This is a genomic window from Erwinia sorbitola, from assembly GCF_009738185.1.
Taxonomy (GTDB): domain Bacteria; phylum Pseudomonadota; class Gammaproteobacteria; order Enterobacterales; family Enterobacteriaceae; genus Erwinia; species Erwinia sorbitola.
On record NZ_CP046509.1, the window covers coordinates 956545 to 1014215 of the forward strand.

Annotated in this window: 51 protein-coding genes (1 of these 51 running past the window's edge); 46 read left to right on the forward strand and 5 right to left on the reverse strand. The window is 52.6% G+C overall.

The window, feature by feature from the left end; translation table 11 throughout:
• From cysG to rpoS, 21 genes are all read left to right on the forward strand, one after another.
• A protein-coding gene (gene cysG, locus GN242_RS04270; protein ID WP_156286968.1) for a siroheme synthase CysG crosses the window boundary here: on the forward strand, window positions 1-1234 show its 3' portion. The gene continues 182 nt to the left of window position 1, outside the view; the window shows 1234 of its 1416 coding nt (coding positions 183-1416); its start codon lies beyond the left edge, outside the window; its stop codon occupies window positions 1232-1234.
• 9 nt (window positions 1235-1243) lie between these two features.
• On the forward strand, window positions 1244-2152 hold the full coding sequence (gene cysD, locus GN242_RS04275) for a sulfate adenylyltransferase subunit CysD (protein WP_154753619.1): 909 nt from the start codon (window positions 1244-1246) through the stop codon (window positions 2150-2152).
• Window positions 2153-2161: 9 nt separating this feature from the next.
• Complete coding sequence (gene cysN, locus GN242_RS04280) at window positions 2162-3589, forward strand: sulfate adenylyltransferase subunit CysN (protein ID WP_156286969.1); 1428 nt, start codon at window positions 2162-2164, stop codon at window positions 3587-3589.
• A 1-nt stretch (window position 3590) separates the two neighbouring features.
• Window positions 3591-4196 carry an adenylyl-sulfate kinase gene (gene cysC / locus GN242_RS04285; protein ID WP_154753621.1) on the forward strand — a complete coding sequence of 202 codons (606 nt, stop codon included), beginning with the start codon at window positions 3591-3593 and terminating at the stop codon, window positions 4194-4196.
• 82 nt (window positions 4197-4278) lie between these two features.
• Window positions 4279-4599: a DUF3561 family protein gene (locus GN242_RS04290; protein WP_154753622.1), complete on the forward strand. Its 321-nt coding sequence runs from the start codon at window positions 4279-4281 to the stop codon at window positions 4597-4599.
• Window positions 4600-4835: 236 nt separating this feature from the next.
• The gene (gene ftsB, locus GN242_RS04295) at window positions 4836-5147 is read left to right on the forward strand and encodes a cell division protein FtsB (RefSeq protein ID WP_154753623.1); all 312 of its coding nucleotides are present in this window, start codon (window positions 4836-4838) and stop codon (window positions 5145-5147) included.
• A gap of 17 nt (window positions 5148-5164) precedes the next feature.
• On the forward strand, window positions 5165-5869 hold the full coding sequence (ispD, locus tag GN242_RS04300) for a 2-C-methyl-D-erythritol 4-phosphate cytidylyltransferase (RefSeq protein WP_154753624.1): 705 nt from the start codon (window positions 5165-5167) through the stop codon (window positions 5867-5869).
• Between the two features lie 11 nt (window positions 5870-5880).
• The gene (gene ispF, locus GN242_RS04305) at window positions 5881-6354 is read left to right on the forward strand and encodes a 2-C-methyl-D-erythritol 2,4-cyclodiphosphate synthase (protein WP_154753625.1); all 474 of its coding nucleotides are present in this window, start codon (window positions 5881-5883) and stop codon (window positions 6352-6354) included.
• A gap of 3 nt (window positions 6355-6357) precedes the next feature.
• Window positions 6358-7407, forward strand: coding sequence for a tRNA pseudouridine(13) synthase TruD (truD, locus tag GN242_RS04310; RefSeq protein ID WP_154753626.1), 1050 nt, complete (start codon window positions 6358-6360; stop codon window positions 7405-7407).
• Between the two features lie 180 nt (window positions 7408-7587).
• A complete protein-coding gene (locus GN242_RS04315) occupies window positions 7588-8607 on the forward strand; it encodes a 3-oxoacyl-[acyl-carrier-protein] synthase III C-terminal domain-containing protein (RefSeq protein ID WP_154753627.1) in 1020 nt (339 codons plus the stop codon).
• A complete protein-coding gene (locus GN242_RS04320) occupies window positions 8604-9620 on the forward strand; it encodes an NAD-dependent epimerase/dehydratase family protein (RefSeq protein WP_156286970.1) in 1017 nt (338 codons plus the stop codon). The genes GN242_RS04315 and GN242_RS04320 overlap by 4 nt, the downstream gene beginning before the upstream one ends.
• Complete coding sequence (locus GN242_RS04325) at window positions 9613-10419, forward strand: MBL fold metallo-hydrolase (protein ID WP_156286971.1); 807 nt, start codon at window positions 9613-9615, stop codon at window positions 10417-10419. Before GN242_RS04320 ends, GN242_RS04325 begins: the two co-directional genes overlap by 8 nt.
• Entirely contained in the window at window positions 10416-11705 is a 1290-nt protein-coding gene (locus GN242_RS04330; protein ID WP_156286972.1) for a F390 synthetase-related protein, read from the forward strand. The genes GN242_RS04325 and GN242_RS04330 overlap by 4 nt, the downstream gene beginning before the upstream one ends.
• 23 nt (window positions 11706-11728) lie before the next feature.
• The gene (locus GN242_RS04335; RefSeq protein WP_156288185.1) at window positions 11729-12313 is read left to right on the forward strand and encodes a phosphatase PAP2 family protein; all 585 of its coding nucleotides are present in this window, start codon (window positions 11729-11731) and stop codon (window positions 12311-12313) included.
• Window positions 12310-13431 (forward strand): sterol desaturase family protein, encoded by a 1122-nt coding sequence (locus GN242_RS04340; RefSeq protein ID WP_156286973.1) that lies wholly within the window; start codon window positions 12310-12312, stop codon window positions 13429-13431. The genes GN242_RS04335 and GN242_RS04340 overlap by 4 nt, the downstream gene beginning before the upstream one ends.
• Window positions 13424-14524 (forward strand): acyl-CoA desaturase, encoded by a 1101-nt coding sequence (locus GN242_RS04345; protein WP_156286974.1) that lies wholly within the window; start codon window positions 13424-13426, stop codon window positions 14522-14524. Before GN242_RS04340 ends, GN242_RS04345 begins: the two co-directional genes overlap by 8 nt.
• Window positions 14521-15609, forward strand: coding sequence for a fatty acid desaturase family protein (locus GN242_RS04350; protein WP_156286975.1), 1089 nt, complete (start codon window positions 14521-14523; stop codon window positions 15607-15609). Before GN242_RS04345 ends, GN242_RS04350 begins: the two co-directional genes overlap by 4 nt.
• A 169-nt stretch (window positions 15610-15778) precedes the next feature.
• Window positions 15779-16540: a 5'/3'-nucleotidase SurE gene (gene surE / locus GN242_RS04355; protein ID WP_133846016.1), complete on the forward strand. Its 762-nt coding sequence runs from the start codon at window positions 15779-15781 to the stop codon at window positions 16538-16540.
• On the forward strand, window positions 16534-17160 hold the full coding sequence (locus GN242_RS04360) for a protein-L-isoaspartate(D-aspartate) O-methyltransferase (RefSeq protein WP_154753634.1): 627 nt from the start codon (window positions 16534-16536) through the stop codon (window positions 17158-17160). Before surE ends, GN242_RS04360 begins: the two co-directional genes overlap by 7 nt.
• A gap of 165 nt (window positions 17161-17325) precedes the next feature.
• On the forward strand, window positions 17326-18438 hold the full coding sequence (gene nlpD, locus GN242_RS04365) for a murein hydrolase activator NlpD (protein ID WP_154753635.1): 1113 nt from the start codon (window positions 17326-17328) through the stop codon (window positions 18436-18438).
• A gap of 50 nt (window positions 18439-18488) precedes the next feature.
• Window positions 18489-19481, forward strand: a complete 993-nt coding sequence (gene rpoS / locus GN242_RS04370; protein ID WP_154753636.1) for an RNA polymerase sigma factor RpoS — start codon at window positions 18489-18491, stop codon at window positions 19479-19481.
• A 101-nt stretch (window positions 19482-19582) separates the two neighbouring features.
• Here the strand turns inward: rpoS and narL are convergent, their stop codons facing one another.
• Window positions 19583-20254, reverse strand: a complete 672-nt coding sequence (gene narL, locus GN242_RS04375) for a two-component system response regulator NarL (protein ID WP_154753637.1) — start codon at window positions 20252-20254, stop codon at window positions 19583-19585.
• Between the two features lie 746 nt (window positions 20255-21000).
• Between narL and GN242_RS04380 the strand changes: the two genes are divergently transcribed.
• The 6 genes from GN242_RS04380 to narI all read left to right on the forward strand — a co-directional run bounded on the left by GN242_RS04380 (window position 21001) and on the right by narI (window position 30771).
• Window positions 21001-22317: an OprD family outer membrane porin gene (locus GN242_RS04380; RefSeq protein WP_154753638.1), complete on the forward strand. Its 1317-nt coding sequence runs from the start codon at window positions 21001-21003 to the stop codon at window positions 22315-22317.
• A gap of 323 nt (window positions 22318-22640) precedes the next feature.
• On the forward strand, window positions 22641-24029 hold the full coding sequence (locus tag GN242_RS04385) for a NarK family nitrate/nitrite MFS transporter (protein WP_154753639.1): 1389 nt from the start codon (window positions 22641-22643) through the stop codon (window positions 24027-24029).
• Between the two features lie 36 nt (window positions 24030-24065).
• Entirely contained in the window at window positions 24066-27827 is a 3762-nt protein-coding gene (locus GN242_RS04390; protein ID WP_154753640.1) for a nitrate reductase subunit alpha, read from the forward strand.
• Window positions 27824-29371: a nitrate reductase subunit beta gene (gene narH, locus GN242_RS04395; RefSeq protein ID WP_154753641.1), complete on the forward strand. Its 1548-nt coding sequence runs from the start codon at window positions 27824-27826 to the stop codon at window positions 29369-29371. Before GN242_RS04390 ends, narH begins: the two co-directional genes overlap by 4 nt.
• Window positions 29368-30090, forward strand: coding sequence for a nitrate reductase molybdenum cofactor assembly chaperone (gene narJ / locus GN242_RS04400; protein ID WP_154753642.1), 723 nt, complete (start codon window positions 29368-29370; stop codon window positions 30088-30090). The genes narH and narJ overlap by 4 nt, the downstream gene beginning before the upstream one ends.
• 3 nt (window positions 30091-30093) lie before the next feature.
• Complete coding sequence (gene narI, locus GN242_RS04405) at window positions 30094-30771, forward strand: respiratory nitrate reductase subunit gamma (protein ID WP_154753643.1); 678 nt, start codon at window positions 30094-30096, stop codon at window positions 30769-30771.
• A gap of 79 nt (window positions 30772-30850) precedes the next feature.
• Here narI and mutS read toward each other — a convergent pair whose 3' ends face one another.
• The 3 genes from mutS to GN242_RS04420 all read right to left on the reverse strand — a co-directional run bounded on the left by mutS (window position 30851) and on the right by GN242_RS04420 (window position 35224).
• Window positions 30851-33406, reverse strand: a complete 2556-nt coding sequence (gene mutS, locus GN242_RS04410; RefSeq protein ID WP_154753644.1) for a DNA mismatch repair protein MutS — start codon at window positions 33404-33406, stop codon at window positions 30851-30853.
• 446 nt (window positions 33407-33852) lie between these two features.
• On the reverse strand, window positions 33853-34329 hold the full coding sequence (locus GN242_RS04415) for a hypothetical protein (protein WP_154753645.1): 477 nt from the start codon (window positions 34327-34329) through the stop codon (window positions 33853-33855).
• Entirely contained in the window at window positions 34319-35224 is a 906-nt protein-coding gene (locus GN242_RS04420) for a winged helix-turn-helix domain-containing protein (RefSeq protein ID WP_154753646.1), read from the reverse strand. Before GN242_RS04420 ends, GN242_RS04415 begins: the two co-directional genes overlap by 11 nt.
• A gap of 878 nt (window positions 35225-36102) precedes the next feature.
• Between GN242_RS04420 and GN242_RS04425 the strand changes: the two genes are divergently transcribed.
• From GN242_RS04425 to GN242_RS04470, 11 genes are all read left to right on the forward strand, one after another.
• Window positions 36103-36633 carry a fimbrial protein gene (locus GN242_RS04425; RefSeq protein ID WP_154753647.1) on the forward strand — a complete coding sequence of 177 codons (531 nt, stop codon included), beginning with the start codon at window positions 36103-36105 and terminating at the stop codon, window positions 36631-36633.
• A gap of 72 nt (window positions 36634-36705) precedes the next feature.
• The gene (locus tag GN242_RS04430; protein WP_154753648.1) at window positions 36706-37245 is read left to right on the forward strand and encodes a fimbrial protein; all 540 of its coding nucleotides are present in this window, start codon (window positions 36706-36708) and stop codon (window positions 37243-37245) included.
• Between the two features lie 114 nt (window positions 37246-37359).
• The gene (locus tag GN242_RS04435) at window positions 37360-39906 is read left to right on the forward strand and encodes an outer membrane usher protein (RefSeq protein WP_154753649.1); all 2547 of its coding nucleotides are present in this window, start codon (window positions 37360-37362) and stop codon (window positions 39904-39906) included.
• Window positions 39907-39936: 30 nt separating this feature from the next.
• On the forward strand, window positions 39937-40683 hold the full coding sequence (locus GN242_RS04440; protein WP_154753650.1) for a fimbria/pilus periplasmic chaperone: 747 nt from the start codon (window positions 39937-39939) through the stop codon (window positions 40681-40683).
• Between the two features lie 34 nt (window positions 40684-40717).
• Entirely contained in the window at window positions 40718-41347 is a 630-nt protein-coding gene (locus GN242_RS21700; protein WP_230320735.1) for a fimbrial protein, read from the forward strand.
• A complete protein-coding gene (locus GN242_RS04445; RefSeq protein WP_231617130.1) occupies window positions 41348-41854 on the forward strand; it encodes a fimbrial protein in 507 nt (168 codons plus the stop codon). It begins immediately after the preceding gene.
• A gap of 14 nt (window positions 41855-41868) precedes the next feature.
• The gene (locus GN242_RS04450; RefSeq protein WP_154753651.1) at window positions 41869-42357 is read left to right on the forward strand and encodes a fimbrial protein; all 489 of its coding nucleotides are present in this window, start codon (window positions 41869-41871) and stop codon (window positions 42355-42357) included.
• Window positions 42354-42914, forward strand: a complete 561-nt coding sequence (locus tag GN242_RS04455) for a fimbrial protein (RefSeq protein WP_154753652.1) — start codon at window positions 42354-42356, stop codon at window positions 42912-42914. Before GN242_RS04450 ends, GN242_RS04455 begins: the two co-directional genes overlap by 4 nt.
• Window positions 42915-42924: 10 nt before the next feature.
• Window positions 42925-43752, forward strand: a complete 828-nt coding sequence (locus GN242_RS04460) for an MrpH family fimbial adhesin (RefSeq protein WP_154753653.1) — start codon at window positions 42925-42927, stop codon at window positions 43750-43752.
• Window positions 43753-44014: 262 nt separating this feature from the next.
• Window positions 44015-45457, forward strand: coding sequence for a PglL family O-oligosaccharyltransferase (locus GN242_RS04465; protein ID WP_195918381.1), 1443 nt, complete (start codon window positions 44015-44017; stop codon window positions 45455-45457).
• Window positions 45458-45597: 140 nt separating this feature from the next.
• The gene (locus GN242_RS04470) at window positions 45598-46662 is read left to right on the forward strand and encodes an FKBP-type peptidyl-prolyl cis-trans isomerase N-terminal domain-containing protein (RefSeq protein ID WP_154753655.1); all 1065 of its coding nucleotides are present in this window, start codon (window positions 45598-45600) and stop codon (window positions 46660-46662) included.
• 19 nt (window positions 46663-46681) lie between these two features.
• Here the strand turns inward: GN242_RS04470 and GN242_RS04475 are convergent, their stop codons facing one another.
• The gene (locus GN242_RS04475; protein WP_154753656.1) at window positions 46682-47569 is read right to left on the reverse strand and encodes a LysR family transcriptional regulator; all 888 of its coding nucleotides are present in this window, start codon (window positions 47567-47569) and stop codon (window positions 46682-46684) included.
• 123 nt (window positions 47570-47692) lie between these two features.
• Between GN242_RS04475 and GN242_RS04480 the strand changes: the two genes are divergently transcribed.
• The 8 genes from GN242_RS04480 to GN242_RS04515 all read left to right on the forward strand — a co-directional run bounded on the left by GN242_RS04480 (window position 47693) and on the right by GN242_RS04515 (window position 57561).
• Window positions 47693-48637: an amidohydrolase family protein gene (locus GN242_RS04480; protein ID WP_154753657.1), complete on the forward strand. Its 945-nt coding sequence runs from the start codon at window positions 47693-47695 to the stop codon at window positions 48635-48637.
• Window positions 48638-48802: 165 nt separating this feature from the next.
• Entirely contained in the window at window positions 48803-51529 is a 2727-nt protein-coding gene (locus GN242_RS04485) for a DUF2339 domain-containing protein (RefSeq protein ID WP_154753658.1), read from the forward strand.
• Window positions 51519-52892: a DUF3999 family protein gene (locus GN242_RS04490; protein WP_197094763.1), complete on the forward strand. Its 1374-nt coding sequence runs from the start codon at window positions 51519-51521 to the stop codon at window positions 52890-52892. Before GN242_RS04485 ends, GN242_RS04490 begins: the two co-directional genes overlap by 11 nt.
• Window positions 52893-53137: 245 nt before the next feature.
• A complete protein-coding gene (locus GN242_RS04495; protein WP_156286977.1) occupies window positions 53138-53587 on the forward strand; it encodes an RcnB family protein in 450 nt (149 codons plus the stop codon).
• A gap of 194 nt (window positions 53588-53781) precedes the next feature.
• On the forward strand, window positions 53782-54861 hold the full coding sequence (mltB, locus tag GN242_RS04500) for a lytic murein transglycosylase B (protein ID WP_154753661.1): 1080 nt from the start codon (window positions 53782-53784) through the stop codon (window positions 54859-54861).
• Between the two features lie 312 nt (window positions 54862-55173).
• The gene (gene pncC / locus GN242_RS04505) at window positions 55174-55668 is read left to right on the forward strand and encodes a nicotinamide-nucleotide amidase (RefSeq protein WP_154753662.1); all 495 of its coding nucleotides are present in this window, start codon (window positions 55174-55176) and stop codon (window positions 55666-55668) included.
• 94 nt (window positions 55669-55762) lie between these two features.
• On the forward strand, window positions 55763-56824 hold the full coding sequence (gene recA, locus GN242_RS04510; protein WP_154753663.1) for a recombinase RecA: 1062 nt from the start codon (window positions 55763-55765) through the stop codon (window positions 56822-56824).
• A 209-nt stretch (window positions 56825-57033) separates the two neighbouring features.
• Window positions 57034-57561, forward strand: a complete 528-nt coding sequence (locus GN242_RS04515) for a regulatory protein RecX (protein ID WP_154753664.1) — start codon at window positions 57034-57036, stop codon at window positions 57559-57561.
• Window positions 57562-57671 lie beyond the last annotated feature (110 nt).

The following is a 57671-nucleotide window of genomic DNA, read 5'->3' on the forward strand; positions in this document are numbered from 1 at the left end:
GGCGAAAGAGTATCAGGCGGAGCAGCTTGATCGCGTCTTTCTGGTCATTGCCGCCACCGACGATGGCGAACTCAATGGCCAGGTCTATCTGGATGCTACGGCGCGCCATCTGCTGGCCAACGTGGTTGATGATCAGCCGAAATGTTCATTTATCTTCCCCTCGATTGTCGACCGTTCCCCGCTGGTAGTGGCGATCTCCTCCAGCGGCACCGCGCCGGTTCTGGCACGACTGCTGCGTGAAAAGCTGGAATCGCTGCTGCCTGCAAACCTCGGTCAAATGGCACAGATTGCCGGTGAGTGGCGCGGAAAAGTTAAAGCCCGCTTTAACAAGATGTCGGATCGTCGTCGTTTCTGGGAAAAAGCCTTTAACGGCTTATTTGCCAACCAGGTCGCTTCCGGCAATACCGAAGGTGCTAAACGCACGCTCGATCAACAGCTCACCGAGCCGGATGCCCCGCAGGGGGAGATTATTCTGGTCGGTGCAGGGCCGGGAGACAGCGGCCTGCTGACCCTGCGCGGATTGCAGGTGATGCAGCTGGCGGACGTGGTGCTGTATGACCACCTGGTCAGCGATGAAATTCTCGATTTAGTGCGCCGCGATGCCGATCGTATCTGCGTCGGTAAACGTGCTAACGCTCACAGCGTACCGCAGGAAGAGACCAATCGCCTGCTGGTGGATCTGGCGAAGCAGGGCAAACGCGTGGTGCGTCTTAAAGGCGGCGATCCGTTTATTTTTGGCCGGGGAGGGGAAGAACTCCAGGCGGCGGTGGCGGCAGGGATCCCCTTCCAGGTGGTGCCGGGCGTGACCGCAGCGTCGGGGGCAACCGCCTACGCGGGTATCCCGCTGACTCACCGCGATCACGCCCAAAGCGTGTTGTTTGTCACCGGGCACTGCCGTGCCGACAGCGACGGTACGGACTGGGCCTCGCTGGCTCGCTCACGTCAGACGCTGGCAATTTATATGGGGACAATGGCGGCAGGTGACATTGCCAGCCAGCTGATGGCGCACGGGCGCGATCCCGCCACCCCGGCCGCGGTGATCAGCCGTGGCACCCGTCAGGATCAGCAGGTGCTGACCGGCACGTTACAACAACTTGAAGAACTGGCACGAAACGCCCCAACTCCTGCGCTGCTGGTGATTGGCGAAGTGGTCAATCTGCATCACGAGTTGGCATGGTTTCAACATTCAGCACAGCAGGACGGACGTGAATCCCCTGTTGTGAATCTGGCTTGAGGAAAAGATATGGATCAGAAACGACTCACTCACCTGCGTCAACTGGAGGCGGAAAGTATCCATATTATCCGCGAAGTGGCCGCAGAGTTTGGCAACCCCGTGATGATGTACTCAATCGGTAAAGACTCATCGGTGATGCTGCACCTGGCGCGTAAAGCCTTCTATCCGGGAACGCTTCCATTCCCGCTGCTGCACGTTGATACCGGCTGGAAATTCCGTGAAATGTACGAATTCCGCGATCGGATGGTAAAAAATATCGGGGCCGAGCTGCTGATCCACCGTAATCCGGAAGGCGTGGCGATGGGGATCAACCCGTTTGTTCATGGCAGTGCCAAGCACACCGATATCATGAAAACTGAAGGGCTGAAGCAGGCGCTGAATAAGTATGGTTTTGATGCGGCCTTCGGCGGTGCACGTCGTGATGAAGAGAAATCTCGCGCCAAAGAGCGTATCTACTCATTCCGCGACCGCTTCCACCGCTGGGATCCGAAAAACCAGCGTCCGGAGCTGTGGCATAACTACAACGGTCAGATTAACAAAGGTGAAAGCATTCGTGTTTTCCCGCTCTCCAACTGGACTGAGCTGGATATCTGGCAGTATATCTTCCTGGAAAACATTGAGATTGTTCCCCTCTACCTGGCCGCCGAGCGTCCGGTACTGGAGCGTGATGGCATGCTGATGATGATCGATGACGACCGCATTGATTTGCAGCCTGGCGAAGTGATCGAGCAGCGTATGGTGCGTTTCCGTACCCTTGGCTGCTGGCCGCTGACCGGCGCAGTGGAGTCTGAAGCGCAAACGCTGCCAGCCATCATCGAAGAGATGCTGGTTTCCACCACCAGCGAGCGTCAGGGTCGAATGATTGACCGCGATCAGGCCGGCTCGATGGAGCTGAAAAAACGCCAGGGCTATTTCTAAGGAACCGTCATGAATACAGTTATTGCACAACAGATTGCCGACCAGGGCGGCGTGGAAGCCTGGCTGCACACGCAGCAACATAAAAGCCTGCTGCGTTTTCTTACCTGCGGCAGCGTCGATGATGGCAAAAGTACGCTGATTGGCCGTCTGCTGCACGATACGCGTCAGATTTACGAAGATCAGCTCTCTTCCCTGCATAACGACAGTAAACGCCACGGCACCCAGGGCGAGAAGCTGGATCTGGCGCTGCTGGTGGATGGCTTGCAGGCCGAGCGTGAGCAGGGCATTACCATCGACGTGGCATACCGTTATTTCTCTACCGAGAAGCGCAAATTTATTATCGCTGACACCCCGGGCCACGAGCAGTACACGCGAAATATGGCCACCGGAGCTTCCACCTGCGACCTGGCGATCCTGCTGATTGATGCGCGTAAAGGCGTACTCGATCAGACGCGCCGTCACAGCTTTATTTCTACGCTGCTGGGTATCAAACATCTGATCGTGGCGATCAACAAGATGGATCTGGTGGATTACAGCCAGGAGACCTTCGAGCAGATCAAGCAGGATTACCTGGATTTTGCCGGGCAGCTGACGGGGGATCTCGATATCCGCTTTGTGCCGATGTCGGCGCTGGAAGGTGAAAACGTCGCTTCACCAAGCGCGGCTATGGGCTGGTATAGCGGCCCGACCCTGCTTGACGTGCTGGAAACCGTGGAGTTAAAGCGCGTGGTGGAGCAGCAGCCAATGCGCTTCCCGGTGCAGTATGTCAACCGTCCGAACCTCGACTTCCGTGGCTACGCGGGGACGCTGGCCTCCGGGATTATTCAGGTCGGACAGCGGGTGAAAGTGCTGCCATCCGGCGTGGAGTCTTCCGTGGCGCGCATCGTCACCTTCGACGGTGACCTTGAACAGGCCGCTGCTGGCGAGGCGATCACCCTGGTACTGAAAGACGAAATCGATATCAGCCGTGGCGATCTGCTGGTGGCTGCCGATGAAGAGCTGACGCCGGTACAGGGTGCTGCCGTGGATGTGGTCTGGATGGCGGAAAAGCCTCTGGTTCCCGGGCAGAGCTTCGATATCAAAATTGCTGGCAAGAAAACCCGCGCGCGCGTGGAACGTATTCAGCATCAGGTGGAGATCAATAACCTGACGCAGCATGATACCAGCGAGCTGCCGCTGAACGGCATCGGGCTGGTGGATCTGATCTTTGATGAGCCAATGGTGCTCGATCAGTATCAGCAGAATCCGGTAACCGGCGGGATGATCTTTATCGATCGCCTGAGTAACGTCACCGTCGGCGCGGGGATGATCCGTCAGCCGCTGGAAGATGTGCAGCAGAGCAGCGGCGATTTCAGCGCCTTTGAGCTGGAGCTGAATGCACTGGTTCGCCGTCACTTCCCACACTGGAATGCACGCGACCTGCTGGGCGGTAAGTAATATGGCGCAGCATGATGAAAATGTAGTGTGGCACGCGCATCCGGTCAGCCGGGAACAGCGCGAGCAGCAGCATGGTCATCAGGGCGTGGTACTGTGGTTTACCGGGCTGTCAGGTTCCGGTAAATCCACGGTTGCCGGCGCGCTTGAGCAGGCGCTGCATCAACTGGGCGTCAGCAGCTATCTGCTGGACGGTGATAACGTGCGTCATGGCCTGTGCCGCGATCTCGGTTTCAGCGATGACGACCGTAAAGAGAATATTCGTCGTGTCGGTGAAGTGGCGAAACTGATGGTAGATGCCGGGCTGGTGGTTCTGACGGCCTTTATCTCTCCCCATCGTGCCGAGCGCCAGATGGTGCGTGAAATGGTGGGAGAAGGGCGCTTTATTGAGGTTTTCGTCGATACGCCGCTGGCTATCTGCGAAGCGCGCGATCCTAAGGGACTGTATAAAAAGGCCAGAGCCGGGGAACTGCGTAATTTTACCGGTATTGATGCTGCCTATGAAGCTCCTGAATCAGCGGATATTCATCTGGATGGCGAACAATTAGTAACACATTTAACCACGCAGTTATTAGACCTGCTGCGTCAGCGAGATATTATCAAACCCTGAGAGAGCTTCGGCTAACGTCCGTACGCGGGCGGTTACCAGATGGGGGCGTAACAGCCTCCATCTAAGCATCAACGGGATGTCTATGCAAAACGTTACCCCCATGCTGGCACGTAAAGACGAATGCGATCGGGAAGAGCCGTCATGGGCCATCCCCGGTGGCGTGATGGGCTTTGTTTCCTGGTGGGTCGCGCTGGCGATTCCGTTCCTGTTATATGGTTCCACCACTCTGTTTTTCCTCCTCTATACCTGGCCCTTCTTCCTGGCACTGTTGCCCGTATCGGTTCTGGTTGGTTTTGTGGTAACCATGCCGTTACGCGAGCATTTAATTTGTGCGGCGCTGGCGACGGTACTGGTGGTTGTCGCGCTGTTTTGGCTGTTATTTACTCTGCTGACCGGCTGGTAACCCGTGATACGCCGGTGGGGTGAGGGCTGGCTGCCATCTGCATTAATCCGGTTTGTTATGTGAAATTAAGTCGCAACGTTACAAAACCTCATAATACAGGGCGTCAGGATCCGCTGATTGTGCTGTTTTTTAACGCGTACAGACGCCTTATTCTGAGAAAATGGTTCTATTTCACCGACGGAGTGGAGTCGCAACAAAAGTTATGGGATGATTGAGCCGTTTTTCAGGGGGCGGGGATGGGAAAACTTACGTTGCTGTTACTTGTACTTCTCGGCTGGCTGCAATATTCGCTCTGGCTGGGCAAGAACGGCATTCATGATTATACACGCGTTAATGAGGATGTTGCGGTGCAACAGGCCAATAACGCCAAGCTTAAAGCGCGAAACGATCAGCTTTTTGCCGAAATCGACGACTTAAACGGCGGTTCGGAAGCGATCGAGGAACGCGCACGCAATGAGCTGGGGATGATAAAACCCGGCGAGACCTTCTATCGCCTTGTGCCGGATCAATCGAAACGAAACGCGCAGCAGCGAACGGCCAGTCAGTAACCATCACCATGAACATCATGAATAGCGCCGAATCCTTTCCGGAGATTATTGCCGTCGTCCCCGCTGCGGGGATCGGCAGCCGTATGCTCTCCGAATGCCCCAAGCAGTATCTCACCATCGGTGATAAAACCATTCTGGAACACAGCATTGACGCGCTGCTGGCCCATCCGGCCGTCAGTCGGGTGATTGTTGCTCTCAGCCCGCAGGATGTGCATTTTCACCGGCTGCCTGTGGCGCAGGATACACGCGTGACCACGGTGATCGGCGGCGGGCAGCGTGCTGATTCTGTGCTGGCAGGTTTGCAGGCAGCAAAAGAGGCGCAGTGGGTGCTGGTGCATGATGCCGCACGGCCCTGTCTGCATCTCAGCGATCTGACCCGGCTGCTGGCGCTTACTGCCACCAGCGAAGTGGGCGGTATTCTTGCCGCTCCGGTGCGCGATACCATGAAACGCGCCATCGGTGGCCGCAGTGATATAGACCATACCGTCGAGCGCGAAGCCCTCTGGCATGCGCTGACGCCGCAACTTTTTCCGCAGGCGTTATTGCACGACTGCCTGCTGCGCGCCCTGAATGAAGGCGCCACCATCACGGATGAAGCCTCTGCGCTGGAGTATTGCGGCTATCACCCCGAGCTGGTTAGCGGCCGCAGTGATAATCTCAAAGTAACGCGGCCGGAAGACCTGGCGCTGGCGCAATTTTATCTGACCCAAATACAGAGCTAGGAGAACGTATAATGCGTATCGGTCACGGTTTTGATGTTCATGCCTTTGGCGGCGAAGGCCCGCTGATTATTGGCGGCGTACGAATCCCTTACGAAAAAGGGTTACTGGCTCACTCAGATGGTGACGTGGCACTGCACGCGCTGACCGATGCGCTGCTGGGTGCGGCGGCACTGGGCGATATTGGCAAGCTGTTCCCGGACACTGACGATGCCTATAAAGGTGCTGACAGCCGCGAGCTGCTGCGCGAAGCGATGCGTCAGATTGCTAAAAAAGGCTATCGCGCAGGCAATGTCGATGTGACGATTATTGCCCAGGCACCAAAAATGCTGCCTCATGTGCCGCAGATGCGCATCAATATTGCAGAAGATCTCGGTATCCATATGGATGAGGTCAACGTGAAAGCGACCACCACCGAAAAACTGGGCTTTACCGGTCGCGGTGAAGGCATCGCCTGCGAAGCCGTCGCCCTGTTGATGAAGGTATAACCGATGGATCTTACCCAACAGGGCTGGCTGCACGGTCAGCCGGTTGCCAGCGGCGTGCTGAAGGCCAACGCTGAAGATTTCGTGGTGATTGAAGACCTCGGCTACGCCCCTGATGGCGATGGCGAACAGCTGCTGGTGCGCATCCGTAAAAATGGCTGCAACACCCGCTTTGTGGCTGAAGCGCTGGCAAAATTTGTTGGCATCCACGCGCGTGATGTCAGTTTTGCCGGAATGAAAGATCGCCATGCGGTGACCGAACAGTGGTTCTGCCTGCGAGTGCCGGGAAAAATCACCCCCGATCTTACGGCGTTTGAGCTGCCGGGCGTTGAGGTGCTGGAAAGTGCCCGCCATCGCCGCAAGCTGCGTACCGGTGCGTTACAGGGCAATGCTTTTACCCTGGTGCTGCGTCAGATTTCTGACCGTGACGCGGTGGAACAACGCCTGCAGCTGATTGCCCGTGACGGTGTGCCGAACTATTTCGGCAGCCAGCGTTTTGGTCATGAAGGCAATAACCTGACGATGGCGCAGCGCTGGGCCGCGGATGAAATCCGCGTACGCGAGCGTAATAAACGCAGCTTTATTCTCTCTGCTGCCCGCAGCGCGATGTTTAATCAGGTGGTCAGCGATCGACTGGCGCAGCAGGGTTCCCTGATTAAAGTCCTTCCGGGGGATGCATTGCAGCTTACCGGGCGTGGCAGCTGGTTTGTGGCCGAGGCGGCGGAGCTGGATACGCTGCAACAGCGCGTAAACACCAATGAGCTGCGTATTACCGCCCCGCTGCCGGGCAGCGGCGAATGGGGAACGCGCGATGAAGCGCTGGCCTTTGAGCAGCAGAGCCTGGTGGGTCAGGAAGCGCTGATTGCGCTGATGGATCGCGAGCGTGTGGATGCCGCCCGCCGCGCGATGCTGGTCATTCCCCGCGATCTGCGCTGGAACTGGTGGGACGACGTGACGCTGGAGATGAACTTCTGGCTGCCAGCCGGTAGCTTTGCCACCAGCGTGGTGCGTGAACTGCTGCTGACCCAGGGCAGCGCGGCGGAAGTGGACGAGTAACTTTTTCCACGCCTTTAGCAGGGCCTGTACCCCAGCAGGCTCTGCTGATTTATTCACTTAAGTCAGCTATTTCACTCTGTTTTTCCCCGTTCGCCCCCTTCTCATTTCCCGATAATTTGCGGTGAACCGCTCTTCCGTTACAATGCGAAATAATATTGCAGTCTGTTAATGGGAAAGCGGATGAACCAGCCCCATCTGCCAGCGCCGGAGAGCGCCACGGCTTTTATACCTCTGAAAATTATTGCCAGCGGCGTAGCTCTGCCCCCCGGCTGCATCACCTCTGCAATGCTGGATCAGCGTCTTGGCTTCAGGCCTGGCTATGTGGAAAAACGCTCGGGTATCAGCCACCGCTATCATGCAGATAATCAGGCAAGCCAGGCCCGGCTCGGAGCCGATGCGCTTGCCGCCGCACTGAATGAAAATCATATTGACCCGGCCTCGATAGATCTGCTGATTTTTGCCTCGGCGATCGCCGTACAGGCGTTGCCATGCAGTGCGATACAGGTGCTTAAGCTGTCATCGCTACCTCCCGGCATAGCGGTGTTTGATATCAACAGCAGCTGCGTTAGTTTTATTTCGGCGTTACAGGTGGCGGCCGGCCTGGTGAACTGCGGAGCCTATCGGCGTATTGCCATCGTCTCTGCCGAGCTGGCCTCACGCGGTATTGACTGGGAACATGAAGAGTCCTCGCTGATCTTTGGCGACGGCGCGGCCTGCGCTATCGTTGAGCGCGGCGACGGGCAGAGCGGGATTCTCTCCTGCCTGATGGAGAGCTGGCCGGATGGCAGTGAGCTTTGTGAGATCCGCGCGGGGGGGACTCGCTGTAACCCGCGCAGCGGTATGCGTGACAGTGATTTTCTGTTCCATATGCAGGGTAAAAAACTGTTCCGTCAGGCTTCCGGGCTGATTGAAGATTATCTGTCGCGGCTGCTGGCGATGGCCGGACTGAGCCTCGCGCAGATTGCTACGGTGGTGCCGCATCAGGCCAGCCACCTGTCGCTGGAGCATATGCGCAAACGTCTCAATGTCAGCAGCGAGGCGCTGGTGGATATTTACCGTCATCGCGGAAATCAGGTAGCAGCGTCGATCCCCAGCGCCCTGCATGAGGCGATTGTCACCGATCGCTTCCGCAAAGGGCCGGTGATGCTGATTGGCACTGCCGCCGGATTAACTCTCGGCGGCATGGTATTGCTGCCGTGAAGATTCTGGTGACCGGAGCCACCAGCGGGTTAGGGCGCAACGCCGTGGAGTGGCTGCTGGCCGCCGGACATCAGGTTCATGCTACCGGACGTGACCGGGCGGTGGGGGCGTTACTTCAGCAGACCGGCGCGGCTTTTACCGCCCTTGATCTGGCCTCAGCCACGGTTGCAGACTGCGCAGCGCTGGTAGAAGGGGCCGACACGGTCTGGCACTGTGCTGCTAAATCCTCCCCCTGGGGCAGGCGTGAAGATTTCTGGCAGGCAAATGTGGTTGCCACTGAGCGCCTGACCGCTGCCGCCGGGCAGCAGGGGGTGGCGCGCTTTATTCATATCTCAACTCCGGCAATCTATTTCGATTACTCCCCTCACTACGATATTGCGGAGACGTTTCGCGCCCGGCGCTTTGCCAGCCACTATGCCGCCAGTAAATTCGCCGCCGAGCAGGTGGTCGTACAGCGGGTAGCGCAATATGCCGCCACCACCTTTGTCATGCTGCGTCCACGGGCGCTGTTTGGTGCTCACGACCGGGTCATTGTGCCCCGTCTGCTGGCACAGCTGCGGCGTGATAACGGCGTGCTGCGCCTGCCCAACGGCGGCACTGCGCTACTCGATCTGACCTTTGTACTCAACGTGGTTCAGGCAATGTGGCTGGCTACTGAGTTGCCTGCTCTGAATTCTGGCGCGGTGTATAACATCACCAATCAACAGCCGGTAACGCTGGCGCAGGTGCTGCATCAGTTGCTGAACCAGCAGCTTGGATTAGCGTGTGAAATCCGTTCGCTCCCGGCCAGCCTGCTGTATGGTGTGGCCGCGCTGATGGAGGGCGTCGCGTTACTGACGCGCCGCGAACCGCTGCTGACCCGCTACAGCGTGGGGGCGGTCAGCACTGATATGACCCTCTGCCAGCGGCGTGCCATCGATGAACTCGGCTATCGTCCGCACTATTCCATGGAGGAGGCGATTGCGCTGACGGGGGCCTGGTGGCGGCAGCAGGGAGTCGGCAAAATTGGCTAAATTAACGACCTTTGAGGTGGGCTACTGCACTCATCGTGGCTGTATGGCACTGCGCGGCGCCGGGCTGCGCGTCTGCCGTTTTCCCGCACGCGCCTGGCTGCTGGAAGCCAATAACCGCCGCTGGCTATGGGATACCGGCTATGCAAGCCATTTTGCCGATCACACGCGCAGCGGGATTTTTCGTCTTTATGCGCAGATCACTCCGGTCTGGTTCTCACCGCAGCAGGCGCTGGTTGCCCAGCTGGCGCATGCCGGGTACCAGCCAGGGGACATTGAAGGGCTGATTATTTCCCACTTTCACGGTGACCATATTGCCGGACTGCATGATTTCCCGCAGGTGCCAATGATCAGTTCAGGCAGCGGGTGGCAGAAAACCCGCACGCTGCAAGGCTTCCGTGCATTAAAAAGTGCATTTGTTCCGGGGCTTATTCCCCCGGACTTTGAGTCACGCCTGCGCTTTGTCGAAAGCTTTGATGAGGTTGAGCTACCCGCTGAACTTCGTCCTTTTGAGCGCGGCTGGCTGCTGCCGGAGAGTAACGGTGAGATTTTACTGGTGCCGCTGCCGGGCCATGCTGCCGGGCATCTGGGCGCGTTTGTGCTGCAAGATGACGGCTGGACGCTGCTGGCCAGCGATGCGGCCTGGTGCCCCGACAACTACCAGAAATTACGCGGCCCTTCGCCGCTGGCGAACCTGATTATGGATGACAGTGCAGCTTACTATCGCACGCTTAACCAGCTGCATCAGCTGTGGCGCGGGGGGAAAGCCCGTATTCTCCTGTGTCACGAGGGGGATTTATGATCCCACTGCGTATGCTGTGGCACTATTTCCGTGCACGCCGGCTCAGGTTCCGCGATCGTGCGGAACTGGAGCAGTGGCAGGAGAAGCAGCTGAAAAAATTCTCACGTGTTGTGCTGGCGAAGAGCCCATTTTATGCGCCGTATCGCCATCTGCCGCTGTCGGCGTGGCCACTGAGCGATAAAACAGAGATGATGGCGCACTTTGATCAGATGAATACCGCCGGGCTGGAGGTCGACAGGCTGCTGGAGTGTGCGCTGAAGAGCGAGCAGGATCGCGATTTTGCGCCAAAGGTCGGCCATTTCAGCGTTGGCTTGTCTTCCGGAACCTCCGGTCAGCGTGGTGTATTTGTTGTCAGTCCGCAGGAGCAGCGTATCTGGGCGGGGGGAATGCTGGCGAAGATGCTGCCGCGTGGGCTGCTCTCCGGTGAGCGTGTGGCGCTGTTTTTACGTGCGGATAATCATCTCTATCACAGCGTCGACACCCGCTGGCTGAGTCTGTCCTTCTACGATCTTTTCGCCCCTTTTAGCGATCATTTACGCACTCTGCCGCAGTTTGCACCGACAATTATTGTTGCTCCGGCGCAGGTGCTGCGGGCGCTGGCGCTCGCCGTGCAGCGCGGACAGCTGGAGCTGAATGTCAGCCGGGTTATTTCGGTAGCAGAAGTGCTGGAGCCGCAGGATCGCCAGCTGTTGAGCACTGTTTTTGGTGATGTGGCCGAAGTATATCAGGCTACCGAAGGCTTTCTGGGGGCAACCTGTTCTCACGGACGCCTGCATCTTAATGAGGAGTTTATCCATATTGAGCCTGAATGGCTTGACGAGCGGCGTTTTACCCCCGTTATCACTGATTTTAGCCGACGTACGCAGCCAGTTGTCCGCTATCGCCTTGATGATGTGCTGGTTGCTGCCAGCGAACCTTGCCCCTGCGGGCAGCCGACCCGCGTACTGGAAGCGATAGAAGGGCGGCGCGACGATCGGCTGCTGTTGCCCGATCTTAAAGGCGAAGTGCAGGGCGTATTTGCTGATGTATGCAGCCGTGCCATTGCCCGCAGCCTGCCGCTGACCAGCGATTACCGCCTGGTACAGACAGGCACACGGGATTTGCAGCTGATTAGCGATGCCAGCGAAGAGCAGCTTATTGCCTGCCAGCAGGCGTTGATAGCGCTGTTTGTTCAGCAGGGCATCGCCACTGACTTTCTTCGCTGGCAGTTAAGCGTGCAGCCGCTGATGCCGCAGTTTGATCGTAAGCGGCGGCGCATTATTCGCCTGAAGGGAGAAGAGCTGTGAATCTGTTCATGCGTTTAGCGGCGATGCTGGTGGGTTGGGGCGGCGTCGGCGTAGTTTATACCCTCAGCGATCGCTGGCAGGGGCCGGGCACCGTAATGCAGCCGGGGGTGATTGACAGAATGATCTCCTTCAGCGCCGGGGGCATCTGGCTCTATCTCTCCTTCTTTCTGCTGATCCCGGCGGGCTATCTGTTTTGCCGCCCCGAGAAACTGCGCTGGTTAACCGCATCAATGCTGCTGACGGCGCTGGTGTGTGGCGCGGTATATCTGCTCTGGCCCACGACGCTGATTTATCCCCATAACAGCGGGCCGGGGCTGAGTTCTCAGCTGCTGGCGCAGCTTATTGCGGCCGACTCCACGCAGAATTGTCTGCCCTCGCTGCATATGGCCCTGTCGCTGCTGGCGGTGTGGGCTCTCTATCAGCGCAAACAGCGCTGGCGCAGCGGGTTGCTGATACTGTGGGGGGCGCTGATCGCATTCTCGATTCTGCAACTGCGCCGCCATCTGTTTATTGACCTGGTGAGTGGCGCTCTGGTAGCGATACTTTGCGGCTGGATCTGCCAGCGGGCAGCACCAGCGTTCTGTTTTGCGCGGAGAGAGCGGCAATGAGTGATTTAGTCCTGCCGATTGTGGCGATGGTGATGCTGGTGATGGCAGAGGCGCTGGTGTTGAGCCGCCAGGATAAGCATCAGGTCAACTGGCATGATGTGGTGTTCAACCTCAACTCCGGCCATATCATGCTGTGGCTGTTTCGCGGTCTTGAGGTGACCTGCTACGGCTATGTGGCGCTGCATTTCAGCCAGCACTGGCTGGACGGGCTGCCCACGTGGGGATTGTGGCTGTTTGCCCTGCTGGCCTGGGATTTTGCTTTTTACTGGCTGCACCGGCTGCATCATCGTTTCAGCCTGCTGTGGGCAGTGCACGTGGTGCATCATCAGGGCGAACATTTTAACCTGTCGCTGGGCGTGCGTAACTCCTGGTACTCTTCGCTGACATCGATCCCTTTTTTCCTGCTGCTGGCGCTGGCGGGGGTGCCGCTCTCGGTATTTATCACCGTGTCGATCTTCCACTACAGCGTGCAGCTGTTTAATCACAACGCCCTGACGCCGAAGCTTGGCTGGCTGGAGTATATTCTGGTGACGCCAAATCATCACCGGGTTCACCACGTCTGCGATCGCGCCTATTCGGATAAGAACTTTGGCGGCAGCTTTATTTTTTGGGACAAGCTGTTTGGTACTTTTGCCCGTCTGCCGGAAACGGAGTATCGCTTTGGCACCGGCGGAGAGCGTTCATCGCGCAACCCGTTCTGGGCAAGCAACCGGCCATTTTTCCGCCTGCTAAAGCTGCCTTTCTTGCCGGCAAACAGTGCGGCAGCATTTCACTGCCGGGCCAGGGCGCTGACCAGCGGAATGCTGCTGCTGTTTGTGCTGGTGGCGAGCTATGTCTGGATTTATGGTTACGGCTATCAGCATATCAGCCGGGAGCAGGTGGCGCTGTTTGTGCTGCTGGCTCTGGGGGCGGTGGCGCTGGGGGGGCTGTCGGAGGGGCGGCGCTGGAGCCTGCTGCTGTGGCTGACGGTAGGGCTGGCATCGCCGGTCTGGTTTATACTTTGCCGCAATGCCGTTGAACCCTGGCTGGTCGCAGCGCTGCTGGTGATGCTGCACAGCATGGCTCTGGCCGCAGGATGGGGGCGGCAGACGCTGAAACCCGGAGGAGAACATGTCTGAGACATTGCCGCCACTGCGCTATCCTGCGGATGGTGAACAGGCGTTTCATCAGGCATTGCAGCGTGCAGCGCATCATTATCTCTCTGGTTCCCGGGAACATCGTTTTGCCGGAGGCCGTGAGTGGCTGAAGGCGGGCCTGCTGCTGGTGCTCTGCGTAACCTGTTATCTGCTGAGTCTGCTTCAGGTGAGCAGCGGCGGATTTGTTATCTGCTATCTGCTGTTCATGCTGATGGCGATGCTGCTAAACATCAACGTTAATCACGATGCCAGCCACGGAGTGTTCAGCCGCTCTCCCCGAATTAATCGCATTATCAGCCGGGTGGTGACGCTGCCGCTGGGGCTTGATCCCGATTACTGGCGGGTGCGGCATGTCCACTTTCACCATGTTTACGCCAATATCGAGCATTACGATCTTGATACCGAAGAGAACGGGTTCTTCCGGCAAACGCCGTTTCAGCGCTGGCGTCCCTGGATGCGCTGGCAGCATCTGTACTGGCCGTTGATTGCTGCGCTGTCACTGCCCTATCTGGCCTGGGTATTTGACTGGGCCGACCGCTGCGGAAAAACACCGCTGGCGCAGCGCCAGGTGATGCCCGGGGTGCGCGGCTGGCTGCTGTTTTGTCTCTCCAAGACACTGCATCTGCTGCTGGTGCTGGCCATACCGCTGTGGGCGGCAGAACAACATGGCATTGCTATTTCCGTGGTGCTGGCGACCTGGCTCGGTAGCCAGATGGCAGCTTCGCTGCTGGTGGTGTTCCTGCTGCTGGGAACGCACTGGGCCGAGGCTGAGTTCTATCAGCCAGGGGCGGAAGGTGAGTTACCACACGGATGGTATCGGCATAACTTTGCCACCGCCTGTGACTGGCAGCCGTCACCCGCCTGGCTGGGATATTTCACCGGAGGGCTTAATCTGCATCTGACGCACCATCTTTTCCCCGGCTGGCATCACCGCCATTATCCGGCGCTGGCGGCGATACTCGCCCGGCTCGCCAGCGAACATGGTATGAATTACCGCTGTATCAGCTATCGCGAACTGCTGCGCCGTCAGCAGGCGTTTCTGCGCCGTATGGGGCAGCCGCAGGAGGCGCTATGAATCTCCCGCCGCTGCGTTTTGCCCGTGAAAATCTGCAATTCCATCGTGAGCTGACGCGTGCCGCCCAGAGGGCGCTTGAGCATCATGGGGATCACCGGTTTGCTGACGGGGGGATGATCGCCAAAGCGCTGCTGCTGGGATTACTGACCGGTGTCTGCTGCTGGCTGGGCCTGCAACAGACTCACTGGCTGGCCTGGGCTGCCTGTCAGGCCGGGGTCAGTTTCTTTGCCATGCTGCTGGCGATCAATATTGTGCATGATGCCTCACACCAGGCGTTTTTCCGTTCGCGCAGTGCCAATCGCTGGCTGAATGTGCTGGCCACCATTCCGCTGGGGCTGGATCCGGAGTGCTGGCGCGTGCGCCATGTGCTGATGCACCACTCAGGCAATAACGTTATCGGCTACGATCCGGATATGGAAGAGAACGGTATTCTGCGGCAGTCGCGTTTCCAGCGGCTGCGCCCGTTTATGCGTTTTCAGCGCTATTACTGGCCGCTGGTGGCCGCGCTGACTTTTCCCTATTACGTCTGGTTATTTGACTGGCTGGATCGCGCCGGGCAGACGCGCGTCGGGGCCAAAATGCGCTTACAGGGATTCAGAGGCTGGGCGGCATTTCTGCTGACAAAACTGGGCCATTTTTTACTGGTGCTGGCGCTGCCTTTTTGGCTGTTGCCACCGTCATTGGGCATCGGCACTATTGTGCTGGTTTACCTCGCCTGTCAGATGCTGGCTTCGCTGGTTTTTGTCATGCTGATTATTGGTACGCACTGGGCAAAAGGGAACAGCTATCAGCCGACGGAGCAGGGTAAACTGCCGCACAGCCGCTACAGTCATCTGTTTGCCACCACCTGTGACTGGCTGACGCGCCCGCGCTGGCTGGGGTACTGGCTGGGCGGCATGAACCTGCACTTGACGCATCATCTGTTTCCCCACTGGAGCCACCGTCACTATCCGATGCTGGCAGAGATCATCGCAAAGACTGCGTCGCGCTATGGTTATGATTATCAGTGCCTGAGCCTCACCCGGCTGCTGAGTTCACAGCAGCACTTTTTGCAGCAGCTTGGGAAAGATAAAGCGGAAAACTGATGTACACAGGTGGCTGTTGCTGACCAGCATCCTTCGGGTTACCAGACATTTACACCTACCACTCCCCGGCGCATCGGGCTAAAATGCTTTCAGCCACGCCGAAGCCCCGCAGAATATCAGTGAGTTTCCGGGGTGAGGTGAACAAAATTTATCAACAGGTTAGGTATCAATGCGCATTTTGCTGAGTAACGATGACGGTATCCATGCGCCAGGCATTCAGACGTTGGCAAAAGCGCTGCGTGAGTTTGCTGAAGTTCAGGTTGTCGCCCCAGACCGTAATCGTAGCGGGGCCTCAAATTCGCTGACGCTGGAGACGCCGTTGCGTACCTTCAACTATCCCAATGGGGATATTGCGGTACAGATGGGAACGCCAACGGACTGCGTCTATCTGGGGGTAAATACCCTGATGCGTCCGAAACCCGATATTGTGGTTTCTGGTATTAACGCTGGCCCCAATCTCGGTGATGATGTGATCTATTCAGGTACCGTGGCTGCGGCAATGGAAGGCCGGCATCTTGGGCTGCCCGCGCTGGCGGTCTCCCTTGACGGCCACGTGCACTATGATACGGCGGCAGCGGTGACCTGCTCCATCCTGAAAGCACTGCTGCGTGAGCCGCTGCGTACCGGGCGTATTCTCAATATTAACGTGCCGGATCTCCCTCTCGACCAGATCAAAGGGATACGCGTGACCCGCTGCGGTAGCCGTCATCCCAGCGATCAGGCGATCCCTCAGCAGGATCCGCGTGGTAATACGATGTACTGGATTGGCCCGCCGGGCGAAAAGCTCGATGCCGGTCCGGACACCGATTTTGCTGCCGTTGATGAGGGCTATGTATCGGTGACCGCACTGCATGTCGATCTTACCGCTCATGCCGCGCAGGAGGTCGTCTCTTCCTGGTTAGCCAACGTTGAGGTCAATCGCGAATGGTAAGTGGGCGAATAGAGACACTGTTGACGCAGTTGCGACAGCTGGGAATCGAAGACGAACGGCTGCTGAAAGCTATTGAGGATGTGCCGCGCGAACGCTTTGTGGATGAAGCGTTTGAGCATAAAGCGTGGGAAAATACCGCGTTGCCTATCGGTTCGGGGCAGACGATTTCCCAGCCATATATGGTCGCAAAAATGACCTCGCTGCTGGCATTAACACCGGCATCCCGCGTGCTGGAAATCGGCACCGGTTCGGGCTATCAAACAGCAATTCTGGCCCATCTGGTAGAGCATGTTTGCTCAGTCGAGCGAATTAAAGGGTTGCAGTGGCAGGCTAAACGCCGCCTGAAGCAGCTCGATCTGCATAATGTTTCTACCCGTCATGGTGATGGCTGGCTTGGCTGGCCATCGCGCGGGCCGTTTGATGCAATTATTGTGACTGCGGCTCCGCCGGAAATTCCTGAAGCATTAATGTCCCAGCTCGATGAGGGCGGTATTATGGTGCTGCCGGTAGGTGAAGAGCAGCAGGTTTTGCAGCGGGTGCGCCGTAAAGGCGATGAATTCATCATCGATACCGTCGAAGCCGTACGTTTTGTGCCGCTGGTGAAGGGTGACCTTGCCTGATCTCGGCATAACCAGGATATTTCTATACAACTGTTTCATGGCACGCAGTGACTGATATTGCTAGTATCTGACTAAATTTGCACATGCGGGCTTTGCTGCCGTCAGCCGTGTTGCTGTAATGAAGTATATTTTTTTCGTAAAAGTATTGCCGTCATGGGGGATTTAATGAGCACGGGAAGCCCAGTATTTAAGTTACGCCGTATTGCGGCCGTTTCATTGGTAGGATTTTGGCTGGCAGGTTGTAGCAGCAGCGATAACGCACAGGCCCCCATCAGCTCCGTTGGCGGAAATGACTCCGGCATGATGAGCAGTAACTCCGGTAACTCTGGCATGACCAGCAGTGCCTCCGGCGGCAATGGCGGGTTTATTCGTCCTGCGCGTCCGCCTGCTTCAGGTGGCGGGATGGTTTCTTCCGGCTCGGCCAGTCAGAATCAGAATGTGGTCATGGAAAATGGACGCATTGTGTACAACCGCAGTTATGGGAATATTCCGAAAGGTAGCTATGGTGGCGACACTTACACGGTAAAACGGGGTGATACGCTATTCTATATTGCCTGGATTACCGGCAATGATTTCCGTGATTTGGCTCAGCGAAATAACGTCTCCGCGCCTTATGCGCTCAATGTTGGCCAGCAATTACAGGTAGCTAACGGTTCAGGTACGCCTATCACCGGCGGCAATGCGGTGACGGCGGCAGACGCTAATGCAGGCGGCATGACCACTGCATCTACAGGGTCACAAATGAAAGCGGGAACGGTTGCACACCAACCGGTAATTACGTATTCTGAGGATTCAGGTACAACAAGTGAAGGCAAAATGCTGCCTTCGTCCGGTAAAACTGCTGCAACGACAACAGTTCCGGTTACCGCCCCGACCGTCAGTAGCACAACCGACAGCACAACCCCAGTGGGTAGCTGGCGTTGGCCGACAGACGGTAAGATCATCGATAACTTCTCTGCTTCCGAAGGTGGCAATAAAGGTATCGATATCGCGGGATCGCGTGGTCAACCCGTCATTTCCACCGCTTCTGGCCGTGTGGTTTATGCCGGTAACGCTCTGCGCGGTTACGGTAATTTGATTATCATCAAACATAATGATGACTACCTGAGTGCTTATGCCCATAACGACTCCATGCTGGTCCGTGAACAACAAGAAGTGAAAGCGGGTCAGAAGATCGCCACTATGGGTAGTACCGGCACGAGCTCGGTTAGATTGCACTTTGAAATTCGTTACAAGGGGAAATCCGTAAATCCGTTGCGTTATTTACCGCAACGTTAATCCGGCAGAACCCTGGTGTTCTGCCCTGAGATCACGGGTAGGAGCCGCTTATGAGCCAGAATACGCTGAAAGTTAACGAGTTAAATGAAGACGCGGAATTCGACGAAAACGGAGCTGAGGTTTTTGACGAGAAGGCCCTTGTTGGAAATGAACCTGGTGATAACGACTTAGCAGAAGAAGAGCTGTTATCCCAGGGCGCAACACAGCGCGTGCTGGATGCGACGCAGCTCTACTTAGGAGAGATTGGTTACTCTCCGCTGCTTACGGCAGAGGAAGAAGTATTCTTCGCTCGTCGTGCACTGCGTGGTGACGTTCCATCTCGTCGCCGCATGATCGAAAGTAACCTGCGTCTGGTGGTTAAGATTGCCCGTCGTTACAGCAATCGTGGTCTGGCACTGCTGGATCTGATTGAAGAAGGTAACCTCGGTCTGATCCGCGCCGTAGAGAAGTTTGACCCGGAAAGAGGGTTCCGCTTCTCAACGTACGCCACCTGGTGGATTCGTCAGACGATTGAACGGGCTATCATGAACCAAACCCGTACCATCCGCCTGCCGATTCATATCGTGAAAGAGCTGAACGTTTATCTGCGAACTGCGCGTGAACTTTCCCATAAGCTCGACCATGAGCCAAGTGCGGAAGAGATTGCACAACAGCTGGATAAACCAGTTGATGATGTCAGCCGGATGCTGCGTCTCAACGAACGCATTACTTCAGTTGATACGCCTCTGGGCGGGGATTCTGAAAAAGCGCTGCTGGACATCCTGGCCGATGAAAAAGATAACGGCCCGGAAGATACCACGCAGGACGATGATATGAAGCAAAGCATCGTAAAATGGTTGTTCGAACTGAACGCCAAGCAGCGCGAAGTATTGGCACGTCGTTTCGGCCTGTTGGGTTACGAAGCGGCCACGCTGGAAGATGTAGGCCGTGAAATTGGTCTGACCCGCGAGCGTGTACGCCAGATTCAGGTTGAAGGCTTGCGCCGCCTGCGTGAGATTTTGCAGGCTCAGGGATTGAGTATTGAAGCGCTGTTTCGCGAATAATTAACGCGAATCCTGTTGTACAGGTAGCGTGCAACAATCTGATTAAACAGTAATGCCATAGACGGTGACTTCGGTCACCGTTTTTTTTTGCCTTAAATACCTTAAACTTCACCGTATTGCAGTGCCCAGACAGCGGCTTCTACGCGTGATTTTATATTCAGCTTCTTCAGCAGATGTTTGACATGAACCTTCACGGTGCTCTCACTTATTCCCAGGCGGCGGGCAATCAGCTTATTACTTAAGCCCTGGGCTATCAGACGCAGAACATCGCGCTCACGCGTGGTGAACTCCGGTTTCAGCGCCTGAACCTGCGGGCGCTGCTGGCGCAAACTGGCCGCCAGCAGTGAGGGGAGGGTGTTGCTAAGTACCAGTTCCCCGGCAGCTGCCCGATGCAGGCACTCCAGCAGGCTCTCTGGCTCCATATCTTTCAGCAGATAGCCATCTGCCCCGCGTTTCAATGCATTAATCACATCATCTTCGTAGTCTGAAACGCTGAATACCACGATATGCCCGCAGGCATCGATTGCCCGCAGCTGCTCCAGCGTTTCCAGCCCGTTCATACCGGGCATATTGAGGTCGAGCAAGATTAAATCTACCTCAAGCTGCTCTGCCAGTACCACACCGTCGGCCCCGTTGCTGGCTTCCCCCACAACCTGGAGACGCGAATCGAGACTGATAAGCTGTTTGAGTCCGCTACGGATCATCGGGTGGTCATCGATCAGTAATACACTGGCGGGCTTGGTGGAGAGCACCTGCGTAAGCTGTGTTGTCATCCTGTCTTCCTGCTAGTGGCTTCGACGAGTTTTATCATCAGGTTAAGTATGTTTTTTTGCTATGCCCTGGATCAAGGCCGATAGAAAAGGTCAAAGAATCAATACCGGCAACCTGTGAGCACTTTTATTGATATAAGTTGAGCCAGTATAATAAGTTATAAATAATAATGATTAATAATGCGGTTAAGGTGGTTAATAAGGATAAAAAGATAAGCGATAGTATTTAAGTATTAACCTAACTCTAACGGGGTGTGTAAGTAATTAATAGCATACAGTGATATTTTAAGTGGTGATATATTATATGATAATGATCACATTTCAGATTTTAAGTACTAAATTGTGGATGTTTTTTTCGCCCTCTGGTGTTAACGTTTGAAGCGTTGGGTTGTTACTGTTAAAAACAGGCAAAACCTGCATCGTGCATATTGAATCAACGCCTCGTAAAAGAGCTGGTGTTATTCGATATCTGGTGCGGGTTTTTTTATTTTCTGCGCTAAGGAAAAATCTATAACAGATGGCTGTTAAATACAGGCAGTGCTGATAATACAGCGGGGCAGGCTGTATTAGTATAATTTGAGATTGATAATTGTTCGCATCGGATGCGACAACACAGGATTAGCTCAGGTCTTTTCTGATAACTAATAATGTTTTTTCTTCAGTATTTATGGGGTGAATAGTTTATCCCTTTCTATAGCTCAATTCTTCAGGGGGAGGGTGAAAATGAAATCAGTCATTTTAAAGTAATAATGATTGTGCTGATTATTCCAGCACAGGTGTGGGCGGAAGTGGATAAGGATAATAATATTAAAAATGGGGAGCCTGGTTGGCTGTTAAACGATCCATTTTTCAGCCAGTCGCATATGAATGTATCATTAAAAAATTATTGGAAAACTCTTAATGAAAAGGAATCTGGTACAAAAAGAATTCACAACGCATGGGGCCAGGGGTTTGGGTTTGATTTTAAATCGGGCTATTTTGCTGGCATTATCGGTTTTGATGCGACTTTTAATAGTGCGGTAAAACTGGGGGCCAGTACTTATTTCAATACGCGAGGCGTATTGTACAGTAAAGGCAGTGGCAATAAAAAAAGTAATGCAGCAGGCTACTCCAAATTCAGTGAGCGCTACATGAAGCTGAGATACAAGGTTGCAGATGTTAAACTGAAGGGGCGCTGGGGCTGGCAGACAATAAAAAGCTTCGGTGTGATCACTAACTCTACCCGTCTCTCCTCAACAACCTATCAGGGAGTGACCGGATCAGTCGGATATGGTGATTTGACGTTGCGTGGTGCCTATATAAATCGCTCTATGGATCGTAACTCACCTGATAAAAAACGCTTCCAGACCAATACTGGGAAATATATCAACCATATCGCCAGCGGCGATGTGCTCTGGAACAGCGACAAGCTTAATATCCAATATGGTTTTGGTGAAAGTGAAAATTATCTGCGCCGTAATATATTACGAGCTAATCTGAAACCGGAAAAAAACCTTGATTTAGGCATCCAGATATATGGTACCCATGCGGAAGAAGAGTATAAAAAAATGCCAGCTGCCAAACGCGATTTTGATAATAATGCGTGGCACTTTGCAGTAGATGCAAAATGGCGAGGTAAAAACTGGAGTAGTAAGTGGGGGCTGGGTTATACCGATGCAAAAAAGGCGCATGAAGTGGGTTTTTATCCTCGTCATATGAGTAAGAACTCGCGTGGGACATTTACCTCAATGGCCTATGCGGGTAGTGACTATTTGCGTGATGGTGAACTGATGCTGTCCACAATATCCGATTATAATTTGACACCGGATCTGGCAGTAGGGGTGGCGGGTAATATTGGTCAGTTTAACTATAAAGGTAACCATGTTCGCACCGGGGAAATTAATTTTTTTACCCGGTGGGTTCCGTCGGATCCGACGCTGAAAAACCTGACGGTATGGGCGATGTTTGGCCCGGGCTGGTCATATAAGATGAATAAGAAAACCCCGATACTGACTAAAGGTCATTATACCCGGGAACCGTTACTCTCTTCTGAAATGATTATTGAGTATAAATTCAACATTTTCTGATTACCAGTCTCGCAATATCCGCGAGGCTTTTTTATTTTATGTATAAACCATCTCTTATCATAGCCAGGAAAATTCGGCGTTTATATGCGTACCACTTTAGGGTTAGACCTGAATAGTTGCCTGCTGACTTTCAGGCAGTGTTAGAGGTTATAGTTACTCCAACTCAATGAATTTTAATAATATTTATTTTATTACTCCTCACTATTGAATATACCTCTTTATTGCATCGGAATTATCACCTGCTTTCCAGTTGATACATGTCAATTCAGTTCACTCATCAGATACCCAAGATATGCTGATTCTATACAGACACCGAGAGAATTATGTCGAAAATTAGCTCATCTTCAGGGAAAGAAAAACATGCGGTGATTCAGGACTGGCAGCCTGAAAACGCCGAGTTCTGGCAACAGACCGGCAAACGTATTGCCAGCCGAAACCTATGGATCTCCGTGTTCTGCCTGCTCCTCGCGTTCTGCGTCTGGATGCTGTTTAGTGCAGTGGCGGTCAATCTTAATAAAGTGGGTTTTAACTTCACCACCGATCAGCTGTTTCTGCTGACCGCGCTGCCATCTGTTTCCGGTGCGCTGCTGCGGGTACCCTACTCATTTGTGGTGCCGGTTTTCGGTGGCCGTCGCTGGACAGCCTTCAGTACCGCCCTGTTGCTGGTGCCCTGTATCTGGCTCGGCTTTGCCGTGCAGAATCCCGCCACGCCTTTTGCCGTATTTGTAGTGATTTCACTGCTGTGTGGTTTCGCCGGGGCTAACTTCGCCTCCAGCATGGGCAATATCAGCTTCTTTTTCCCTAAGTCTCATCAGGGAGGGGCGCTGGGAATCAACGGTGGTTTAGGCAACCTGGGTGTCAGCGTAATGCAGCTGTTTGCTCCGCTGGCTATTTCAGTGGCGCTTTTCGGCTGGTTTAGCGAGCCATCACCCCTTGCAGAAGAGGGATTGTGGCTGGAAAACGCCGCCTGGATGTGGGTGCCGTTACTACTGATTGCGACTCTGGCAGCCTGGTTTGGTATGAACGATCTGGCGGCGGCAAAAAGCTCGCTGCGTCAGCAGCTGCCGGTGTTGAAACGTGGCCATCTGTGGATTATGTCGCTGTTATACCTCGCGACGTTCGGCTCTTTTATCGGCTTCTCCGCTGGCTTTGCCATGCTCGCCAAAACACAGTTCCCCGATGTCGTCATTATGCATTACGCCTTCTTCGGCCCGTTTATTGGTGCACTGGCTCGCTCGGTAGGCGGCATTATCTCCGATCGTCTTGGCGGCGTACGTGTCTCGCTGTTTACCTTCATCCTGCTGGCGGTGTTCTGCGCGCTGCTGTTCCTGACCCTGCCAGGTGAAGGAAAGCCAGGCTCATTTATCGCCTTTTACAGCGTGTTTATGGTGCTGTTCTTTGCGGCCGGGTTGGGCAGTGGTTCCACCTTCCAGATGATTGCTGTGATCTTCCGCAAAATTACCATTGACCGGATTAAAGCTGAAGGTGGCAGCGATGAAGTCGCACAGCGTGAAGCTGTTACCGATACCAGTGCTGCACTGGGCTTTATCTCGGCAATTGGTGCACTGGGTGGGTTCTTTATTCCACAAACCTTCGGGATGTCACTGTCACTCAGCGGCTCACCTGCCGGAGCGATGAAGGTGTTTTTGCTGTTTTATCTGATCTGTATCGCGCTGACCTGGCTGATTTATGGCCGTAAAAAAACGAAATAAGCGCGAACATCTTTTAAGTTTTTTGGAGCATGTCGAATGAGTAAGTTTCTTGATCGGTTACGTTATTTTAAACAGTTGGGTGAAACGTTTTCCGGTGAGCACGGACAGACGCTGAACACCAATCGCGACTGGGAAGACGGCTACCGCAGCCGCTGGCAGCATGACAAGATTGTCCGCTCAACCCACGGTGTAAACTGTACCGGTTCATGCAGCTGGAAGATCTATGTCAAAAATGGTCTGGTGACCTGGGAAACCCAGCAGACAGACTACCCGCGTACCCGGCCAGACCTCCCTAACCATGAACCGCGCGGTTGCCCACGAGGTGCCAGCTACTCCTGGTATCTCTACAGCGCCAACCGTCTGAAATATCCGCTGGTGCGTAAACGCCTGATCAGCCTCTGGCGTGCGGCGAAAGCGCAGCATAGCGATCCGGTACTTGCCTGGCAGTCTATTGTCGAAAATCCTGAGCAGGCGAAAAGCTATAAAGAGGCCCGTGGGCGTGGGGGATTTGTCCGCTCCGACTGGCAGGAAGTGAATGAGCTGATTGCTTCTGCCAATATCTACACGGCGAAAACCTTTGGCCCTGACCGTATTATCGGCTTTTCGCCAATTCCGGCGATGTCGATGGTCTCGTACGCCGCAGGTTCACGTTATCTCTCTCTGATCGGCGGGGCCTGCCTGAGCTTTTACGATTGGTACTGCGACCTGCCGCCAGCGTCACCAATGACCTGGGGCGAGCAGACCGATGTGCCGGAGTCCGCCGACTGGTATAACTCTGCCTATATTATCGCCTGGGGCAGTAACGTGCCGCAGACCCGTACCCCGGATGCCCACTTCTTTACCGAAGTGCGCTACAAAGGTACCAAAACCGTGGCGGTAACGCCGGATTACGCCGAAATTGCCAAACTTTGTGACCAGTGGTTAAGCCCGAAACAGGGTACAGATAGCGCACTGGCGCTGGCGTTCGGCCATGTGATCCTCACTGAATTCCACCAGCAGCGTGAAGTGGAATATTTCCGTAACTACGTGCGACAGTACACCGATATGCCAATGCTGGTGCTGCTGGAGCAACGTGAGGGAGGTTACTACGCGGCCGGACGTATGCTGCGCGCCAGCGATCTGGTTGATGGACTGGGGCAGGAGAATAACCCGCAGTGGAAAACCATCGCCATTAATCAGCAGAACGGAGAGCTGGTTGCTCCGCAGGGATCAATCGGCTACCGCTGGGGTGAGAAAGGCAAGTGGAACCTTGAACAGCGCGAAGGGAAAAATCAGCAGGAAGTGGAGCTACAGTTAAGCCTGCTCGGCCAGCATGATGAGCTGGCTGAAGTCGGATTCCCGTACTTTGGCGCAATTGATAATCCGAATTTCAACAGCGTACAGCTGGATGAAATTCTGCTGCATAAGCTGCCGGTTAAACGTCTGCAACTGGCCGATGGTTCCAGTGCCCTGGTGACCAGCGTGTACGATTTGACGCTGGCGAACTATGGTATTGAGCGCGGTCTGAATGACGACAACTGTGCTGCCAGCTATGACGAAGTAAAAGCCTACTCCCCGGCCTGGGCTGAACAGATTACCGGTGTACCGCGCCAGAATATCGTCCGTATTGCCCGTGAATTTGCTGAAACAGCCGAGAAAACCCGTGGTCGTTCAATGATTATTGTCGGTGCCGGTCTTAACCACTGGTACCACATGGATATGAACTACCGTGGTCTGATTAATATGCTGATCTTCTGCGGCTGCGTGGGGCAGAGCGGTGGCGGCTGGGCGCACTATGTTGGCCAGGAGAAACTACGTCCGCAAACCGGCTGGCTGCCGCTGGCGTTCGGCCTTGACTGGCAGCGTCCGCCGCGCCAGATGAACGGTACATCGTTCTTCTATAACCACTCCAGCCAGTGGCGTTATGAAACCCTGCGTACCGATGAACTGCTGTCGCCGTTGGCCGATAAGTCGCGCTATGGCGGCAGCCTGATCGACTTTAACGTGCGCTCCGAACGTATGGGCTGGCTGCCTTCCGCGCCGCAGCTCAACACAAACCCATTGCAGCTGGCCGCCCAGGCTCAGGCTGCGGGGAAAACACCGCTGGCGTTTACCGTGGACGGCCTTAAAGATGGCAGCCTGCGTTTTGCCGCTGAACAGCCGGATAATCAGCAGAACTTCCCGCGTAACCTGTTCGTCTGGCGTTCTAACCTGCTAGGTTCCTCCGGTAAAGGGCATGAGTATTTGCTGAAATACCTGCTGGGTACTGAAAGCGGCGTACAGGGTGGCGATCTGGGGCAGCAGGGGGGCGTTAAACCGCAGGAAGTGGAGTGGCAGGATAACCCGGGCGAAGGCAAGCTCGACCTGGTCGTCACCCTCGATTTCCGTATGTCGAGCACCTGTCTCTATTCGGATATCGTATTGCCGACCGCTACCTGGTATGAAAAAGACGATATGAATACTTCGGATATGCATCCGTTTATTCATCCGCTGTCTGCGGCGGTAGATCCTGCCTGGGAGTCCCGCAGCGACTGGGAAATCTACAAAGGTATAGCGAAAACCTTCTCTGAACTCTGTGTTGGCCATCTGGGTAAAGAGACTGACGTGGTGCTCCAGCCAATTCAGCATGACTCTGCCGCTGAACTCGGGCAGCCGTTCGAGGTGCAGGAGTGGCATCGCGGTGAGTGCGACCTGATTCCGGGTAAAACCGCCCCGCACATTGTAACCGTTGAGCGTGACTATCCGGCAACCTGGGAGCGCTTTACTTCTCTTGGGCCTCTGCTGGATAACCTCGGTAATGGTGGTAAAGGCATCAGCTGGAATACCCAGGCTGAAGTCGACTTCCTGAAGCAGCTCAACTATGTCAAAGCCGATGGCCCGGCAGTCGGGCGGCCAAACATTAACAGTGCAATTGATGCTGCTGAGGTGATTCTGTCGCTGGCACCAGAGACCAACGGTCAGGTAGCGGTGAAAGCCTGGCAGGCGCTGGGTGAATTCACCGGGCGTGACCATACCCATCTGGCGCTGAACAAAGAAGATGAAAAGATCCGCTTCCGCGATATTCAGGCGCAGCCGCGTAAGATTATCTCCAGCCCGACCTGGTCAGGCCTTGAAGATGAGCATGTCTCCTATAACGCAGGCTATACCAACGTTCATGAGCTGATCCCATGGCGTACCCTGAGCGGTCGTCAGCAGCTGTATCAGGATCATCAGTGGATGCGTGACTTTGGTGAGAGTCTGCTGGTGTACCGTCCGCCGATTGATACGCGTACGGTAGAGCCGTTGCTCAATAAAAAACCGAACGGCAACCCTGAGATGGCGCTGAACTTCCTGACGCCGCACCAGAAATGGGGTATCCACTCAACCTACAGCGACAACCTGCTGATGCTGACGCTGTCGCGCGGCGGGCCAATTGTCTGGCTGAGTGAGGTTGATGCGCAGCAGCTTGGCATTGAAGATAACGACTGGATCGAAGCGTTTAACGCCAACGGCGCGTTGACGGCGCGTGCAGTCGTCAGCCAGCGTGTCCCGAGCGGCATGACCATGATGTATCACGCCCAGGAACGCATTGTGAATATTCCTGGTTCGGAGATCACAAGCCAGCGCGGCGGTATTCATAACTCGGTAACCCGCGTCTGCCCTAAACCGACGCATATGATTGGTGGCTATGCACAGCTGGCTTACAGCTTTAACTATTACGGCACGGTGGGATCTAACCGCGATGAGTTTGTAATTGTCCGTAAAATGAACAATATCAATTGGTTAGATGGTGAAGGCAACGATGATTGCCAGGGCAGTCAGCAGGAGGCAGGTCAATGAAAATTCGTTCTCAGGTCGGGATGGTGCTTAACCTCGACAAATGTATCGGCTGCCACACCTGTTCGGTAACCTGTAAAAACGTCTGGACCAGCCGGGAAGGGACTGAATACGCCTGGTTTAATAACGTGGAAAGTAAACCTGGCGTGGGTTTCCCCCATGCCTGGGAGGATCAGGAAAAATGGAAGGGCGGTTGGATCCGTAAGATCAACGGCAGGCTGGTGCCACGCATGGGCAGCCGCGTTGGTGTGCTGTCGAAAATCTTCGCTAACCCCGATGTTCCGGGGCTGGATGATTATTACGAGCCATTCGATTTTGACTATCAGCACCTGCATAACGCCCCTGCCGGTAAGCATCAGCCGATCGCCCGTCCGCGCTCACTGATCACCGGTCAGCGTATGAAGAAGATCGAAAATGGCCCGAACTGGGAAGAGATCCTCGGCGGCGAGTTTACCAAGCGTTCGCAGGATAAAAACTTCGATCATATTCAGAAGGAGATGTACGGACAGTTTGAAAACACCTTCATGATGTATCTGCCGCGCCTGTGTGAGCACTGTCTGAACCCGGCCTGTGTGGCAACCTGTCCAAGCGGGGCGATTTACAAGCGCGCGGAAGATGGCATCGTGCTGATCGACCAGGACAAGTGCCGCGGCTGGCGTATGTGCATTACCGGCTGCCCTTACAAAAAAATCTATTTCAACTGGAAGAGTGGCAAATCAGAAAAATGTATTTTCTGCTATCCGCGCATTGAATCCGGACAGCCGACCGTCTGCTCCGAAACCTGTGTCGGGCGCATCCGATACCTGGGCGTTCTGCTGTATGACGCCGATCGTATTGAGCAGGCAGCGTCGGTGGAGAACGAGAAAGATCTCTATCAGAGCCAGCTGGATGTGTTCCTTGATCCACACGATCCGGAAGTGATTGCTCAGGCTCTTAAAGATGGCGTACCGCAGAGTGTGATCGATGCGGCGCAGCAGTCTCCGGTATACAAAATGGCGATGGACTGGAAGCTGGCGCTGCCGCTGCATCCTGAATATCGCACCTTGCCGATGGTCTGGTACGTGCCACCGCTGTCTCCAATTCAGTCAGTATCTGACGCCGGACAGCTGGGCCACAGCGGCGTACTGCCGGATGTGGAAAGCCTGCGCATTCCGGTGCAGTACCTGGCGAACCTGCTGACCGCAGGAGATACCGAACCGGTGTTGCTGGCTCTGAAGCGACTGCTGGCGATGCGTCATTATAAGCGTGCCGAGACCGTTGATGGTGTGCACGATATCAGAGCGCTGGAGCAGGTAGGCCTGAGCGAGGCGCAGGCGCAGGAGATGTATCGTTATCTGGCGATTGCTAACTATGAAGATCGCTTTGTTATCCCGACCAGCCACCGTGAAATGGCCCGTGAGGCGTTCCCGGAAAGCAAAGGCTGCGGCTTCAGCTTCGGCGATGGCTGCCACGGCAGTGACGGTAAATTTAATCTGTTCAACAGCCGCCGTATCGATGCTATCGATATTACGAAGAAAACGCCTCAGCAAACGGAGAACAACTCATGATCGCCCTGCGAATCATTGCCCGTTTGCTCGACTATCCGCAGCAGGACTTTATCGATCATCAGGATGAAGTGCTTGCTGCGCTGGCGCAGGCGGAGGAGCTTGATGCAGCACAGCGCGATCTGCTGACCGGGATTATTCAGAGTGCCGCCGCCCGACCGTTGCTGGACAGGCAGGCGGAATACTGCGAACTGTTCGATCGCGGCAGGGCCACGTCGTTGTTGTTGTTTGAACATGTGCATGGCGAGTCACGGGATCGTGGTCAGGCGATGGTTGATCTGCTGGATCAGTATCGCGCTGACGGGCTGGATCTGAACGCGAAAGAGCTGCCGGACTTTTTGCCGCTCTATCTGGAATATCTGGCACAGGGTGATGAAGCTCGCGTTCGCCGTGGTCTGCTTGATATCGCACCGATACTCGCGCTGCTGGCGGCTCGTTTGCAACAGCGGCAGAGCGAATATGCGCCGCTGTTCCCTCTGCTGCTGGCGCTTTCCGGCAGTGAAGCCGATCCTCAGCTGCTTCAGCAGCAGGTCGCTCAGGAAACGCGAGATGACACGCCCGCCGCGCTGGACGCGGTATGGGAGGAGGAACAGGTGGCATTTATTGCCCAGCATAACCCTGGTGGTGGCTGTGAAGTTGCACCTAAACAGCATTCCGCTGCGGCAGTGATGCCACAGTACCTTGATATTTCAGCAGCAAGCATCGCGGCGGAAGGAGAGTAAATCATGGAATTTTTAAATCGTTTTTTCTTTGATATTTATCCTTATCTGGCCGGAACTGTGTTTCTGGTTGGTAGCTGGCTGCGATATGACTATGGGCAGTACAGCTGGCGGGCAGGCTCAAGCCAGATGTTAAGTAAGAAGGGGATGCGCCTGGCATCTAACCTGTTCCATATCGGGATTATTGGCATTCTGCTTGGGCACTTTGTCGGTCTGCTGACGCCCCATTGGGTGTATGAACCGTTTCTGACCGCAGGGGAAAAACAGCTGCTGGCCATGGGAGCGGGGGGAGTCTTCGGTGCAATGACGCTGATTGGCGGCGCACTGCTGCTTAAACGCCGACTGACGAATGAGCGGGTGCGTGCCACCAGCAGTTTTGCCGATATTATGATCCTGACGCTGCTGGTGGTTCAGGCTGCGCTGGGGCTGACCACAATTCTGTTCTCGGCACAGCATCTTGACGGCAGTGAAATGCTGAAGCTGGCGAGCTGGGCACAGAGCATCGTGACCTTCCACGGCGGAGCATCGCAGCATCTTGACGGTGTGGCGATTATCTTCCGGCTGCATATGGTGCTGGGAATGACGCTGTTCCTGCTGTTCCCGTTCTGCCGCCTGGTGCATATCTGGAGCGCGCCGGTAGAGTATCTTACCCGCCGTTATCAGCTGGTGCGTAACCGCCGCTGATACTCAGAATTATTTGTACAGAAAAGCAAAAGGGCGGCCTGTTATCAGGTCGCCCTTTTTGGTGCTCAGAGAGTGAGATTTACACCAGAGACTTCAGTCGGTACAGCCACTCCAGCGCCTGACGCGGCGAGAGTGAATCCGGATCCAATGCCTCCAGAGCTTCTACCGCTGGTGAGATTTCTTCCACCAGCAGCGGCAGCTGTGAGCCATCTGCTTTCGTCGCTGCGGCGCTGCCGGATAACGCTTCCAGCTCTTTTAACTTCTGACGCGCGCGTTTGATCACCTCTTTTGGCACACCCGCCAGGGCGGCTACGGCCAGACCATAGCTCTTACTGGCGGCTCCTTCCTGAACGCTATGCATAAAGGCGATGGTGTCACCATGCTCAACCGCATCCAGATGCACGTTTGCCACGCCCTCAATCTGTTCCGGCAGCGTGGTCAGCTCAAAATAGTGAGTGGCAAACAGCGTCATCGCCTTAATACGGCTGGCCAGACTTTCTGCACAGGCCCAGGCCAGCGACAGGCCATCATAGGTTGAGGTTCCACGACCTATTTCATCCATCAGCACCAGACTGAGTTCAGTGGCGTTATGCAGGATATTGGCGGTTTCAGTCATCTCAACCATAAAGGTTGAACGACCGGATGCCAGATCGTCAGCCGCTCCTACGCGGGTAAAAATGCGGTCGATTGGCCCAATAACTGCTTCGGTGGCGGGAACAAAACTGCCGATGTAGGCCATCAGGGTGATAAGCGCGGCCTGGCGCATATAAGTACTTTTACCGCCCATATTCGGGCCGGTCACCACCAGCATCCGTCGCTGCGGAGAGAGCGACAGCGGGTTGGCGATAAACGGCTCTTTCAGTACCTGTTCGACCACCGGATGGCGGCCGCCCGTCAGCTTGATTCCAGGTTTATCGCTCAGTGTCGGGCAGCTGTAGTTCAGCGTCCAGGCACGCTCTGCCAGATTGCTTAAAACATCCAGCTCGGCCAGCGCCGCCGCACTCTCCTGTAAGGCTTCAAGATGAGGTAACAGCATATCGAATAGCTGATCGTACAACGCTTTTTCAAGCGTCAGCGCCTTACCTTTCGAGGTCAGAACCTTATCTTCATACTCTTTAAGCTCCGGAATAATATAGCGTTCAGCGTTTTTCAGCGTCTGGCGGCGTACGTAATGGATTGGCACAAGGTGGCTCTGACCACGGCTGACCTGAATGTAGTAGCCGTGCACACCGTTAAAGCCGACCTTCAGGGTATCCAGACCCAGCTTCTCGCGCTCGCGGATCTCCAGGCGATCCAGATAGTCAGTTGCGCCGTCCGCCAGCGCACGCCACTCATCCAGTTCTGCGTTGTAGCCGGGAGCAATCACGCCGCCATCACGAACCAGCACCGGCGGTGACTCAATGATCGCGTGTTCCAGCAGTTCACGCAGTTCGGTGAATTCGCCCATTTTAGCGCGCAGGGTTTGCAGATGTGCGGTCTCATTATGCTCCAGCTCGCTGTTCAGCAGTGGTAGCTGCTGGAAGGCGTGGCGCATACGTGCCAGATCGCGCGGGCGCGCCGTGCGCAATGCCAGACGCGCCAGAATACGCTCAAGGTCGCCCACCTGACGCAGCAGCGGCGTTAGCCCCTCATTCAGATCCTGCAATGCGCTGATACTCTGCTGACGTCGGGCAATGACCTGGGTATCACGTACCGGCATATGCAGCCAGCGCTTCAGCATGCGGCTGCCCATCGGCGTGACGGTTTTATCCAGTACCGAAGCGAGAGTATTTTCAATACCCCCGGAGAGATTCTGAGTGATCTCCAGGTTACGTCGGGTGGCCGCATCCATAATGATGCCATCCTGCTGACGCTCCATGGTCAGAGCGCGGATATGAGGCAGCGAGGTGCGCTGGGTATCTTTAACATACTGCAACAGACAGCCTGCTGCGCGCAGCGCATGGTGCGCCTGTTCCACGCCAAAACCACTGAGATCGCGGGTGGCAAATTGCAGATTCAGCTGCTGACGAGCGGTATCCAGCTCATACTCCCACAGCGGACGGCGGCGCAGGCCGCGACGGTTTTCAATCAGCGCCATGGCGGAAAAATCTTCCGGGTAGAGCAGCTCTGCCGGATTGGTGCGTTGCAGTTCGGCAGCCATAGTTTCGAGATCGGTCGGTTCTGCTAAACGGAAACGACCGGAGCTGATATCAAGCGTGGCATAGCCAAACCCGCGCGGGCTCTGCCAGATAGCCGCCAGCAGGTTATCCTGGCGCTCATTTAACAGCGCTTCATCACTGATGGTGCCGGGAGTAACAATGCGCACTACTTTACGCTCAACCGGGCCTTTACTTAATGCCGGGTCACCGATCTGCTCACAAATCGCCACCGATTCGCCCAGCTGCACCAGTTTTGCCAGGTAGTTCTCCAGCGAATGATAAGGTACGCCCGCCATCGGGATAGGTTCTCCGGCAGAGGCACCTCTCTTGGTGAGTGAGATTTCCAGCAGCTGCGAGGCTCGTTTAGCATCGTCAAAGAACAGTTCGTAGAAGTCGCCCATACGGTAGAACAGCAGGATCTCAGGATGGTCAGCCTTCAGGCGCAGATACTGCTGCATCATCGGTGTGTGCGAGGATAAATTTTCGGTGTTGCTCATAGGGTTGAATGCTCCAATCCATTGAAAATCCTTGCCACCTCAGGCTTTCGAGATGATGAAGCAGACAGGCAAGGATAAGGCTGACATGGGTGAAAACCGGGTCTGGCGCGTGAATGACGGCATAACAGGTATCAGGACATTTTCTGCCTCTATATTATCCCAGCGAGTAACTCGCTGTCACAGGTAAAAGTTCGAGGATCACCTCAATTTGTGCCTGAAATGATGAGTACGGAGCGTGCTTTCTGACTAAATGAGTTTAAGAGAGAATTTTCGGCTATAACCGGAAAGGGGAGTGATGCCAGATAGGCTCTAAGGTGACGGGCTTAAACACTGAGATTGTATGCGTCAGTTGCTTCCTCCGCTATTGACGCATCAAACCAGTCCATGTGTTTGTTTTTTTCTGTAGAAATAATTTTAATTAATTCTACTCTACGAACAGCCTTTTTCTACAATGTGGAAAATGAAAAACGTTCCTTAGTGCGTTCTCTCTTTTTACAGGTGAAAAAAATGGGATTTACCGGCCCTGAAATAATATAATTATTATTAACCTTACTAAATTTCATCTTAGTTGTTTCCCAAGTTAAGAATAGAGGAAGATTCTCATCGGTTTCGTCAGGTTCTTTTTTTATTGAATAGAATTCACCCTGCCTTTTATATGAAAAATCTACCACGGTATTGATTCTTTTTTGATCGTAATTGTCAATATAACTTCCTTCGATGATGATAAATCCTTCATTTTCGTTGCTAAAATCAATATATAAATAATAAAGTCCTTTTGCATTTTGATCATTTTCAATGTCATTAACGTTTAGCTTTGCAACACATGACAATTTTTCATGGTTCATATTGGTAAAATAATAGCCCAGAGCAGGTGCTGATGTAGCAGTTAATAAAAAAATTAACCATATAAGACTACTTTTCATTTTTAAGTACCGAATAGTAAAAGTTCTCACAATAGGGATGAACTGCATCGGGGCAGTATGAGAGCGTATCTTCTTTTAATCGTCCGCCGGAGACGTCACTCCTGATGTTTATTGAAAAATATATTTTTGCGCTTTCACTGCAGTCTATTTTATTCTCTGACACTATAACTTCAGCTCTTTTAATCAAGTCACTCTTAGTCATCTCTTTCGTACTCTCATTGATAGTAAAAACTGTGCATAGACCCAGTTTTTTAATTTCATCCATTGGAGGTGCATCTGCAATTAAAGTACCTCTAAGTAAAAAAAAATAAAAAAAGATAAACAGCATGACGGTTATAGATGTTTTTTTTGCACTCAAGGATGCTGCGGGTTTGTAAAATTTTCTTTTAAAAATGGAACTGGAATCACTGTTATTATTCTTCGCTGAGTTTCTTTCTTCTACTTTTGCGTCATCGCTGTGAGGTAAAGAGTATTTCTCTGAATTACTAATGTTATGCTCACGTTCTGACTCTGGTGGATCATTGGCATTTTTATCCTCAAGTTGTGCTTCTGATGCTATCACCTGTATTGATGTAGCGGAAAAGCTAAAACCATATTTTGGGATGGTGATAATTAATTTATCCTCCCCCAGATGAGATAGTTTTCTTCGTAGTATTGAAACATAGTTATTAAGATTGTTACTGGAGCTATTCAGGGCTCGTGATTCCCAAACTTCAAGCAGCATAAATTCTCTTGATAGTGCTTTACCATTATGAGCAATAAACAGCGCAAGAATTTCGCTTGAGAAACGCGGGATCCGCATGCGAAAAGTTACATCCTCCTCATTAGTTTTACTGCTCCAAATAGTATTCTCATAGTAGTTGAAGTGAATGCTGTTGTTAATTGTGTAAATCATAAGGTTAGATTCTTAATTTAGTTGATGTTGGTGTTGTTTGTGTTTTGATGTTTCTTTTGGAGTGTATATGGTGCCTATATATCGTTAATTTCCAGATTGTGACGTAAAATGATTTCTTTCCCTTACATAATAAATGAAGTTGATTTTTTATCTGTAGCACTACGATAACTATTTTATAGTTAAAATTGATTTTATATTGGGTTTTATTGGTTTGTTTGTAATAAATTACAAAGCTGTTGTCAATTAAAATATTATAATTTCAACGTTGTTAATAACCATTTTCTATAAACGGTTTGAAATCTATACCTGTGAAAAAGTTACATCTGTAGTCTAAATCTGATTGTTTTTTAAGTTTGTTGTGGATTGTGGGTTTTCATTCTACTGAAAATAAGATTATTTAAGATTATTCTGTAACTTTGTCGATGTTAACTGTAATGTTCAACACTTGGCAGTCGGGTATCTTTGCAAAGAACCAGGGGTAATGAAAAGGGTTTTATATTATTAATAATTATTGATATATCTATAAATGATTTAATATTTATGCTTTTTTAACACAAAAGCTATATTCTCGTTTCGCTTGGTTGTAAAATCTATCGCGATTTTATTTTATAGCATAAAAATCTGTAATTATTGTTTTTTCTTTATTTTGTTCCTGTTTCTTTCAACCCCGCATAGAATAAGCCCCAGAAATGCTAATGCTCAGGAGCACCTTACAAACTAGATATACGGTGACGTCATCATTACTGACACGTTGCTATCATTTAGATGTAAGGCTCCACATAAGTAGTTCTGTAATGCGCTCTGGAGAGTGTAGTGTAAGAAATATTGTTCGCTTTCACGGCTGAATAGCGAATAGGGAAAATTAAGGAAATTTATATATGAAACTGAATAAACTGGTTATGGCTTTGGGCTTTGGTATTGCTATGGTTGCTGGTAGCGCAAATGCTGCCGATCAGAGTCACGGTTCTGTTACCTTTAAGGGTGCAATTATTGATGCACCATGTTCAATTGATTCTCAGAGTGTAGATCAGACAGTTAATCTGGGTCAGGTATCAAGCTCTACTCTTGAAGAAAATAAAAATACTGGGACCTCTATCCCTAAAAACTTCCAGATAAATCTGGAAGGTTGCTCCCTGTCAACGGCCAAAACTGTATTAACCACCTTTAGTGGTGCTGAAGGTGCTAATGGCCTGTTAGGGATTACTGGTACTGCTAAGGGCGCCAGCATTGCGATTACTGACGGTACCGGTAGTACGATTGAACTGGGTAAAGCATCCAAGCCTCAGGGCATTCAGGATGGTAATAACACCCTGGTCTTCTCTGCATATCTGCAGGGTGACGGTGCTTCTGCTGCAATTGTCCCGGGCGACTTCACTAGCGTAGCTGACTTCACTCTGGCATACCAGTAACTCCGCCTTGATTATCAATGCATGCGGGTTACCGCATGCATTATTATCCAACGGTGAGGCTGGAATAGAACTATGACATATAGATTATTGATATCCCTGGTCTGTTTTTTTTTAGTGATACCGCTAAGTTATGCCAACTGGTCTACTCCGGTTAGTGCATGGGGTCGGGTTAATATGCAAGGAGCCATTATTGAAACGGCCTGCGCAATTGATACTCAGAGCCGTGACCAAACTATCGATATGGGTGTCTTGCCTATTAGTCAGATTGCTCGCGATGGTCGCGGGTTAGCGCATGATTTTGCCGTTCAATTAGTTCAGTGTTCTTTAACTCGTCATAATTCATCATTGAAAAACTGGCAGCACTTCAAAATTACTTTTGATGGCCAGAATGATTCTGGTTTATTTTCTATTAATGGTCAGGCTAAAGGTGTGGCGCTTGAAATAATCGATAGCAATGGCTTTGTAGCATCGCCCGGTAATCCACTACCTGTCAGCAATATTTTGTCCGGAAACATGCAGTTAAACTACTCTTTACGGTTAGTTAGTAATAAGCAAGCGTTACGCCCGGGAAATTATTCATCGGCATTACGTTTTAAAATGGACTATTACTGACGTTATTTTATTTGATAAGTCTTAAATGAATTTCATCTATTGACTCTCCTGGTTCTATAAATATTTTAAAATAAAATCATCAGGCGTCAGTGGTATTAAAAAGGTCAATGGATTATGACTTTATCTTATTTTAACTTGCTTCCTTCGCGTCCACATATTCTTGGGGTCTGGATTGCCTTTGTTCTTAGTGGTGGCGTTATCAGGGTACATGCAGATAATATCCAGTTTAACACTGACGTTCTCGATGTAAAAGAACGAGAAAATATTGATCTCGGCCGGTTTTCCCGTGGTGGGTTTATTATGCCTGGAAATTATAACATGGCGGTAAAGATCAATACGCAGGAGTTACCAGAACAGGAAGTTTTGTTTATTCCACCTGAAAGCGATTTAAACGGAAGTGAAGCCTGTATCAGCCCGCAGCTGGTTGAACAGTTTGGCTTAAAACCGGCTGTACTGTCAGAGGTTGCCTGGTGGAATGAGGGCCAGTGCCTGGTCGTTAGCAGCCTGCCTGGTTTGACAGCACGCGGTGAACTGGGCACCTCTACGCTATATATCAACCTGCCGCAGATATATCTGGAATATACCTCTGCTAACTGGGATCCACCTTCGCGCTGGGAAGCGGGTATTCCGGGGCTGTTGTTGGACTATAACGTGAATACCCATACGCAACGTCAGCTTAAAAATAACAGTCAGAGCTACAACCTGAGTGGTAATGGCACCGTCGGTGCCAACCTGGGGGCGTGGCGTCTACGCGCCAACTGGCAGGCACGCCTCGATCATCAGACAGGTTCCGGGCAGCCGACTAAGCGTAGCCTGGACTGGAGCCGTTATTACGCCTACCGCGCGATCCCACGCCTGCGGGCGAGGCTGACGATGGGGGAGGATTATCTGACCTCGGATATTTTTGACAGCTTCCGCTTTGCCGGGCTTAGTCTGGTGAGTGACGATAATATGCTTCCGCCAAACTTGCGTGGTTATGCGCCTGAAGTCACTGGCGTAGCGCGTACCAACGCCAAAGTTGTTATTAGCCAGCAGGGGCGTGTATTGCAGGAAACCTATGTGGCGGTAGGGGCATTCCGTATTCAAGATCTTAATGATGCGATATCCGGGCGGCTGGATATTCGTGTTGAGGAACAGGACGGCAGCGTACAGGAGTTTCAGATGCAAACGGCCAGCATTCCGTATCTGACCCGCCCCGGCTCACTGCGCTATAAGATCGCTGCGGGCAGGCCATCGGACTTCCGGCACCGGACTAATGGTCCATTATTTACCACCGGTGAGTTTTCCTGGGGTATCAGTAATGGCTGGTCAATGTATGGCGGTGGTGTGGTGGGTGGTGATTATAACGCACTTGCCGGCGGGATTGGGCGCGACTTAATGATGCTGGGCGCATTATCGTTTGATATGACGCACTCGCGGGCCAGTTTACCGCACGAAAAAAGCGCGTTGAGCGGCAGTTCCTATCGTATGAGCTATTCCAAGCGTTTCGATGATTATGACAGCCAGGTAACATTTGCTGGTTATCGCTTCTCTGAGCGCAAATATATGACTATGGGAGAATATCTGGATGCCCGCACCTATGGTACCCGGCCGCAAAGTAGTAAAGAGATGTACACCATCACTTTTAATAAGCAGTTCCGGGATTTAGGTTTGAGCGCCTATCTTAACTATAGCCATCAGACCTATTGGGATCGGCCCACTAGTGATAACTATAGCCTGACGCTGTCACGCTACTTTGATCTTTGGCGCTTTAAAAACCTGAGCCTGTCACTAAACGGCTACCGCAATAAAAACAACGGTAGAAATGATGATGGTATGCATCTTTCTTTGTCGATGCCATTTGGTCGCCGTGGATCGATAAGCTATAGCAGTTCGCTGAATCGTAATGATAATTCCCATCAGATGAGCTACCACGACAATGTTAATGGGCATGACTACTATCAGGTCAATTCGGGTGTTTCCCGCAGTGGCGTGATGGCCAGTGGTTCATACACTCATCAAGGGGATTTGTCGCAAATAGGCGTGAATGCCAGCTATCAGGAGGGACATTACACCTCAGTAGGCTTGTCCTTACAGGGCGGTGTAACGGCGACGGCGAAAGGCGCGGCACTACATCGCGCTGGTAGCCACGGTGGTACGCGGATCTTAGTGGATGCCGATGGCGTGGCGGGCATTCCTATTCGTGGCTCTGGAGCGGCAACCCGAACGAACCGTTTTGGTAAGGCAGTGGTGTCAGACGTCATCAGCTACTATCGCAACAGGGTCAGTATTGATTTGGATCGCTTGCCAGATAACGCTGAAGTAACGCGCTCTGTCGCACAGGCTACGTTAACTGAAGGGGCCATTGGTTATCGCCGTTTTGAAGTGGTTGCAGGGGAAAAAGCGATGGCGGTGATCCGCCTGGCGGATGGCTCCTACCCACCGTTTGGCGCTTCTATTTTCAACCGTAAGCAGCAGGAAGTGGGCATTGTTAACGACGGCGGCAGTGTGTACCTCAGCGGTATGAATGCTGGGGAACAGATGAGTGCGCACTGGGCCGGTTCCGAACAGTGCGTGATTGACCTGCCGCTAGTGCCATTAAACCCAGGCGTTAGCGTGTTACCTGAACTGCTGCTGCTGTGCCACCAGCCAATTGATAAGAGCAGCGAACCGGAGCAGTAATTTCAACCATGGAATTTTAACGAGATGAATATGAAAAAGTTAACCCTAAGAACAATACCCATCTTCAGTACGCTGCTGTGTGTTTTAGCCGCGCCTGCGGCCCAGTCTGCCATCGCCCTTGACCGTACCCGGGTCATTTATGACGGTGCTCAGAAATCGGTGAGTATGAACGTAAGTAATGAAAACAAGCAACTACCTTATCTGGCACAGGGCTGGATTGAAGATGCATACGGTAAAAAGATCACTTCCCCCTTAACGGTATTACCACCGGTGCAGCGTATTGAACCCGGTGCTAAAAGCCAGGTGAAAGTACAAGGGTTGCCGGCGGCGAATTCTCTTCCGCAGGATCGCGAATCGCTGTTTTATTTTAACCTGCGTGAAATACCGCCGCGTAGCGATAAGCCCAATACGCTGCAAATCGCGCTGCAAACGCGTATCAAGCTGTTTTATCGACCAAAAGCATTAATGCAGACTGCTAGCGAGACCGCTTCACCTTACCAGGAAAAAATCACTCTGACTAAAGTGGGTGATAAGTATCAGGTCAATAACCCGACGCCTTATTTCGTCACTATTGTTGATGGTAGCAGCAGTATAAAAGGTCAATCGGCGAAAGGGTTTGAACCGTTGATGGTTGAACCTAAAGGTTCGGCAATGTTAACCACCAGTGCATTGGGCAATAGCCCGGTACTTACTTATATCAATGACTACGGTGCCCGCCCGCAGCTTAAATTTAGCTGTAAAGGCAACAGTTGTCTGGCCTCGCGGGTGAAAGAGTAACAGTAGAACGGAAAGGTACTCAAAGGAGCACCAGATGCAACAAGCACAATGGATTGGTTCCACTTACCGATATTTAAGGCGGCGGCCGCTCACCACGTTTGCAGCGACAATAGTGCTACCGTTGGTATTAAGCGGTATCGCACACGCGTCAGATAATTGGGAGGTTGATGGGGCTAACGGCGTACTGCGAGTCCATGGCGCACTGACTGAAAGCGCCTGTCGTCTGGAAATGACCTCAGCCCGGCAAGATGTTGACTTAGGGGATACAGCTAGCGGTCGGCTACGTAAACCTGGGGCACGTGGTACACCCGTGAAGGTCGAACTGGAGTTATTAGACTGCTTACCTTCTCGCACCCACAACCGCGACCTTCGCAACGGTAATCTGTTGTGGAGTGCCAGCCAGCCAGCGGTCTCGGCTAGTTTTATTGCTCCAGGGGATGTGGATAATCCTCAGTTGATAAAGGTACAGGGTACCAAAGGCCTTGCATTACGCCTTACCGATCGGCTCGGGCGGGATGTAAGCCTGGGCAGTCGTGGGACACCACTCTGGCTTACCCCGGGCCAGAATATCTTGACCTATACCATAACCCCTGAAAGAACATCAGCTCCCCTGATGGCCGGAGCTTATTGGGCGCAGGTTAACTTCAGGCTTCATTATGACTAGGTGGGTAAAAAAGTGCAGCGATATTTACTGATGCTAGTTTTGGGCACGATGTTGCTGGTAAGTAGCTCTTTAGCCGTCGCTAATACCGTTGCGTTAGTAACAGTATTAGCTTATGTGACTAAACCTTTAGACTGCGTGATTAACAATAACCAGGCCATTGAGGTTGATTTCGGCAATGAGGTTATAACCACTAAAGTCGACGGTAGGAACTACATGCAGGAAGTGAAATACACACTGCGTTGTAGTGGTGATACAGTCAACACTTTAAAGTTGCAGATACAGGGTGAGCCAGCATGGTTTAATCCTGCAGTGCTGGCCACGGTACAGCAACGTGATTTAGGTATTGAAATTTGGGCTGATGGCATCATTCTGCCAGCGAATAGCTGGTTGAACTTTACCTATCCGAATGTACCTCTGTTATCTGCAGTACCGGTCAAACGCTCCGGTTCTACGCTGAGTGCCGGCAAGTTTTCTGCGGCAGCAACCATGAAAATCGATGTTCAATAAGCAGGAGGCGTTCGATGAGCAGATACTGGGTTATTATGCTTTTTTTGCCAGGAATTAATGCCCTTGTTCCAGCACGCTCGGCAGATAATATGAATTTCCACGGTACGTTGATTTCACCACCGTCATGCACCATTAATGATGAAAGCAAAATTGACGTGAATTTTGGTGAGCGGATTGGCATCAATAAAGTTAATGGCGTGAACTACCGGCAAACGGTGGATTACCGCATTCGCTGTGATGCCAGTGCCGGGAAATGGGATATAAGTCTGTGGTTAAAAGGTACCCGCACCAGCTTTGATGAGGCCGCAGTACAAACCCAGGAAAGGGCCGATTTAGGGATCCGTCTGTATCAAAATGGCCAGCCGTTTATTTTAAATAAGGCATTACCGATTGATCCGAAAAATTTACCTGTATTGGAAGCCGTGCCGGTGAAAGCTCCAGGGTCAGCGTTGACGGAAGGAGCATTTGAAGCATTGGCAATGCTAGAGGTAGTGTATCAATGATAGATAAACTGACAATAAAACGCCGGTATCGATACCCATTACCGATATATATAATCATATTGATATTATTGTTACTGAGCCAGTCGGTGCGCAGTGCGGTTAATATGCATCTTTATGGTGCTTTAGTTGCCGAGCCCTGTGTTATTCCTCCGGGGGAGGAAAATATAACGCTGGATTTTGGGGCGGTAATTGATAAATACCTGTATATAAATAATCGAACACCAGGGCAGGCGTTTGTTATTAATTTAACGCAGTGCGACCTGAGTCTGGGTAATGTAGTTGATATCACGTTTACTGGTAAAGAGAGCCCCAATTTAACCGGAATGCTGGCGCTGGCCCCTGAAAGCCAGGCATCTGGCGTTGCTATTGGTATGGAAACACCGGATGGTAATTTTTTACCGCTTAATAAAAAGGTGCAATCCTATCCTCTGGCGGCAGGGACTAGTGCTGTTACCGTCCATGCCTATCTGCAAGGTGAGCCTGCAGCAATTATCAATGAAAGGATTGTGCCTGGGCCGTTCAGCGCAGTGGCGACATTTAATTTGAAATATCAATAAAACTTGGTAAATGAAAATGATAAAAAAAACGATATGGTTTGTTTTTTTCTATGTGGTTAGTATTACTACTGTGCATGCTAAACTGTACCCCGTTTATTCTCATGAAACGACTTATCCGCATGAAGTTATGGGTCATTACAGACTTGCTTACATAACTTTTGTCGAAGTTGGTTCTGTCGCTGAATTTATCCCGAGAAAAGGTAATGATATAGTGTGTCTGGCGCGTAAATCTCATAGCCCCGAAGGCTTTCCTTATGCATCGTGTATATATGGTAGTAGTGCGAGAATAGCGCCTGGCGAGGCACTCGGAGAGGTCGCTCGCCGTGCATATTCCGAATTATCGTCATTTGAAATCAGTCGTACTGGTAATCTAGGGGATCATTGTATAGGTTTTATGGCAGTTAATAAAGATTTCGGACATATTAACTGGTGGGACACCGTGGACTCTCCAGTGGGAACCTGCATTTCACCGACTGCCAGTAATGAGCGGTGCTCATTGAGCTCCCCTGATTTAACACTTAATCATGGCAATATTTCACTGAATAACACTGAAGGACATTCGGTCGCAAGCTCGATTGATATTCACTGTACAGGCAATGTCACTGTAAAGATCAAGCTTATGCAGAAAGATGATTGGGAATTTTTACCCAATGGGAACGATTATATCCCGTTAACACCCAGTGGGAAAGCTTATATCACTATTAATGGGAGATTGCCTTGGTCGAATTTTAATTTACCAGCGGGGAAATCATCGCTAACCATTAAAGACAGACTATCTGGTCTTAACGCGGCGGGGATCCATTATGGCTCGGGCATAATGATCTTTGAAATACTTTAATTTGTAAATAATATGGACTGGCCAAATATTTACTATTAGTTGAGTTTTAAATATGCTTTTCAAATCACGCTATCTGGCGCTAATTACGCTATTGAACGCTTCGGTACTCTATTGGCCAAACCGGGGGGGCGGCGGGTTTTATCTGCCCGTTAATATGGTTCTAGGCATATGGGTTAGCCTGCTGGTAGTCGCCAGTTTTATATATCGTAACTCGGGGTTGAATTACTCATCGTATTCGCTTTGGCTACTGTACGGCGGCGTTATGCTGATGATATTACCGTTGCTGGGCGGTGATATAGGCGAGTTCAGTGCTATTACCTCACGAATGGTGGGTTTAGGCCTGGGCCTGGCATTCTATTTTGCCCTGCTGCAATACCGCTTCACCCGGGCGATGCGTGAATGGGTGATTCGCAGCTGCTTATTGCTGGCGCTGGTGCAGGCCGGATTGGGCGGTGCTCAGTATTATCTGTTCTCAGTGGATAATTTTATGGGCTATGACACCCTGTTGAACCGCCCTTATGGCATTTTCCAGCAGTGGAACGTTATGGCCAGTTTTATGGCAACAGGGCTGGCACTGGCGCTCTATTGCTGGATGCCAAAAAGTGGCGTGGTGCTGACCCGCTGGGTGGCGTTGGCGGCTGCAATGATGCTGGTGATGGCTCCGCTGCTATTGGTGCTGATTGGTTCACGTATTGGCTTGATGGCCGCATTTTTAGTCACGCCATTACAGCTGTGGGCTCTCTGGCAGTTGGATCGACGTCGTTGTGTCCAGGCAATAGCGCTGATTAGTGCAGGTGTGGCGCTGGCCTGGTTTAGCCAGGTGAGCAACGGCGTAGCGCGCGATGTGATGCAAGGCTCAACCCTCAGCTACCGTTTACAGGTCTGGCAAATCTGTCTGGCGATGATAGCGGAAAAGCCCTGGTTCGGCTGGGGGTATGGACAGTTTTCAACTGAGTTTATCCACTATGCCCACCGCCTGTTGCCAGACACGCTGGAAAGTTTTCATATGCCTCACCCGCATAATGAATTCTTGTTCTGGGGGGTGGAAGGTGGCCTGCCTGGGTTGGCGGCGTTAGGGCTCATCGCGAGTGGTGTGGTGCTGCTGTGTATCAGGCGGATTAGATGCGGATATGGCTGGGCTGGGCGTTTAAGCCGTTCCCCCTGGCTATTAATGGTACCGATCGCGCTGCATACTCAGGTCGAGTTTCCTTTGTACCAGTCGGCTCTGCACGGGATTATGCTGATATTACTGCTGCGGGTGTGTGACATACGTAGTTCTGTATTTATCCGGCGATATAACGTTCAGGGGCTGCGCTGGGGCCTGGTGGGTGCGGCAATGATGTGCCTGCTCTACCTGCATAATGGCCTGTATGCCAGCCAGGTGATTACCACCGTAGAGCGTGAGGGGCTAAAGAATATCGCCCGTTATCAACAGCTGATACACCCTCATCCCTGGCAGCAACGGCAGTCTTATGGTGAACATCTGGCTGGTTTGCTCACTTATGGTCAAAGCCAGCAACATCAGGTACTGAAAGATTATCAGCACTGGGGCGAAAGCTATCTGCGCCATACGCCTGATGTGAATGTTTATATTAATTTGAGCGTCGTTAACCGGATGCTGGGGAATAGCCTGCGCGCTGAACAACTGCGTGCCGAAGCGCGGCATCTCTACCCACAGGAGCGACGGCTGATACCTTCAGGTTAAGAGTGCATTACCTGATTTTTCAGGGAACCGCATGATGTCCGTGGAAAGTAAACGTTGAAAACAGAGAAGCAGAACAATGATGAACCTGAAAATTGAGCATAAAAAAATAGCCGCCGCGGGGAAGGGGGAGAACGGCTGATATGAACCGTATTCAGATGTTCTTGTGGCGCACGGTTGTCTGCACTGTCGGGCTACTGGCCTGGCCGCTAGCCGCAGAAGATAGCGGTATTCCTGCGCTGTTGTTAAATGCCGAACGTTACCAAACCGCGGGCGGTTCCGAATCAGGTACCTCGCCGCACGAAGAGAAGACGTTTCAGTTGAAGCATAAAGGCAGCAAAGCTTCACTTGATTCTCAATTCTCTCTGAGAGAAAGGTACGCACGACTGCATCGCCAGCAGGCGGATCTGGAGGTGTTAAGAGCTGACCTGGCGGATGCTCTGGAAAAAAACCAGGAACTGACTCGTTTAACCACGGAGCATCAGCAGCAAACCACCGCTTTGCGTGAGGAGGTTAAGTTGCTGACTGCGCGGGCCAGCTGGTTAACGCCCGCTGAGAAACTGACCACGCCTCAGATGCAGGAAGCGTATGCCGCAGGCGTTTCTCTGGGTAATAACGTTGTTGAAGTTCAGCAACAGCAGGCTGCGCTGGGGGTGGTAACCGATCGGCAAGTATTGCTGTCAGGGGTGATTGATGCCGTCCTGGGGCAGACCAGACTGGAGCCGGAAGCGTTGCATCAGGCAATGCTCGCTGCTGAATTAAATGCGAAAAATGCTCTGGAAAACACCCTCGCCCGACAAAAGAAGGCGGGGGAAGCCTATATTGCTGAATTCAGTAAGCAGCAGGGCAGCAAGTACTCTCCAGCAGGGTTTTGGTATCGCATTGACTATGCAGGAGATGCCGGGATTCCGGCGACGGCAGTGGTTGATTTAGTGGTTAAAGAGATGCTGACCGACGGTACGGTGATTCAGGATATGGACGATAACGGAGCGGCATTGTCACAACCGCTGGCGCAATATCCGCCTTTATTCCGTGAGGCAATCGGCCTGCTGAAAAATCATGGCTCCATGCAGCTGGTGGTGCCCGCCAGCCTCGCCTACGGTGATGAAGGATATCTGCCAAAAGTCCTGCCTGGCACCACAATGGTCTATCACTTACGCATAGCCGAAATTTCTAGTATTAAAGAGGAGCAGAGTAAGCCTTTATAAACGGGATATATTGCTGATTTCAGATATCCCGTAACTCCCTTATGACCTCCAGAAAGGAAGCCAGCAAAGGGGAGGTGTCATCGCTTCTGTAGATACAATTAAGATCGATAGAGTTCAGCATATTATTTTTCAATCTGCGGTATTCCACGCCGGGTAGTTTCAGGTAGGTTCCTGAGTGCGTGGTAATACCGACGCCAAACTCGCTTGCCACCAGGGTAATACAACTCATTACGTCATCGACTTCATGCTCAATGGTTGGGTACATTCCCTGGCTGCGAAAAGCAGAGCACACCTCATGGCGTAAGCCGTATGGTGCATCATTGGGATAGAGAATCAGGGGTTCGCCCTCCAGATCCTCCAGGCTGATTTCAGAAAGCTGACAGAGTGGATGAGATACATGGAGTGCGACATACACCGCTTCGCGGGATGCCCGGTCAATCGAAATATCGGGATCTGCCGAAGGGAAACGACAAAATCCGATGCTCAACTGGCGTTTATGCAGCGCTGTGATTTGTTCAGCCTTGGAAAGATTATGTATGCATATTTTCACATCCGGCCTGGCCCGATGATAATGTGCGAGGATATGCGGCACGCTTTGCAGCCCTCCAAAATTGAATAGTCCTACATCCAGCCGCCCGCTGTAGCCCTCCGCCGTCTGTACGGTTTGCTCTGAAGCAATATCCGCCAGTTCGAGAATGGTTAACGCATAATCACGGAATGCACGCCCGGCTGCCGTTAATTCGATACCTTTAGGTAGCCGCAGAAACAAACTCACTCCCAGGCTCTCTTCAAGCTGCATGATGGCTCTACTGAGGGGCGGTTGGGTGATATTAAGTCGCTTTGCAGCTTTGTGAAAATTTAGCTCTTCGGTCAGGACAATAAAGGGTTTCAGGTGCTGTAAGTTCATCAGAAAAATATCCCCCACATCAATGCAAAAAAGGTATCGATTAATTGTAATTGTGAATTGGACGGTATCAATTTTCGTATATTACCATGCCCTTATTCTCACGGAATGATATACGAGGGATTTATGAAGATTATTGGTATTGAAGAACATTGGGTTTCCAAAAAATTTGCAGAACTTTATCCGGCAGAAGGTCAGCCGGGCCGGGATGCACCCATTGAGGTTTTGACTGATATCGGGCAAAACAGAATTGATATTCTCGACAAACAAGGCATTGATATTCAGGTGCTGGGGCATGGAATGTTCCCTGCGACTACCGCGTCGTTATCCGATGTACAGGCAACCAACGATCAGGCTGCTGATGCCGTGGCCCGCTTTCCGAAACGCTTTGCTGCCTTTGCAGCGCTACCTCTGTCCAGTGCTGAAAACGCCGCTAATGAGCTGGAGCGTACCGTCAGGCAGTATGGATTCAAAGGTGCGATGATCAACGGCACCATCGACGGGCAATTTCTCGACAATCCGCGTTTCGCGCCTTTGCTGGCAAAAGCTGAGTCACTGGATGTTCCCCTTTATCTGCATCCGGCTTATCCGATGTCGACTATCAGCGACAGTTACTACAAGGGGGGATTCAGCGATCTGGTTGGTTTTACACTGGGTTCAACCGCTGCCGGATGGCACTGGGAAGTGGGGTTGCATGCACTCAGGATGATTGTTTCAGGTGTATTTGACCGTTATCCCAACCTGCAAATTATCATTGGTCATCTTGGTGAGCTGATTCCGTTCTTTTGGGAGCGCATTGAATACTGGCTTGAACCGAGAACTGAGGGATTGAAATATTCTGTGCGTGAGTATTTCAAACGCAATATCTATGTTACCACCAGCGGATATGCCACTACCCCTCCCTTTATGCTGGCACTGGATGTATTTGGTGCAGACAGAATTATTTTTTCAGTGGATTATCCCTTCAGCCCGATACAGCCTGCGGTAGAGTTCCTTAAAAAAATCCCCGTAAGTGAAGTTGATCGCATCAAAATTGCCAGTGGTAATGTGTCAAAGCTGCTTAAGTTATAAAGCAGCCAGAGCGCGTGCTGGTCGCTGCCGGGCACTCTTGAGGATTACCCGGAATTTTTTATCAGGATAAGGCGATCGCTAAGAAAAAAACCGGGACTGAATTATTGCATGACTAACGCCATTCCATGTCAGAATGTAATTATTAACTCACATTGGGATGGTGTCATGGATGAACTTCTGCTGTTCGCCGGGCTGATTGCTATTTTTACTCTGGTGGTAATGCCAATACTGGTGATGATTTCGCTCTCGCGCAGCAGGCGTAATGAGCGGGAACTGGCGCAGCTGAAACAGACGGTAGCGATGTTGCAGCAGAAACTGGCGAAATGGCAGCGCGGTGAAACCGGATCCAGTGGGAAGCCTGAGATTGATCTGCCTGCGGTATCATCCGTCCGGGCAGACGAGAGTCCTGTCCATAATGAATTGCCACCGGCGCCCGTTGCTCAACCGGTTGCACATGCTGCCTCAGTAACAGTGAGCGCCGGATCCGCTAAGTTATCCCAACCTGAACAAGCCTCCCCTCAGATACCGTCTCAGCCGCGTAACAGGCAGCCTGATATGTTTACCGGCATGTTTTCCACTCTGCTGGCCTGGTTTATGAAGGGCAATCCGCTGGCGAAGCTTGGCGTGCTGCTGATGTTCTTTGGCCTGGCCTATTTACTTAAGTACACCGTTGAGCGCGATATGCTGCCGATTGAGCTGCGCCTGGCGGGTGCAGCGCTGGCCAGCCTGGTAATGCTGGCCCTGGGCTGGCGGCTCAGAATCAGGCAGCAGCTCTATGCATTGATCCTTCAGGGCGGAGCCGTGGGGGCACTCTATATCACCGTATTCGGTGCTTTCCGGCTTTATGATTTACTGCCGCATTTGCTGGCCTTTGCCCTGATGCTGGTAATCTGTGCAGCCAGCGTTGGCCTCGCCGTCTTACAGCGCGCCCTGAGTCTGGCGATGCTGGCCAGCATTGGCGGCTATCTCTCTCCTCTGCTGCTTTCTACCGGTGGCGGCAGTCATATTGCGCTGTTCTCCTACTACCTGCTGCTGTCGCTGGGAATTCTGGCGATCGCTGTCTGGCAGCCCTGGCGACAGCTTAACCTGCTGGGATTCGCCTTCTCCTTTGGCGTAGCGGGCCTGTGGGGCATTAATAATTATCTGCCGCAGTACTATCTCAGCTGCCAGCTGTTCCTGATCGCCAATATGGTAATTTTCGGTGTGTTGTCGCTGGGATTATCGCTGCGTACTCAGGTGAAAGGCGAGAAGGTCATCGACGGCGTACTGCTGTTTGGGCCACCGCTGATCGGTTTTGGTATGCAGTACCACATCACCCTGCACTGGGCATTTGGCCCGGCGTTCTCCGCACTTGGCTTCGGCCTGGCTTATCTGCTGCTGGCCTGGGTCGGGCTGCGGCGCTTTCCATCACTGGGGCGTCAGCTGGCTATTTCCGGGCTGGCGCTTGGCAGCGTATTTACCACCCTGGCGATCCCGCTGGCGCTCTCTGCGCAATGGACGTCAATGGCCTGGGCATTGGAAGGATTGGGAATTCTCTGGCTGGGGCAGTCGCAGCGCCAGTCACGCGTTAGCTATAGCGGTACCGGGCTGCTGCTGCTGGCGCTTGGCTCGGCCTTAACTGCCTGCTTTAACGGCATCCATGCGCTCTCATTCAGTCTGATTTTTGCCGTACTTGCCCTGACCTGGCTTGGTGCATCTTGGCTGTGGCGCGAAGCTAATCTGCTGGTGTCGCGCATTCTGCTGGGGGGCGGTACCTGCTGCTGGCTGGCGGCGCTGACTGGCGGTCTGGCTGCCACTCCGCTCCCGGACGCTGACTTCCTGTTCCCATTAGCAGGTCTGATTGCTCTCTCTGCGCTGATCTGGCATCTCGGCAGCCGCCGTCTTGGCTGGTCGGATCTTGCTTATATGCCGTGGTTGCTGTGGCCGGCAATGCTGCTGGTGTTGCTGTACCAGCTGATCATCGATAACTCCCTGCTGGTGGCGGGCTGGTTCAACCTGGTCTGGCTGCCAGTGCTGGCGATAGCTTACGGGCTGCTGAAGCGAGAAGAGGGGAGGGTGAAACCTTATATGATGCAACAGGGGCTGCATTTATCACTGTTCTGGATGCTGCTGGCTGCCGGTACGGAGGTGTGGCACCTTACGCAGAGGCTGCCATGGGGCATGGATGAGTGGCGTATCGCGGCGCTGATGGGATTTATTGCCCTGATCATTCTGTTGCTGCTCTGGGCGGTACGCCGGGGTGTGTGGCCTTTTGCTGCTCATCAACGTCTTTATACCACGCTGGGGCTGCTGCCACTGGCGCCCTGTGCGCTGATACTGCTGCTGTCAGGTAATCTGCATGATGGCGTAATGATTGACTGGCATTATCTGCCGTTGCTCAACCCGCTGGAAGAGGGGGCGTTGCTGCTGATGTTTGCCCTCTTAATGTGGGGGAGCCTGCTGCGTAATCGCTTTGCCGCCGTGCTTCCCTGGAGTAATGCAGCCCTGCGTATTAGCGGGCTGGTGCTCTTGTTCTGGTGGGGCAATGGTCTGGTTATGCGTCTTCTGGCTTATTATTCCGGAATTGACTGGCAGCCAGCGGCTCTGTGGTCGTCGCGCCTGGTTCAGACGACATTTGCCCTGCTGTGGATGCTGAACGCGCTGATAATTATGCTGTGGTCAACCCGCCGTGGCGAGCGCCGGGGCTGGTTTGGCGGCGCCGGCCTGCTGGGTGTGGTGATCGTTAAACTGATTCTGGTTGATAGCGCCAATGGCGGAGGCCTGGCGCGAGCCGTGGGCTTTATCGGCGTGGCGATTCTGGTGCTGATTGCCGGATATTTTTCTCCCCTGCCACCAAAAACCGGACATAAAGATGGCTCTGTAACAGCCAATGAGGGAAAACATGAAGAGTAAGTTAAATCACTGGCTGTTGATGATCGCGCTGTTTCTTTCAGCCAGCGCGACGGCGAATACTAACGAAGTACCAAAAGACTATGCCTATGGCGTACCGCTTATCACCCAGGAGTCAGAGCCATTTTTCCGCGTTATTCTGCCCGATGATGTTTATGAGCAAACGGCATGGCCTGATATGCGCGATCTCCGGGTATTTAACAGCCAGGGTGTAACGGTGCCTTTTGCTCTTTATTCTCAGGAAGCACAGGAAACGCGTACTAAAAGCTGGCCATTGCGGGTTTTCCCGCTCGATGCTCAACCGCACAAGGCCGGTACCCAGCCGCAAATTACACTGAAATCCACAAGCGGCATTGAGGTCACGTTGCCGCTGGATAGTAAAAAGAGTTCAGGGCGCAGCCTGTTGCTGGAAGTACCGCAGGAAGAGGAGGATTATCCTGCGTTAAGCCAGTTAAAGCTGACATGGACACGGTTGCCGCAGAACTGGCAGGCGCGGGTGAGCGTGTTTAACAGCCCGGATTTGAAAAGCTGGAACGAACTGATCGAAGATGCTCCTCTGATGGATCTCACTTCTGGCAGCGATCGGCTGCTGCTGGATACCATCGATCTCCGCGATGGCAGAAATATGCCCCATTCACGTTACTTCCTGCTGGTATTTAAAGATGATGCGCAGCCGGCAGACCTTAACCTCAGTGCGGTCACCGGTATTGCCGTTTCCGGCAGGCCAGCACAGGATTACGTCACCCTTGCTCCTTCAGTAAAAGCGCTGTCACAGAGTGAAGCTGAATATAGCTGGTCATCCCCCCAACCTTTCAGCCGGTTGATCATTAAGCCCGCTCAAAGTAATGCGGTACTGCCGCTGGAGATTGAATATCGCAGTAGTGAACGGGATAGCTGGCATCCGTTGAGCAAGCTGGGGGTTTATAGTGTAGAAGATAAGGAGTCAGCGCCGCTTGAGTTACAGGGAGAGCTGATACAGGCGATCAGACTTAAGGGAATTAACCAGCAGTGGAGCGGAATGCCGCCGCTGGTCAGCGGTCAGCGAGAAGTGCGAAAACTGGTATTTAATGCGCAGGGAAGTTCACCCTTTATGCTGGTGTGGGGAAATAAAACGGCCGCAGCGCAGGCATTGAGTCTCGACACCCTGATCCCGCCGAAAACTCACCAGTGGCTGACTATGCCTTACGCCGGAAAAGCTCAGGTACAGACACTCGGCGGGCGGGAGCGATTAACCGCTACGACGCAGGCCGAGAAGATCGGGCTGTGGCAGAAAGGTCTGCTGTGGGCGCTGTTAATTATTGGTGCCGCAGGGCTGGTGTTACTGGCTATCAAAGTCTGGCGTGAGGTTCAGCGTCAGCCTGAATAACCTGCCGCCTGGTAGTGTCACTGCGGAGACGGCAATGTATAAGCGGGGCAGGTCATGTTTTTTAACAATAATTTCTGTCTGGTTTGTACGACATCACATTATTATCATGAGTAATTGTGCCGGAACCATCTTGCAGTTCGACTCTCTAAGTATCACCGGGTGTTGATGTGTATTGATTATTGCTCTTTTTTGTTTGTTGATTTTGCAGCGGATAGCTGCCAGATAGCCTAATTTTTGGAGAAAATATGCGTAAGTTGAAAGTGGTATTGTGTTCAGCGCTGTTCTCGGCTGCGGCGTTATCCAGCGTCTCCGCCGCATGGGCGGAAGGTGAGCAGAGTGCAGAAACTGCCCCTGAAGTGCAGGCACCTGCCGTTCAGGCACCCGCCGTGCAAACCCCGGAAAGCCAGAATTCGTTGTCGCAGGATCCGCAGGAAGTTCGCCAGCACACTAATCCAAACGATCCCTACGATCTGCAATATTTCTTTGCTGATTTTAAGCGTTTTGCTATCGGTGATGTGGTACCGGAGCTTTATCGCAGCAAAAAGTATGAGATTGTGCAGTGGAAATTGCGTCACCTGCCGGCTCCCGAGGCTGACAGCCACTGGACCTATATGGGAGGCAACTACGTATTGATCACCAATGCTGAAGGGAAAATCCTGCAAGCAAAACAGGGTGATATCTACTACAAACGTTAACTTAACGCTGAACGTGACGCCCGCCAGCCCTGGCGGGACGTTATCACCCGCTTATCCCCTGCTTTTTCTTCCTGTATAAACGCACTCATTTGCGTAAGTTGAGCTTGTCGCATTTGGTAAATCTGCTTAACTCCTCTCCATCAATGCTTTACCATCTGTTTCTGACAATATTTAACGATAAAATGGATATCTTGATGCGTTATCTGGCTTTGCTTCTTCCCGCTGTCGCATTACTCTCCGCCTGTAGCAGCCAGCCGAAGCCGGCCCCGGCGGAACCACACGGCAACCCGTTTAAAGGTAATGGTGGTTTCCTGCTGGAACCATCCCACAGCGGCGCGGTGCTGGGTGGCGACTTTGCTAACAATCAGGCCGCAGAGGCTTTTATTGATAAAATGGTGCGTAAGCACGGTTTTGATCGTCAGCAGCTCCATAATGTGCTGGCTCAGGCAAAGAATCTCGACTGGATTGTGCGGTTGATGGATCGCCAGGCACCTACCACAACTACACAGGGGCCAGTTGGCCCGAACGGCGCGTGGATACGCTATCGCAGCAAATTTATCACCCCGGATAACGTGCAGAATGGCGTGGCGTTCTGGAATCAGTATCAGGACGCTTTGCAGCGTGCAGAAAAGACCTATGGCGTGCCGCCGGAGATCATTGTCGGTATTATCGGCGTGGAAACTCGCTGGGGCCGCGTAATGGGTAAAACACGCATTCTTGATGCGCTGGCAACGTTGTCATTTAACTACCCGCGTCGTGCAGAGTACTTTAGCGGTGAGCTGGAAACTTTCCTGCTGATGGCGCGTGAAGAGGATGATGATCCCCTTGAGCTGCGTGGCTCGTTTGCCGGGGCGATGGGCTACGGTCAGTTTATGCCATCGGCATTTAAGCAGTATGCCGTGGACTTTAACGGAGACGGGCATATCAACCTGTGGGATCCGGTCGATGCGATTGGCAGCGTGGCACACTACTTCCAGGAGCATGGCTGGCTGACCAACGGCACCGTGGCGGTTGAAGCCAATGGTCAGGCACCTGGGCTGGAGAGTGGCTTTAAAACCCGTTATACCGTAGCGCAGCTGGCTGCGGCAGGGCTGACCCCCGTAATCCCGCTGGATAATAATCAGCAGGTCAGCCTGCTGAAATTTGATATGGGTACGCGTTATCAGTACTGGTACGGGCTGCCAAACTTCTACGCCATAACTCGCTATAATCACAGCAACCATTATGCGATGGCGGTATGGCAGCTGGGCCTGGCTGTGAAACAGGCGCGTTAGTTAAATGCTGTTACCCTCTTAAAGCCATCATGTAAGTTACTGCGGCGGCAGTCAGGTTTATCATTACACCGGCTGCCGCTTATACTCGTTATTCAGCCCATCCCGGGCCTCACCCCAATCACTGACCTGAGTAACCACGTCAGGTCTTGCAGCGTTACCGCCTGCTTACCTTATTGATGCCCTGTCTTATTCCTGGTGTAAAAAATCTGATAAAAGCCTGGAAGACGCGCCGCAAAAAAGGCTTTCGACGCCGCGTGAATCACTGAAAAGTGCTACTCTCTTGCTCTTAAAGATCGGGGAGCGGAAAACAACATGACAGATAATGAATTAACCCTGTTGAGCGCTCGTGTTGGCGAAAGGCTGCTGGCCCGCCAAGCGACTGTGACTACCGCTGAGTCCTGTACCGGAGGCTGGATCGCCAAGGTTCTGACGGATATTTCCGGCAGCTCTGCCTGGTTTGAACGTGGCTTTGTGACTTACAGCAATGAAGCCAAACAGCAGATGATTGGGGTGACGGATGCCTCGCTGATACAGTTTGGCGCTGTGAGTGAGCAGGTCGTTGAGGAGATGGCACAGGGCGCGCTGCGCGAAGCCCGGGCGCAGTATGCTGTATCGGTCAGTGGAATTGCCGGGCCGGACGGCGGCAGCGATAGAAAACCAGTCGGTACTGTCTGGTTTGGTTTCGCTTCGGATAGCGGTGAAGTGCTGACGCTGGTACAGCGTTTTAACGGTGACCGCGAGTCCGTTCGTCGCCAGGCCACGGCCTGGGCGCTCCAGACCCTGTACGATCATTTTCTCAAAAATTAAACTTGATACTGTATGAGCATACAGTATAATCAGCGCATAATTTAGAGACGAAGCAGCGTCTACGTGTGCTTTACCCGCATGATTAGGAGTAAAAATGGCTATCGACGAAAACAAGCAAAAAGCACTGGCAGCAGCGCTGGGCCAGATTGAAAAGCAATTTGGTAAAGGCTCCATCATGCGCCTGGGTGAAGACCGCACTATGGATGTGGAAACCATCTCAACCGGTTCTTTATCACTGGATATCGCTCTGGGGGCCGGCGGCCTGCCAATGGGCCGTATCGTTGAAATTTATGGCCCGGAGTCTTCTGGTAAAACCACCCTGACTCTTCAGGTTATCGCTTCGGCACAGCGTAAAGGTAAAACCTGTGCGTTTATCGATGCGGAGCATGCACTGGATCCGGTTTACGCTAAGAAATTGGGCGTAGATATCGACAATCTGCTCTGTTCTCAGCCGGACACCGGTGAGCAGGCGCTGGAAATCTGCGATGCGCTGGCACGTTCTGGCGCGGTGGACGTCATCATCGTTGACTCCGTGGCGGCACTGACGCCGAAAGCAGAGATTGAAGGTGAAATCGGTGACTCTCATATGGGCCTCGCAGCACGTATGATGAGCCAGGCGATGCGTAAGCTGGCAGGTAACCTGAAAAACTCCGGAACGCTGCTGATCTTCATCAACCAGATCCGCATGAAGATCGGTGTGATGTTCGGTAACCCGGAAACCACCACCGGCGGTAACGCCCTGAAGTTCTATGCTTCTGTCCGTCTGGATATCCGCCGCATTGGTGCGATTAAAGAGGGTGATGAAGTGGTGGGTAGTGAAACCCGCGTTAAAGTGGTGAAGAATAAAATCGCTGCCCCGTTCAAGCAGGCTGAGTTCCAGATTATGTACGGCGAAGGTATTAACGTCTTCGGTGAGCTGGTCGACCTGGGCGTGAAGCACAAGCTGATTGAAAAAGCGGGTGCCTGGTACAGCTACAACGGCGACAAAATTGGTCAGGGTAAAGCTAATTCAGGCAACTTCCTGAAGGAAAACCCGGCTATCGCTAACGAAATCGAAACGAAACTGCGCGAAATGCTGTTGAACAAACAGGATGACAAACCTGATTTCATCCCGGCACCGCATGAAGTAGACAGCGAAGTTAAAGAAGATCTCTGATTTTCGCCATGGGTTGAAGAGATTCAACCCGCGTCACGAAGAGGGAATCGCAAATGCGGTTCCCTTTTTTTATGGCTGTTGCGACAGTGGCCGTATGAAATGTACAAACTCATTACTTATCCTCCTCTTTATCTCCTTTTTCCTCGCAAGCACTGTCATCAGACGTTACCCTTAATCACCTGTGACCATTGAACGCCATAGAGGGAGCGATGTCAGATACCACTGAACGAACCCGGCATGCGAAATTGCTGGAGCGGGCAATGCGTATTCTCGCAATGCGCGATCACAGTGAGGCAGAATTTCGCCGCAAGCTGCTGCTATCCAGTGAGCGAGCGGCCCAGTTTGCTAAACAGCAGGGTGCTAAACAAGAAACGCTGCCAGAACCACTGGCCCCGGAAGAGATCGACCGTGTTGTCGAGTGGTGCTATCAGCACAACTGGCTGGACGATCCCCGTTTTGCTGAACGCTATGTTGCCGGGCGCAGCCGTAAAGGATATGGCCCGCAACGTATCCGGATGGAGCTGGGCCAGAAGGGCATTGATAAGACCCTGATTGACGAAACGTTGTTTGCCGCAGAAATTGACTGGCAAACTCAGGCTTTTACTATTGCAGAACGTAAGTTTGGATTACCTCTGCCGACTGAATGGAAGGAAAAAGCCAAAGTGCAGCGTTATCTCATGGCGAAGGGGTTCTTTATGGAAGATATCCGGTCTATTTTCGAGAATTTTGACAATTGACCGTCGATGGGATTTTACTTCCCTCTGAAGAAAATTTATCTTATTCACCACTTTTTGTTCGTGTGTCGTCGCTGGCGAAAGCAATACCGGCGTAGCAAGACCCACGAAAC

What these genes read in the sequence shown, in the direction of transcription:
- GN242_RS04330 (WP_156286972.1), top strand. Translation starts at nt 10,416, where the DNA reads ATGATCCCACTGCGTATGCTGTGGCACTATTTCCGTGCACGCCGGCTC.
- GN242_RS04350 (WP_156286975.1), top strand. Translation starts at nt 14,521, where the DNA reads ATGAATCTCCCGCCGCTGCGTTTTGCCCGTGAAAATCTGCAATTCCAT.
- cysC (WP_154753621.1), top strand. Translation starts at nt 3,591, where the DNA reads ATGGCGCAGCATGATGAAAATGTAGTGTGGCACGCGCATCCGGTCAGC.
- GN242_RS04380 (WP_154753638.1), top strand. Translation starts at nt 21,001, where the DNA reads ATGATTGTGCTGATTATTCCAGCACAGGTGTGGGCGGAAGTGGATAAG.
- GN242_RS04455 (WP_154753652.1), top strand. Translation starts at nt 42,354, where the DNA reads ATGATAGATAAACTGACAATAAAACGCCGGTATCGATACCCATTACCG.
- GN242_RS04385 (WP_154753639.1), top strand. Translation starts at nt 22,641, where the DNA reads ATGTCGAAAATTAGCTCATCTTCAGGGAAAGAAAAACATGCGGTGATT.
- GN242_RS04435 (WP_154753649.1), top strand. Translation starts at nt 37,360, where the DNA reads ATGACTTTATCTTATTTTAACTTGCTTCCTTCGCGTCCACATATTCTT.
- narL (WP_154753637.1), bottom strand. Translation starts at nt 20,254, where the DNA reads ATGACAACACAGCTTACGCAGGTGCTCTCCACCAAGCCCGCCAGTGTA.
- GN242_RS04460 (WP_154753653.1), top strand. Translation starts at nt 42,925, where the DNA reads ATGAAAATGATAAAAAAAACGATATGGTTTGTTTTTTTCTATGTGGTT.
- GN242_RS04490 (WP_197094763.1), top strand. Translation starts at nt 51,519, where the DNA reads ATGAAGAGTAAGTTAAATCACTGGCTGTTGATGATCGCGCTGTTTCTT.
- GN242_RS04480 (WP_154753657.1), top strand. Translation starts at nt 47,693, where the DNA reads ATGAAGATTATTGGTATTGAAGAACATTGGGTTTCCAAAAAATTTGCA.
- GN242_RS04465 (WP_195918381.1), top strand. Translation starts at nt 44,015, where the DNA reads ATGCTGATGATATTACCGTTGCTGGGCGGTGATATAGGCGAGTTCAGT.
- GN242_RS04315 (WP_154753627.1), top strand. Translation starts at nt 7,588, where the DNA reads ATGAACCAGCCCCATCTGCCAGCGCCGGAGAGCGCCACGGCTTTTATA.
- cysN (WP_156286969.1), top strand. Translation starts at nt 2,162, where the DNA reads ATGAATACAGTTATTGCACAACAGATTGCCGACCAGGGCGGCGTGGAA.
- GN242_RS21700 (WP_230320735.1), top strand. Translation starts at nt 40,718, where the DNA reads ATGCAACAAGCACAATGGATTGGTTCCACTTACCGATATTTAAGGCGG.
- rpoS (WP_154753636.1), top strand. Translation starts at nt 18,489, where the DNA reads ATGAGCCAGAATACGCTGAAAGTTAACGAGTTAAATGAAGACGCGGAA.
- narJ (WP_154753642.1), top strand. Translation starts at nt 29,368, where the DNA reads ATGATCGCCCTGCGAATCATTGCCCGTTTGCTCGACTATCCGCAGCAG.
- GN242_RS04495 (WP_156286977.1), top strand. Translation starts at nt 53,138, where the DNA reads ATGCGTAAGTTGAAAGTGGTATTGTGTTCAGCGCTGTTCTCGGCTGCG.
- GN242_RS04430 (WP_154753648.1), top strand. Translation starts at nt 36,706, where the DNA reads ATGACATATAGATTATTGATATCCCTGGTCTGTTTTTTTTTAGTGATA.
- cysD (WP_154753619.1), top strand. Translation starts at nt 1,244, where the DNA reads ATGGATCAGAAACGACTCACTCACCTGCGTCAACTGGAGGCGGAAAGT.
- narI (WP_154753643.1), top strand. Translation starts at nt 30,094, where the DNA reads ATGGAATTTTTAAATCGTTTTTTCTTTGATATTTATCCTTATCTGGCC.
- GN242_RS04345 (WP_156286974.1), top strand. Translation starts at nt 13,424, where the DNA reads ATGTCTGAGACATTGCCGCCACTGCGCTATCCTGCGGATGGTGAACAG.
- narH (WP_154753641.1), top strand. Translation starts at nt 27,824, where the DNA reads ATGAAAATTCGTTCTCAGGTCGGGATGGTGCTTAACCTCGACAAATGT.
- surE (WP_133846016.1), top strand. Translation starts at nt 15,779, where the DNA reads ATGCGCATTTTGCTGAGTAACGATGACGGTATCCATGCGCCAGGCATT.
- GN242_RS04420 (WP_154753646.1), bottom strand. Translation starts at nt 35,224, where the DNA reads ATGATTTACACAATTAACAACAGCATTCACTTCAACTACTATGAGAAT.
- GN242_RS04290 (WP_154753622.1), top strand. Translation starts at nt 4,279, where the DNA reads ATGCAAAACGTTACCCCCATGCTGGCACGTAAAGACGAATGCGATCGG.
- GN242_RS04415 (WP_154753645.1), bottom strand. Translation starts at nt 34,329, where the DNA reads ATGAAAAGTAGTCTTATATGGTTAATTTTTTTATTAACTGCTACATCA.
- mutS (WP_154753644.1), bottom strand. Translation starts at nt 33,406, where the DNA reads ATGAGCAACACCGAAAATTTATCCTCGCACACACCGATGATGCAGCAG.
- GN242_RS04340 (WP_156286973.1), top strand. Translation starts at nt 12,310, where the DNA reads ATGAGTGATTTAGTCCTGCCGATTGTGGCGATGGTGATGCTGGTGATG.
- ispF (WP_154753625.1), top strand. Translation starts at nt 5,881, where the DNA reads ATGCGTATCGGTCACGGTTTTGATGTTCATGCCTTTGGCGGCGAAGGC.
- GN242_RS04425 (WP_154753647.1), top strand. Translation starts at nt 36,103, where the DNA reads ATGAAACTGAATAAACTGGTTATGGCTTTGGGCTTTGGTATTGCTATG.
- GN242_RS04440 (WP_154753650.1), top strand. Translation starts at nt 39,937, where the DNA reads ATGAAAAAGTTAACCCTAAGAACAATACCCATCTTCAGTACGCTGCTG.
- mltB (WP_154753661.1), top strand. Translation starts at nt 53,782, where the DNA reads ATGCGTTATCTGGCTTTGCTTCTTCCCGCTGTCGCATTACTCTCCGCC.
- GN242_RS04335 (WP_156288185.1), top strand. Translation starts at nt 11,729, where the DNA reads ATGCTGGTGGGTTGGGGCGGCGTCGGCGTAGTTTATACCCTCAGCGAT.
- recA (WP_154753663.1), top strand. Translation starts at nt 55,763, where the DNA reads ATGGCTATCGACGAAAACAAGCAAAAAGCACTGGCAGCAGCGCTGGGC.
- GN242_RS04485 (WP_154753658.1), top strand. Translation starts at nt 48,803, where the DNA reads ATGGATGAACTTCTGCTGTTCGCCGGGCTGATTGCTATTTTTACTCTG.
- GN242_RS04450 (WP_154753651.1), top strand. Translation starts at nt 41,869, where the DNA reads ATGAGCAGATACTGGGTTATTATGCTTTTTTTGCCAGGAATTAATGCC.
- truD (WP_154753626.1), top strand. Translation starts at nt 6,358, where the DNA reads ATGGATCTTACCCAACAGGGCTGGCTGCACGGTCAGCCGGTTGCCAGC.
- GN242_RS04360 (WP_154753634.1), top strand. Translation starts at nt 16,534, where the DNA reads ATGGTAAGTGGGCGAATAGAGACACTGTTGACGCAGTTGCGACAGCTG.
- nlpD (WP_154753635.1), top strand. Translation starts at nt 17,326, where the DNA reads ATGAGCACGGGAAGCCCAGTATTTAAGTTACGCCGTATTGCGGCCGTT.
- pncC (WP_154753662.1), top strand. Translation starts at nt 55,174, where the DNA reads ATGACAGATAATGAATTAACCCTGTTGAGCGCTCGTGTTGGCGAAAGG.
- GN242_RS04475 (WP_154753656.1), bottom strand. Translation starts at nt 47,569, where the DNA reads ATGAACTTACAGCACCTGAAACCCTTTATTGTCCTGACCGAAGAGCTA.
- GN242_RS04390 (WP_154753640.1), top strand. Translation starts at nt 24,066, where the DNA reads ATGAGTAAGTTTCTTGATCGGTTACGTTATTTTAAACAGTTGGGTGAA.
- ftsB (WP_154753623.1), top strand. Translation starts at nt 4,836, where the DNA reads ATGGGAAAACTTACGTTGCTGTTACTTGTACTTCTCGGCTGGCTGCAA.
- ispD (WP_154753624.1), top strand. Translation starts at nt 5,165, where the DNA reads ATGAATAGCGCCGAATCCTTTCCGGAGATTATTGCCGTCGTCCCCGCT.
- GN242_RS04515 (WP_154753664.1), top strand. Translation starts at nt 57,034, where the DNA reads ATGTCAGATACCACTGAACGAACCCGGCATGCGAAATTGCTGGAGCGG.
- GN242_RS04470 (WP_154753655.1), top strand. Translation starts at nt 45,598, where the DNA reads ATGAACCGTATTCAGATGTTCTTGTGGCGCACGGTTGTCTGCACTGTC.